The 57,671-nt window shown below is 45.2% G+C and carries 56 protein-coding genes, 7 tRNA genes and 3 pseudogenes (2 of these 66 cut by a window edge); 7 read left to right on the top strand and 59 right to left on the bottom strand.

The annotated features are described in order from the left end of the window. From DXA13_RS05995 to dsdA, 12 genes and pseudogenes are all read right to left on the bottom strand, one after another. Window positions 1-947: pseudogene (locus tag DXA13_RS05995) on the bottom strand (GspE/PulE family protein); it reaches 411 nt to the left of the window's first position. Between the two features lie 23 nt (window positions 948-970). Continuing rightward, a complete protein-coding gene (locus tag DXA13_RS22840) occupies window positions 971-1,288 on the bottom strand; it encodes a hypothetical protein (protein ID WP_347559725.1) in 318 nt (105 codons plus the stop codon). A 274-nt stretch (window positions 1,289-1,562) separates the two neighbouring features. Beyond that, window positions 1,563-1,742 (bottom strand): DUF4250 domain-containing protein, encoded by a 180-nt coding sequence (locus DXA13_RS05990; protein ID WP_118242437.1) that lies wholly within the window; start codon window positions 1,740-1,742, stop codon window positions 1,563-1,565. Continuing rightward, window positions 1,726-2,148: a hypothetical protein gene (locus tag DXA13_RS05985; RefSeq protein WP_118242435.1), complete on the bottom strand. Its 423-nt coding sequence runs from the start codon at window positions 2,146-2,148 to the stop codon at window positions 1,726-1,728. Before DXA13_RS05985 ends, DXA13_RS05990 begins: the two co-directional genes overlap by 17 nt. 216 nt (window positions 2,149-2,364) lie before the next feature. Next, window positions 2,365-3,471, bottom strand: a complete 1,107-nt coding sequence (locus tag DXA13_RS22835; RefSeq protein WP_347559724.1) for a hypothetical protein — start codon at window positions 3,469-3,471, stop codon at window positions 2,365-2,367. Continuing rightward, entirely contained in the window at window positions 3,468-4,223 is a 756-nt protein-coding gene (locus tag DXA13_RS22830) for a hypothetical protein (protein WP_347559723.1), read from the bottom strand. Before DXA13_RS22830 ends, DXA13_RS22835 begins: the two co-directional genes overlap by 4 nt. A gap of 15 nt (window positions 4,224-4,238) precedes the next feature. Continuing rightward, entirely contained in the window at window positions 4,239-6,083 is a 1,845-nt protein-coding gene (locus DXA13_RS05975) for an ABC-F family ATP-binding cassette domain-containing protein (RefSeq protein ID WP_118242433.1), read from the bottom strand. 62 nt (window positions 6,084-6,145) lie between these two features. Next, window positions 6,146-6,916, bottom strand: coding sequence for an exodeoxyribonuclease III (locus DXA13_RS05970; RefSeq protein WP_118242431.1), 771 nt, complete (start codon window positions 6,914-6,916; stop codon window positions 6,146-6,148). 119 nt (window positions 6,917-7,035) lie between these two features. Next, window positions 7,036-9,297 (bottom strand): DNA topoisomerase III, encoded by a 2,262-nt coding sequence (locus DXA13_RS05965; protein ID WP_118242429.1) that lies wholly within the window; start codon window positions 9,295-9,297, stop codon window positions 7,036-7,038. Window positions 9,298-9,454: 157 nt separating this feature from the next. Next, window positions 9,455-10,216, bottom strand: coding sequence for an SIMPL domain-containing protein (locus tag DXA13_RS05960; RefSeq protein ID WP_118242427.1), 762 nt, complete (start codon window positions 10,214-10,216; stop codon window positions 9,455-9,457). Window positions 10,217-10,344: 128 nt separating this feature from the next. Further along, window positions 10,345-11,679, bottom strand: a complete 1,335-nt coding sequence (locus tag DXA13_RS05955) for a GntP family permease (RefSeq protein WP_118242425.1) — start codon at window positions 11,677-11,679, stop codon at window positions 10,345-10,347. Between the two features lie 22 nt (window positions 11,680-11,701). Next, window positions 11,702-13,036, bottom strand: coding sequence for a D-serine ammonia-lyase (gene dsdA, locus DXA13_RS05950; RefSeq protein ID WP_118242422.1), 1,335 nt, complete (start codon window positions 13,034-13,036; stop codon window positions 11,702-11,704). 324 nt (window positions 13,037-13,360) lie between these two features. Here dsdA and DXA13_RS05945 point away from each other — a divergent pair, with 324 nt between their 5' ends. After that, window positions 13,361-13,915 (top strand): cupin domain-containing protein, encoded by a 555-nt coding sequence (locus DXA13_RS05945; RefSeq protein WP_118242420.1) that lies wholly within the window; start codon window positions 13,361-13,363, stop codon window positions 13,913-13,915. Between the two features lie 157 nt (window positions 13,916-14,072). Here the strand turns inward: DXA13_RS05945 and DXA13_RS05940 are convergent, their stop codons facing one another. From DXA13_RS05940 to DXA13_RS05870, 16 genes and pseudogenes are all read right to left on the bottom strand, one after another. After that, the gene (locus DXA13_RS05940) at window positions 14,073-14,840 is read right to left on the bottom strand and encodes a glycerophosphodiester phosphodiesterase family protein (RefSeq protein WP_118242417.1); all 768 of its coding nucleotides are present in this window, start codon (window positions 14,838-14,840) and stop codon (window positions 14,073-14,075) included. 225 nt (window positions 14,841-15,065) lie between these two features. Next, window positions 15,066-15,992 (bottom strand): sugar phosphate nucleotidyltransferase, encoded by a 927-nt coding sequence (locus tag DXA13_RS05935; protein WP_118242415.1) that lies wholly within the window; start codon window positions 15,990-15,992, stop codon window positions 15,066-15,068. Window positions 15,993-16,115: 123 nt separating this feature from the next. Continuing rightward, complete coding sequence (locus DXA13_RS22825) at window positions 16,116-16,796, bottom strand: MATE family efflux transporter (protein WP_347559722.1); 681 nt, start codon at window positions 16,794-16,796, stop codon at window positions 16,116-16,118. Next, window positions 16,787-17,515, bottom strand: coding sequence for an MATE family efflux transporter (locus DXA13_RS22820; RefSeq protein WP_347559721.1), 729 nt, complete (start codon window positions 17,513-17,515; stop codon window positions 16,787-16,789). The genes DXA13_RS22825 and DXA13_RS22820 overlap by 10 nt, the downstream gene beginning before the upstream one ends. Then, on the bottom strand, window positions 17,508-17,882 hold the full coding sequence (locus DXA13_RS05925; protein WP_243008999.1) for a MarR family winged helix-turn-helix transcriptional regulator: 375 nt from the start codon (window positions 17,880-17,882) through the stop codon (window positions 17,508-17,510). Before DXA13_RS05925 ends, DXA13_RS22820 begins: the two co-directional genes overlap by 8 nt. A gap of 306 nt (window positions 17,883-18,188) precedes the next feature. Continuing rightward, window positions 18,189-18,497: a thioredoxin gene (gene trxA, locus DXA13_RS05920; protein ID WP_118242413.1), complete on the bottom strand. Its 309-nt coding sequence runs from the start codon at window positions 18,495-18,497 to the stop codon at window positions 18,189-18,191. 93 nt (window positions 18,498-18,590) lie between these two features. Then, window positions 18,591-19,249, bottom strand: a pseudogene (locus DXA13_RS05915) (Crp/Fnr family transcriptional regulator). Window positions 19,250-19,476: 227 nt separating this feature from the next. Then, entirely contained in the window at window positions 19,477-20,157 is a 681-nt protein-coding gene (locus DXA13_RS05910; protein ID WP_118242410.1) for a V-type ATP synthase subunit D, read from the bottom strand. Window positions 20,158-20,176: 19 nt separating this feature from the next. Beyond that, window positions 20,177-21,550: a V-type ATP synthase subunit B gene (locus tag DXA13_RS05905; RefSeq protein ID WP_118242408.1), complete on the bottom strand. Its 1,374-nt coding sequence runs from the start codon at window positions 21,548-21,550 to the stop codon at window positions 20,177-20,179. Further along, a complete protein-coding gene (locus tag DXA13_RS05900) occupies window positions 21,551-23,320 on the bottom strand; it encodes a V-type ATP synthase subunit A (protein ID WP_118242406.1) in 1,770 nt (589 codons plus the stop codon). Between the two features lie 28 nt (window positions 23,321-23,348). Further along, entirely contained in the window at window positions 23,349-23,669 is a 321-nt protein-coding gene (locus tag DXA13_RS05895) for a V-type ATP synthase subunit F (protein ID WP_118242404.1), read from the bottom strand. Continuing rightward, complete coding sequence (locus DXA13_RS05890; protein WP_118242402.1) at window positions 23,662-24,636, bottom strand: V-type ATPase subunit; 975 nt, start codon at window positions 24,634-24,636, stop codon at window positions 23,662-23,664. Before DXA13_RS05890 ends, DXA13_RS05895 begins: the two co-directional genes overlap by 8 nt. Window positions 24,637-24,656: 20 nt before the next feature. Then, window positions 24,657-25,256: a V-type ATP synthase subunit E gene (locus DXA13_RS05885; RefSeq protein ID WP_243008998.1), complete on the bottom strand. Its 600-nt coding sequence runs from the start codon at window positions 25,254-25,256 to the stop codon at window positions 24,657-24,659. A 23-nt stretch (window positions 25,257-25,279) separates the two neighbouring features. After that, on the bottom strand, window positions 25,280-25,747 hold the full coding sequence (locus DXA13_RS05880) for a V-type ATP synthase subunit K (RefSeq protein WP_118242400.1): 468 nt from the start codon (window positions 25,745-25,747) through the stop codon (window positions 25,280-25,282). A gap of 4 nt (window positions 25,748-25,751) precedes the next feature. Next, the gene (locus DXA13_RS05875; RefSeq protein WP_118242398.1) at window positions 25,752-27,764 is read right to left on the bottom strand and encodes a V-type ATP synthase subunit I; all 2,013 of its coding nucleotides are present in this window, start codon (window positions 27,762-27,764) and stop codon (window positions 25,752-25,754) included. Window positions 27,765-27,878: 114 nt separating this feature from the next. After that, window positions 27,879-28,187 (bottom strand): hypothetical protein, encoded by a 309-nt coding sequence (locus DXA13_RS05870; RefSeq protein ID WP_118242396.1) that lies wholly within the window; start codon window positions 28,185-28,187, stop codon window positions 27,879-27,881. Window positions 28,188-28,615: 428 nt separating this feature from the next. On the opposite strand from DXA13_RS05870, the gene DXA13_RS05865 reads away from it, so the two are divergent. Then, the gene (locus DXA13_RS05865; protein ID WP_118242394.1) at window positions 28,616-29,068 is read left to right on the top strand and encodes a tripartite tricarboxylate transporter TctB family protein; all 453 of its coding nucleotides are present in this window, start codon (window positions 28,616-28,618) and stop codon (window positions 29,066-29,068) included. A gap of 22 nt (window positions 29,069-29,090) precedes the next feature. Beyond that, window positions 29,091-30,587: a tripartite tricarboxylate transporter permease gene (locus tag DXA13_RS05860; protein WP_118242392.1), complete on the top strand. Its 1,497-nt coding sequence runs from the start codon at window positions 29,091-29,093 to the stop codon at window positions 30,585-30,587. Between the two features lie 205 nt (window positions 30,588-30,792). Here DXA13_RS05860 and DXA13_RS05855 read toward each other — a convergent pair whose 3' ends face one another. Further along, window positions 30,793-31,239, bottom strand: a complete 447-nt coding sequence (locus tag DXA13_RS05855; RefSeq protein WP_118242390.1) for a DUF6773 family protein — start codon at window positions 31,237-31,239, stop codon at window positions 30,793-30,795. Window positions 31,240-31,259: 20 nt separating this feature from the next. Next, a complete protein-coding gene (locus tag DXA13_RS05850) occupies window positions 31,260-31,418 on the bottom strand; it encodes a helix-turn-helix transcriptional regulator (RefSeq protein ID WP_243008997.1) in 159 nt (52 codons plus the stop codon). Between the two features lie 315 nt (window positions 31,419-31,733). On the opposite strand from DXA13_RS05850, the gene DXA13_RS05845 reads away from it, so the two are divergent. Continuing rightward, window positions 31,734-32,117, top strand: coding sequence for a hypothetical protein (locus DXA13_RS05845; RefSeq protein WP_118242385.1), 384 nt, complete (start codon window positions 31,734-31,736; stop codon window positions 32,115-32,117). Between the two features lie 152 nt (window positions 32,118-32,269). On the opposite strand, the gene DXA13_RS05840 is transcribed toward DXA13_RS05845, so the two are convergent. From DXA13_RS05840 to fliB, 8 genes are all read right to left on the bottom strand, one after another. Then, window positions 32,270-34,618 (bottom strand): S8 family serine peptidase, encoded by a 2,349-nt coding sequence (locus tag DXA13_RS05840; RefSeq protein WP_118242383.1) that lies wholly within the window; start codon window positions 34,616-34,618, stop codon window positions 32,270-32,272. Next, the gene (locus DXA13_RS05835; protein ID WP_118242381.1) at window positions 34,579-34,887 is read right to left on the bottom strand and encodes a hypothetical protein; all 309 of its coding nucleotides are present in this window, start codon (window positions 34,885-34,887) and stop codon (window positions 34,579-34,581) included. Before DXA13_RS05835 ends, DXA13_RS05840 begins: the two co-directional genes overlap by 40 nt. A 131-nt stretch (window positions 34,888-35,018) precedes the next feature. After that, window positions 35,019-35,837: an SseB family protein gene (locus DXA13_RS05830; RefSeq protein ID WP_118242379.1), complete on the bottom strand. Its 819-nt coding sequence runs from the start codon at window positions 35,835-35,837 to the stop codon at window positions 35,019-35,021. Between the two features lie 288 nt (window positions 35,838-36,125). Next, window positions 36,126-36,197 (bottom strand) — tRNA-Gly (locus DXA13_RS05825). Window positions 36,198-36,240: 43 nt separating this feature from the next. After that, window positions 36,241-36,311 (bottom strand) — tRNA-Gly (locus tag DXA13_RS05820). A 45-nt stretch (window positions 36,312-36,356) separates the two neighbouring features. Then, a tRNA-Phe gene (locus tag DXA13_RS05815) sits at window positions 36,357-36,429 on the bottom strand. Between the two features lie 436 nt (window positions 36,430-36,865). Continuing rightward, entirely contained in the window at window positions 36,866-37,291 is a 426-nt protein-coding gene (locus tag DXA13_RS05810) for an acyl-CoA thioesterase (protein WP_118242377.1), read from the bottom strand. 78 nt (window positions 37,292-37,369) lie between these two features. Beyond that, a complete protein-coding gene (gene fliB / locus DXA13_RS05805; RefSeq protein ID WP_118242375.1) occupies window positions 37,370-38,536 on the bottom strand; it encodes a flagellin lysine-N-methylase in 1,167 nt (388 codons plus the stop codon). 111 nt (window positions 38,537-38,647) lie between these two features. Between fliB and DXA13_RS05800 the strand changes: the two genes are divergently transcribed. Next, a tRNA-Val gene (locus DXA13_RS05800) sits at window positions 38,648-38,721 on the top strand. A gap of 18 nt (window positions 38,722-38,739) precedes the next feature. Beyond that, window positions 38,740-38,812, top strand: a tRNA-Ala gene (locus DXA13_RS05795). A 113-nt stretch (window positions 38,813-38,925) separates the two neighbouring features. Here the strand turns inward: DXA13_RS05795 and DXA13_RS05790 are convergent. The 17 genes and pseudogenes from DXA13_RS05790 to spoVT all read right to left on the bottom strand — a co-directional run bounded on the left by DXA13_RS05790 (window position 38,926) and on the right by spoVT (window position 53,537). Beyond that, the gene (locus DXA13_RS05790; protein ID WP_118242373.1) at window positions 38,926-39,657 is read right to left on the bottom strand and encodes a hypothetical protein; all 732 of its coding nucleotides are present in this window, start codon (window positions 39,655-39,657) and stop codon (window positions 38,926-38,928) included. A gap of 200 nt (window positions 39,658-39,857) precedes the next feature. Next, window positions 39,858-39,944, bottom strand: a tRNA-Leu gene (locus DXA13_RS05785). A 5-nt stretch (window positions 39,945-39,949) separates the two neighbouring features. Beyond that, a tRNA-Tyr gene (locus DXA13_RS05780) sits at window positions 39,950-40,031 on the bottom strand. Window positions 40,032-40,219: 188 nt separating this feature from the next. Next, window positions 40,220-42,328 carry a glycoside hydrolase family 13 protein gene (locus DXA13_RS05775; protein WP_118242371.1) on the bottom strand — a complete coding sequence of 703 codons (2,109 nt, stop codon included), beginning with the start codon at window positions 42,326-42,328 and terminating at the stop codon, window positions 40,220-40,222. A 451-nt stretch (window positions 42,329-42,779) separates the two neighbouring features. After that, window positions 42,780-44,533 (bottom strand): annotated as a pseudogene (gene ftsH / locus DXA13_RS05770) (ATP-dependent zinc metalloprotease FtsH). Between the two features lie 72 nt (window positions 44,534-44,605). Then, window positions 44,606-45,130, bottom strand: a complete 525-nt coding sequence (gene hpt, locus DXA13_RS05765) for a hypoxanthine phosphoribosyltransferase (protein WP_118242369.1) — start codon at window positions 45,128-45,130, stop codon at window positions 44,606-44,608. Beyond that, window positions 45,120-46,397, bottom strand: a complete 1,278-nt coding sequence (gene tilS, locus DXA13_RS05760; protein WP_347559720.1) for a tRNA lysidine(34) synthetase TilS — start codon at window positions 46,395-46,397, stop codon at window positions 45,120-45,122. The genes hpt and tilS overlap by 11 nt, the downstream gene beginning before the upstream one ends. A gap of 266 nt (window positions 46,398-46,663) precedes the next feature. Continuing rightward, window positions 46,664-48,079, bottom strand: coding sequence for a SpoIIE family protein phosphatase (locus tag DXA13_RS05755; RefSeq protein ID WP_347559719.1), 1,416 nt, complete (start codon window positions 48,077-48,079; stop codon window positions 46,664-46,666). Between the two features lie 107 nt (window positions 48,080-48,186). After that, a complete protein-coding gene (locus tag DXA13_RS05750) occupies window positions 48,187-48,510 on the bottom strand; it encodes a septum formation initiator family protein (protein WP_118242367.1) in 324 nt (107 codons plus the stop codon). A 4-nt stretch (window positions 48,511-48,514) separates the two neighbouring features. Beyond that, on the bottom strand, window positions 48,515-48,859 hold the full coding sequence (yabQ, locus tag DXA13_RS05745) for a spore cortex biosynthesis protein YabQ (RefSeq protein ID WP_118242365.1): 345 nt from the start codon (window positions 48,857-48,859) through the stop codon (window positions 48,515-48,517). Window positions 48,860-48,897: 38 nt separating this feature from the next. Continuing rightward, window positions 48,898-49,182 (bottom strand): sporulation protein YabP, encoded by a 285-nt coding sequence (yabP, locus tag DXA13_RS05740; protein WP_118242363.1) that lies wholly within the window; start codon window positions 49,180-49,182, stop codon window positions 48,898-48,900. Window positions 49,183-49,248: 66 nt separating this feature from the next. Next, window positions 49,249-49,488, bottom strand: a complete 240-nt coding sequence (locus DXA13_RS05735) for an RNA-binding S4 domain-containing protein (RefSeq protein ID WP_118242361.1) — start codon at window positions 49,486-49,488, stop codon at window positions 49,249-49,251. Window positions 49,489-49,491: 3 nt separating this feature from the next. Then, entirely contained in the window at window positions 49,492-49,767 is a 276-nt protein-coding gene (locus tag DXA13_RS05730; RefSeq protein WP_118242359.1) for an HU family DNA-binding protein, read from the bottom strand. A gap of 101 nt (window positions 49,768-49,868) precedes the next feature. Continuing rightward, window positions 49,869-50,252 carry a MazG family protein gene (locus DXA13_RS05725; RefSeq protein WP_118242357.1) on the bottom strand — a complete coding sequence of 128 codons (384 nt, stop codon included), beginning with the start codon at window positions 50,250-50,252 and terminating at the stop codon, window positions 49,869-49,871. Window positions 50,253-50,373: 121 nt separating this feature from the next. Continuing rightward, on the bottom strand, window positions 50,374-51,798 hold the full coding sequence (gene nhaC / locus DXA13_RS05720) for a Na+/H+ antiporter NhaC (protein WP_118242355.1): 1,425 nt from the start codon (window positions 51,796-51,798) through the stop codon (window positions 50,374-50,376). Between the two features lie 74 nt (window positions 51,799-51,872). Beyond that, window positions 51,873-52,715 (bottom strand): creatininase family protein, encoded by an 843-nt coding sequence (locus tag DXA13_RS05715; RefSeq protein WP_118242353.1) that lies wholly within the window; start codon window positions 52,713-52,715, stop codon window positions 51,873-51,875. Between the two features lie 273 nt (window positions 52,716-52,988). After that, entirely contained in the window at window positions 52,989-53,537 is a 549-nt protein-coding gene (gene spoVT, locus DXA13_RS05710; protein WP_118242351.1) for a stage V sporulation protein T, read from the bottom strand. 175 nt (window positions 53,538-53,712) lie between these two features. Here spoVT and DXA13_RS05705 point away from each other — a divergent pair, with 175 nt between their 5' ends. Beyond that, window positions 53,713-54,291: a helix-turn-helix transcriptional regulator gene (locus tag DXA13_RS05705; protein ID WP_181995541.1), complete on the top strand. Its 579-nt coding sequence runs from the start codon at window positions 53,713-53,715 to the stop codon at window positions 54,289-54,291. Here the strand turns inward: DXA13_RS05705 and DXA13_RS05700 are convergent. The 4 genes in view from DXA13_RS05700 to DXA13_RS05690 are tightly spaced (at most 54 nt apart) and all read right to left on the bottom strand, a layout consistent with a single transcriptional unit that may run on beyond the window. Continuing rightward, entirely contained in the window at window positions 54,286-55,647 is a 1,362-nt protein-coding gene (locus tag DXA13_RS05700; RefSeq protein ID WP_243008996.1) for a sigma 54-interacting transcriptional regulator, read from the bottom strand. The two genes, DXA13_RS05705 and DXA13_RS05700, sit on opposite strands and share 6 nt — an antisense overlap. Next, complete coding sequence (locus DXA13_RS21565) at window positions 55,599-56,234, bottom strand: PrpR N-terminal domain-containing protein (protein ID WP_243008995.1); 636 nt, start codon at window positions 56,232-56,234, stop codon at window positions 55,599-55,601. Before DXA13_RS21565 ends, DXA13_RS05700 begins: the two co-directional genes overlap by 49 nt. Window positions 56,235-56,260: 26 nt before the next feature. Continuing rightward, window positions 56,261-57,523 carry an ROK family transcriptional regulator gene (locus DXA13_RS05695; RefSeq protein WP_118242348.1) on the bottom strand — a complete coding sequence of 421 codons (1,263 nt, stop codon included), beginning with the start codon at window positions 57,521-57,523 and terminating at the stop codon, window positions 56,261-56,263. 54 nt (window positions 57,524-57,577) lie between these two features. After that, a protein-coding gene (locus DXA13_RS05690; RefSeq protein WP_118242347.1) for an oligopeptide/dipeptide ABC transporter ATP-binding protein crosses the window boundary here: on the bottom strand, window positions 57,578-57,671 show its end. The gene runs 878 nt beyond the window's last position; the window shows 94 of its 972 coding nt (coding positions 879-972); the start codon falls outside the window, past its right edge; the stop codon is at window positions 57,578-57,580.

Genomic DNA, 57,671 nt, shown 5'->3' with positions numbered 1-57,671 from the left:
GGCAATACTTGCAGATGTACTGTTTGTATGAAGCGTACTCACTACGAGGTGGCCTGTGATGGATGCCTGCACGGCGATCTCCGCAGTCTCCGGATCACGGCTTTCACCAATCATGATAATATCGGGATCCTGACGGAGGTCGATCGAAGTGCGTTGGCGAACGTCATGTCCGCCTTTGTATTTACCTGGATCTGATTAACGCCGGTTATAATTGCCTCTACCGGATCTTCGACTGTAACAATATTGACGCTTTCATTATTCAGTTCGCTCAGCGCCGTATAAAGCGTGGTTGATTTACCGCTTCCGGTAGGCCCTGTTACCAGAATGATTCCATGAGGGCGCGCCAGCATTCTTTCAAATACCGGAAGCTCCTCTTCCCTCAGGCCCAGATCACGCTTATCACGCATAAGCCCAACCTTGTTGGTCAGTCGCATAACGATCTTTTCGCCATAAACAGTCGGAATCGCAGAAACACGAACGTCGTATTCCACATGGTCAACCATAATCGTAGTTCGGCCGTCCTGAGGCTTCCTTTTCTCTGCAATATCCATTCCGGAAATAATTTTCACCCTGGCGATCAGCGCCGTGAAAATCGTCATGTCATAGCTCATGGCCTCTACCAGGTTGCCGTCTATACGGAACCTGATTCTGATTCCGTCTTCCAACGGTTCAAAGTGGATATCGCTGGCTCTCTGGCGGACAGCCTGTTCCATAATGGAACGGACCATTTTTACAATCGGAGAATTGTCATTGGCCTCTCTGTCTCTGGCCTCCTCTTCCTCCTGGGCAGCCTCTTCCTGAACCCGCTCCCGCTTGTATTCGTCTGCAACAGCAATCACGGACTGCTTTCCAAAGTATCTGTCTATCTGAAAAGAAATCTGACTCCTCGTACTGAGTACCGGAGCGATTCTCATATTCGTCACAATCTCAAGATCATCGATAGCCATGAAATCCATCGGATCCGACATCGCTACGAGAAGCACATTGGGATTATCCGGCGAAAAGCTATGGGAATCAGATTATACTTTTTCGCCATAGCTTCATTGATCATATAAACAGCCGCTTCGTCCAGCTTCATTTTTCTCAGTTCCATATATTCCAGATGAAGCTGTTCACACAAAATATCCACGATGCTCTTTTCGGATACATATCCCAGACTTATCAATGTTTCCCCAAGCTTTGTCTTTCTGACCTTCTGTTCCCGCAAAGCCTCTTTCAGCTGTTCTTCTGTTATCAGCCCTTTTGAAACCAGCAAATCTCCCAGACGGATTCGCTGTCTCTGTATCATCGCTTACCATCTCCTTTCACATACCAATGAATAACACGACAAAGAGTTCCGCAAGCGGAACTCTTGCGCCGCCGCGCGGTTGCCCATGGCCGCAGCGCGGCTATGACATAAAAAGCAAAAAGGGAGTCACTGTATTCTATCCCAATAAAACTCCCCGCTTTCCGCTATCATATATTATTTCACAGCCTCTTTCATTCATTTTATAATTTATGCAAAAAAATGTCAATTCTTTCGCTCTTTGTTTCTGGTTTTATAGTCAATATTTCGATATTTCTTACAAAAATCGGCCCACTTTCGCGTCATATTCAAAACCGGCCTCTGACAGCCTGTCACAAATTTCCTTTTTTTCCAGCCCCATTGCCAGACAGAGTTCATCCAGGGTGCCATAGTAATCTCTCATCTGCGTGTTAATATAGCTTACCAGCATAAATGGATCCTTAGGGATATTTTTCATAATCCGTCATCTTCCCCTCTCTGATTTCAATTCTGTATCCATCCACCTGATAGACAATCGCTACCAGTCTCGTCCTCTGCCAGTTTACGGAAACTCTGACAACCTTGGCTCCCTTCGGGCAGACATCATACAGATATTCATTTAATTTATTGCGTTTATCGCTGATCGGGCAGGACAAAACATCCTGATAAAGAATTAAGGAATCAGACATGCCCTTAGATACAGAATCCTCCAGATATGTCTCCAAAGCATAGAATACGACCTTAGCCTGGTCTCCTCTCTGTCTCTCCCTGATTTTCTCCATTCTTCCTGCCAGCACACAGCAGCTGCTTCCAGCAATAACGATAACAACAGCAATCGCAGCAACTAATTCAAGCAGTGTCATTCCAGTATTGTCCGTTTTCATAACTATGCCGCCTCTGCACCAGTATCATTTACACAGGCAGCACAAAGTGTCAAACAGTCCTGACTCCGGCAGCTGCCTGCAGGCCCAAATACCCCGCAGGTCAACGGTCCCAGTAACAGCGCCGGAGGTCTGCGGGGTATCTGGCTTACGTGAGAGATTTTATCGCAGAAAGATCAATCACTCAAGGCGATACATCGGACTTATTCTTCCTGATTCTTATACGTTCTGATTCTCTGCCGGCTTGCCAACAAAAACCACTATTGTTCTGGAAGATACCATAAATTGTTTCTGGTTTTTAACTTCCGGTTCTTCCCCTTCCCTGAAAATACCATTGCAGCTGGCTTCATTCGTATTAAACGCGACATGCCACTTTCTATTTTTAGGAAGGTTCGGAAGCGCAAATTCATGCGGCTCCCAATGCATGTTGTAAGCCACAAAGAAATAATCGTCTCCCTGGCCGTCTTTCTCTGCATAATCACCGCAGTACATCACGCCCAGCTGGCGGCGGAAACTCTCGAATTCCGGTTTCCAGGCCTTAACGCCGTGAAATGATATATCTGGATAGCCGCATGCCTTATAATCCAGAACACGTGGTTCCTCATCCATATGAAAAACAGGATGCTTTTTCCGGAATGCAATAGCATATTTAACAAATTCCAAAATATCTTCATTTGTCCTGACCAAATCCCAATTCAGCCAGGATGTGTCGTTATCCTGACAGTATGCATTATTATTGCCATTCTGAGAATTGCCGAATTCGTCGCCTGCCATTAAAAGAGGCGTACCCTGGCTTAAAAATACCATCAGCAGCGCGTTGCGAATCTGCTTTTTCCGCATTTCCTGGACCTTTTTCCTTCTTGTAGGACCCTCTACGCCGCAGTTCCACGTATAATTGTAATTGCTGCCATCCTGGTTTCCTTCTCCGTTTTTTTCATTATGCTTCATTTCATAACAGACCATGTCCATTAACGTATATCCGTTTGTATTGGCAATGTAGTTAATTACCGCATAGTCCTTCGGATTTCTTTTTGTGCGGAAAACCAGATTGTTCAGCTGGTCCTCATCCCCCTTCAGAAGGCGGCGCATGTCGACCTGAAACCCGTCATTATACTCTCCAAGATGCTTTCTGTTCCCTCCCGGCACCCCATCCCACGACGTTGCAAACAGCTTTGTTCTGCTTAAAAACGGATCGGTTCCCAACAGCTTTACCGGCACCGCTCCAACCAGGTGAATTCCGTCCACGTGATATTCTCTGACCCAGTAACGAACTGCATCCAGGACGAAAACCGGGCTTTCTTTTCCTGTAAAATAAAGCTCGATCACCAGTTCCACTCCATTTTTATGAAGCGCGCGGACAAGGTCCTTGAGCTCCCGTCCTGGTTTTTTTTCCTGAGACGAACAGTATGAGCCTTTGGCGCAAAATAATAACCGTCTTCGTATCCCCAGTAATTGATTTTTCCAGTCGGTTCCTCCTTTGCATAAGGATTCCCGTCCGCATGATTCGGCATCATAACCTCTGAAAATTCCGAAGGCGGCATAAGCTCCAACGTAGTAATCCCAAGCTCCTTTAAATAAGGAATCTTTTCCTCAATTGCCCGGAACGTACCTTTCTCAGAATTTTTTAAAGCCGCACGCTTTGTAAATCCTCTCGTATGAATCCGGTAAATAACCATATCTGTATATGGAATTTCAAGAGGCTTATCGCCGTCCCATTCATATAATTCTTCCTTCAGAGGCGTCTTCATCACTTTTTTTACCTGTGAAAGGCTGCCCCACTTCTCTCTTCCCGTAAAGGATGTTCCGTAGGGATCCGGAAACAGTTTCCCGCCTGCTTCATAGCAGTATTCCACATTCGTAAAACTGTCTCCTGCAACCGTCATGCTCCATACATTTCCCATCCTCTGTTCAGCCGGAAACGGCAGCTTCTGAAAAGGTTTCTCTTTTCCCTTTTGAAACAAGAGCAGGCTGCAGCTTTCTCCCTCCGCCGCCACGCAAAAATGGAATCCGTCCTCTGTTCTGGCTGTCCCCATGGGATACCACGTATTTCTATCTTCTGCAATGCGATATGCTTCCATCTGTTCACCCCTCGTTTATTCCTGCTCTGCGATTCGTTCGGCCAGATCATTTAAGTACATCCAGCGTTCCATCTTTTCCTCCAGCAGCTCTTCCTTTTCAGCCTTCTCAGCCATCAGTTCATTCAATTTCTCGTAATTTCTGGCCTCTTTTTCAATGCGGCTTTCCAAATCTGATATCCGTTCCTCCAAAGCCGCAATGTCATCCTCTATGGAATCCCATTCTTTTTGTTCTTTAAATGAAAATTTCAGCCTTGTTTCCTTCGTTTTTCCCTTGGCACTCACACTGCTGCCGGAAACCTTTTGCTTTTCTTCTGATACACCGCTTCCATCCTGCGGTTTTCTCTCCCGTTCATCATCCCCGTTTTCCAGGCTTTTCCTCTCATAAGCCGCCTGATAATCCGTAAATCCGCCTTCATATTGAGCAACGCTGCCCTCTCCTTCGAAAGCAAAAATCCTGCGTACAACACGGTCCAGAAAATACCGGTCATGAGAAACCGTAATCACGATTCCCTGGAAGCTGTCCAGATAATCCTCCAGAATCGTCAGCGTCTGTATATCCAGGTCATTCGTAGGCTCATCCAGCAGAAGCACATTCGGGGCCTCCATCAGAATTCTCAAAAGGTAAAGCCTACGCTTTTCCCCGCCGGATAATTTTCCTACTGTCATATACTGGGCGCTGGAAGGGAACAGAAAACGTTCAAGCATCTGTGAGGCACTGACCCTTCCATCCCTAGTCTGCACATACTCCGCTGCATTTTTAATATAATCAATAACCTTCAGGCTTTCATCCATGGCCTCATTCTCCTGAGAGAAGTACCCCATTTTTACCGTCTGTCCAACCGTAATGGTTCCGGAATCCGGCTGTATCCATCCAGCTATGATTTTCATCAATGTGGATTTTCCGCTGCCGTTAGGCCCTATGATTCCAATCCTGTCATTTTTAAGGAAAATATATGTAAAGTTCCTCATCAATGTCTTGTCCCCATAGGCTTTGCATATATCTTCCAGTTCTACCGTGGTCCGCCCCAATCGGCTGGACACAGACTCTAGTTCTACGTCTTTATCAAATTCCGGTCCCTTTTGATCCCTCAGAGCTTCGTATCTCTGAATGTGGCCTTTTTGCTTCGTAGAACGGGCTCTAGCGCCTCTCTGCATCCATTCCAGTTCCACCCTGAGAATAGACTGCCGTTTTCTCTCTGAAGCCATCGCCATGTCCAATCGCTCTGATTTCAGCTTCAGGAAACCTTCGTAATTCGCCTGATAGCTGTAAAGTTTCCCCTTGTCAAGCTCTACAATACGGTCGGTAACACTGTCCAGGAAATATCGGTCATGGGTGATCATAAGAAGGGCACCTTTAAATTTTTTCAGATAATCTTCCAGCCAGTCGGCCATCTCGCTGTCCAGGTGGTTGGTAGGCTCGTCCAAAATCAGAAGGTCCGCCGCGGATAATAAAACGCTTGCCAATGCGATCCTCTTCTTCTGACCGCCGGAAAGCGTTTCCACCTTTGCCTCAAAATCTGTAATACCAAGCTTCGTAAGAAATGTTTTAGCCTGACTTTCCAAATCCCATACATGAGAATGCCCCTCATTGTCCCGGACAATACTTTGAAGGATCGTATCTCCCTCCGTAAACTGCGGATTCTGTGAAAGGAAGCGGATATCCAGATTTCTGCGGCGTACCACTTCTCCCTGATCCGGTTCTTCCAAACCTGCTACAATTTTAAGAAGCGTCGACTTTCCCGTACCGTTAATGCCGATCAGGCCGACTTTTTCTCCGTCTCCAATAGAAAAATCCGTATCGTCAAACAACAGCCGTTCTGTATATGATTTTGTCAGGTGTTCCACTGTAACTAAACTCATGATTGTACCTTCCCTGTCTTCTTTTCTTGCGAAGGCTGTACCTTCAAATCTTGCCCGGCAGATTACTGCCGGGTATTTGACTTTATTACCAGCTCAACCGGGCAGTGGTCTGATCCCATTACATCCGTATGGATCGCCGCCGATTCCAGCCTGTCCTTCAGACCCTCAGATACGCAGAAATAGTCGATGCGCCAGCCGGCATTCTTCGCCCTCGCACTGAAACGATAAGACCACCAGGAATAAATCCCCTCTGTCTCAGGGTAAAAATACCGGAACGTATCAATAAATCCTGCGTCCAGAAGAGACGTGAAGTCCTCCCTCTCTTCATCGGAAAATCCCGCATTTTTTCTGTTGGATTTCGGATTTTTCAAGTCAATCTCCTGATGAGCCACATTCAGATCTCCGCAGAAAATCACTGGTTTTTTTTCTTCCAGCTTCTTCATATAGGAAAGAAATGCCTCATTCCATGATCTCCGGTAGGGCAGCCTTGCCAGACCCTCCTGTGAATTTGGCGTATAACACGTCACCACATAGTAATCTGGAAACTCTGCTGCGATCACTCTGCCCTCATGGTCATGCTCCTCTGCTCCGATTCCATATGATACGGACAGCGGTTCTTCCTTAGTAAATATCGCCGTCCCGGAATATCCTTTTTTCTCAGCATAATTCCAGTACTGATGGTATCCTTCCAGTTCAAGATCAATCTGTCCCTCCTGAAGCTTTGTTTCCTGAACACAAAATACATCCGCGTCTGCTGCTTTAAAATATTCTAAAAATCCTTTCCCCACACAGGCCCTCAGCCCATTTACATTCCAGGAAATTAATTTTGCCATTTTTTATCTCCTTGCCATTTTTTCCTTGCAATGCCGTGATACACAGCTCTTCTCAATCGTTTCTTTAGTAATATAAACAGTATATCATTTTTTATGTTTCTTGCATAGCACAGCCATTTTTATTTCAGATTCAATTTCGACAGCGCATCGGCAAATGCGGAGTTAACCGGCTGTTCCGCTTCTTTTTTCTGCTGGTTCAAATACTTTGCCACATCACGCTTTGATACGCCGGCTCCTTCTTTTTTTCTGCGTTCCTGGAAAGCAGCAAGCTTTTCTTTATAACCGCACCTGCAAACAAATATCTGACCGTCGCCTTTTCCTCTAAGTTCCATCTTTTTATGACAGTTAGGACATCTTGCATTGGAAGTGCGGGCCAGCGTTTCTCTGTACCCGCATTCCCGATCCTGGCAAACCAGCATTTCACTGTTTTTCCCTTTCACCAGAAGCAGACGCCTGCCACACTGCGGACACTTCTTATTCGTCATATTGTCATGGCGAAACTGGCCGTCTCCTTCCTTAATTTCGTGTATCAGACCGACTGTATACGTTCGGATGTCCTTCATAAAAGCAGATCGTTTTAACGATCCTTTTGAAATATCTGAAAGTTTCATTTCCCAATCTGCTGTAAGTTCAGGCTTTCTTAAATCCTCGGGAACGAGAGTAAGAAGCTGCCTGGCCTTTGACGTAAGGAAAATGTCCTGCCCCCGTTTCTCCAGAAGAAAGCTCCCAAACAGTTTTTCTATAATATCAGCCCTCGTCGCAACGGTGCCAAGACCTCCTGTCTCACCAAGAGTTTTTGCCATTGCCTTGTCGCCGGATTCCAGGTAAGCCGCCGGGTTTTCCATAGCGGAAAGAAGCGTCGCTTCATTAAACGGAGCAGGCGGTTTCGTCTTCCCTTCTGTGACAGTAAAGGAAAGGTCCGTCACCAAATCGCCCTTTTTCAGAGGAGGAAGCTCCTGTTCCTGCAGTTTTCCCTTTCCATTATTGTCTTCCTGATCTTCTTCCTCGAAATCACCTGATCCAACGCCGTTTTCCTCTTCATAAACAGCCTTCCATCCTTTGCTTTTCGTCACTTTTCCACCGGCCAGGAATTTTTCTCCTCCAATATCCACAATCATGCGGACCTGTTCGTATTCGTAGGGTGGATAAAGCACTGCCAGAAAACGACGTACTACAAGATCGTAAATTCTCCTTTCATCAATCGTCATGTGATCCAGCTGAACGAACTGCTCCGTTGGAATAATTGCGTGATGATCCGATACTTTCCCGTCATTTACAAATGGAGCCTTTGCCGTAAACGGCTGGTTGACTACCGCGCCTGCCAGCTTCCTGTAAGGCCCTGTTCCGCAGGCCTGAAGCCTTTCTTTTATCGTAGGCACAATATCGCTGCTCAAATATCTGGAGTCGGTTCTTGGATAAGTGAGAACCTTATGATTTTCATACAGGCGCTGCATAATATTCAGTGTTTCTTTCGCAGAATACTGGTATCGCCTGTTGGCATCCCGTTGAAGTTCTGTAAGATCATACAACAGCGGAGCAGATGTCTTTTTATTCGTCCGTTTTATGTCTTCTGCAATCCCGCCTTGTCCCCTGCCTCCATATGGTTTCAGCTTCGCATTGATCTTTTCGATCCGGTCCCTGTCAAAAGAGCGGTAACTTCCCGATTTTTCATCCTGCCAGGTGAGCGTAAGAAATGCCCGTGTATTTCCTTCCCCAGTTTTCCCCGCAGCTGTTATTCCGTAATATGGTTTCGGAACAAATTCCTTAATCTGCTGCTCCCTTTTCGCAATCATGGCAAGCGTAGGCGTCTGCACGCGGCCGCAGGATAGCTGCGCATTATATTTGCAGGTAAGCGCTCTCGTAGCATTAATTCCCACCATCCAGTCCGCCTCTGCCCGGCACATAGCCGCATCGTAGAGATTTTTGTACTCCTTTCCATCCTTCAGATGGGAAAATCCTTCTTTTATGGCCTTATCGGTTACCGACGAAATCCACAGTCTCTTTATTGGTTTGCTGTTTCCTGACTTTTCAAGGATCAGCCGCGCTACCAGTTCCCCTTCTCTGCCTGCATCAGTGGCTATGATAATCTCATTTACGTCTTTTCTCTGTATCTGGCTCCTTACCGCACGGAACTGCCTTGCTGTCTGACGGATTACTTCCAGTTTAAACGGTTCCGGAAGCATAGGAAGATGCTCCATCTTCCATTCCTTATATTTACCGTCATACTCTTCAGGTGCCGCCAGCTCTACCAGATGTCCCAGTCCCCACGTTACAATATATTTTTCTCCTTCAATCACACCGTCTCCCTGCCTGCTGCAGTGAAGCACTCTGGCTATGTCACGCGCTACGGAAGGTTTTTCTGCAATTACTAATGCTTTCATATATTCCGCCTTTCTACCATGCATGTACCAACTCACACATAAGGTAGCTTCAGTATACAAAATAAGAGGCCCTCTTGCAAGAAGGCCTCTCAAACTTATTCGAACAGTATCATAGGAACGGTCGTGAATTTCCCTTTTTATCTTCCGGCCGTATATTTTATCGGTTGACTGCAAATTCCACCGTGATACGCGCCTGAACGCTGACCTCACCAGGCATGACATTGATTGCCGCCGTATCCATAGCGGCTTCTGCCTTCGCCCCGGCTCCTGCGCTCATATAGCCGGTGTATCTCGCTTCCTGGCCTCCGTCGTATTCCGTGATATTGACAATAGCTCCGATTTTGCAGTCTCCTGCTTCGGCCATCGCCTGTGCCTTTGTTGTTGCAGCAGCCACCGCCTTTTTAAGCGCTTCCTGATACGCCTCGTCATATTTGCTGGACAGATACGTTACGGAGCGGATGTTATTCACTCCTGCATCCACCGAACCGGAAATAATCTCCCCCACCTTTTCGATTGCAATATCAGAAACCGTTACTCTCGTTTCCATCTCATATCCCGTAATTGTCTGACCGGAATTCCAATCATAAATCGGATTCAGATCGTAGTTGGACGTCTGTATGGATTTTTCCTCAAATCCCATGTTTTTAAGCATTTCAATTACCCGATCCAGCTGTTTCCCATTATTTTCCTGACACGCCTTTGCATCTTCCGCCTGTGTATATACACCATAAACGATTTCCGCCATGTCAGGCGTTATCTTTACTTCTTCACTGCTGCTTACGGAAATAACCTGGTTCTCAACATTCTGTACCTGTACAACTCCGCCTGGAGTGCTCACTGCACCGCCCGTACACGCCGTAAGCACGGCGCTTCCCATCAATATCGCTGCTGCGACTGCAATATTATTCCTGTTTTTCATAAAAATTCCTCCTTTTTCATGGTTTCATTATACCGGAAAAAGGAGGAACAGTGTTTTCTTTTATCTTAACAATCAATTACCGATTTATACCTTTTTTCTTAATCCTTTCTATCATCCCGTATCTGAACTTAAAGAAGAATCGTTTTAAGGATAAACACCATAACCAGTGCGACCATGGACTGTGCAATACTTGCCAGCGGCAGTGTCTTGTATGCTGTAGATGTCTCCATCTCTGAAGTAGAGGTAACGACCCAGAAAAAATCGTCGTTTCCATGATATACCATGAAGCCGCCTGCCGCACATGCCAGCATTGCAATCACACGACCCATAGGCGTAACCATTCCCAGCACATCCAGGAGCGGCGAGATCATCGTTGCTGCAGTAACCATTGCAACTGTTGCAGATCCTACGCATGTGCGGAAAATAAATCCGATAATAAACGGCGCCAGAATACCGATTTCAAGCCCGGAAAATGCATTTGTCAGAATATCCTGGAGAGGGGAAGCTTTTAGTACGGAACCGAAAGCGCCGCCTGCACCTACGATCAGAACAATCTGACCTGCCGTTTTGAGCGCCTCACCAAACGCACCGTCAAACCCCCATACGCTGTAATCCTTTGGAAAAATCTTAAAGTATGTAATAAGAGCAATGAAAAGCCCAATCATCAGCGCCACTACCGGTTCACCAACAATATTCATAAAGCTCATAAATCCATTTTCAATACCTGTCATATCGCCGATTGTCTTGCCAAGCATTAAAACGATTGGTGTAAGAATCGGAAGAAATGCCATTAACGGAGTCGGAATATTCTGTGTTTCCGGCACATCCTGAACGTCCTTCGGAATGTAATAGTATTTTTTCCCAAGTACTTTTGCAACAAAATAGCCTGCCAGAGTTACCGGAACCGATACGATCGCGCCTATACAGATAACCATACCCAGGTCTGCATTCAGAATTCCTGCAACGGACAGAGGGCCTGGCGTTGGAGGTACAAGCATATGGGTTGCATGAAGCCCCATTGCAAGAGAGACGGCCATCGTCGTCATAGAAATTTTTGTATCACGGCTAAGGCGTTTTGCGATCGGTGCCAGAAGGACATATGCGGAATCGCAGAATACAGGGATAGAAACGAAATAGCCTGTAATAGCGAGTCCCAGAGCCGCATGCTTCTCACCCGTGATCTTAAGGATTGTTCTCGCCATCGTTTCTGCTGCGCCGCTTTTTTCAAGCAGAGCGCCGGTCACCGTACCTAAGGCAATAACGACGCCAATGCCTGCAATAGTACCGCCGATACCGCTTGTAAATGCTTCCAGCATCTTTGCCATGCCCATCCCGGACACAAGCCCGAATGTGACAGAAGCGCCGATCAGAGAGAAGAATGCGTGAACTTTCAGTTTCACCGTCAAAAATATTAATACCCCAATACCCAGAATCAGGCCTAAAATTACCTGTGTCGTATTCATATCAAATCCCCTCTTTCGTCATTTATTTCAGATATGTGTTCAAGTATTCCTTCATGCTTTCTTCCGGTACGAGGCGTCCGCCCGTAGCCCAGGCAATCTGGCAGCCATGCTGCAGAGTCCTGTCAAGGCCATGCTTCTTCACATATTCTGCCGTTTCCGGATACTTAAGGAGATTTACCGATCCTGCGAAGGCAGCACAGGAGGACGGTTCGATCTGAATATGTTCTGTGGCATCCAGCTGACGGAGGTGATCATAAAGCTTAGCATCTTCAATCGTAAAGTCACCGCTGAGAAGATTGGACATGATTCTTCCCACAAAACCTGACGGACGTCCTACCGCCAGTCCGTCTGCATGGGTAATTCCTGATATATCAAAATCCTGTACGCATACATGCTCATACAGTTTTGTTGCCATTCCAAGAAGCATACACGGCGCCTCTGTCGGCTCTACAAAGAAGCAGTGTACATGGTCTCCGTAGATTCTCTTAAGTCCGTAAGCTACGCCTCCCGGAGCACCGCCTACGCCGCAGGGAAGGTATACAATCAGAGGGTGTTCCGCATCAACTGTGATTCCCATTACATCCAGCTGTTCATTCAGCCTTTTGGCTGCAACGGCATATCCCAAAAATAGATTTACAGACTTCTCATCATCTACAAAGTAGCTCTTTGGATTCGCATCAGAAAGTTTTCTTCCTTCTTCCACTGCCTTGCTGTAATCATCCGCATACTCGACTACCTGAACGCCCTTGCTTCTTAACAAGTCTTTTTTCCACTGTTTTGCGTCCGTAGACATATGGACGATCACCTGAAATCCAACCGCCGCGCTCATAATTCCAATACTCAGTCCGAGGTTGCCCGTTGACCCCACCTGAACGGTATACTGTTTAAAGAACTCCCGGCATTCATCGCTGGCGAGCTTCGTATAGTCATCCTCTTTTTTCAGGAGCCCATGCTCGATCGCCAGGTCTTCCGTATGCTTTAATACTTCATAAATGCCGCCTCTTGCTTTAATCGATCCGGCAATTGCCAAATGGCTGTCCTGCTTCAGAAGCAGCGTACCGGGAATTTCAACGCCATATACCTTTTCCAGTTCTGTTTTCATGGACGGAATCTTTGTCAGAGGAGATTCAATCAATCCATCTCTGTCCGCCGTCTCTGGGAAACACTTTTTAATAAAAGGTGCAAATCTTAATAAGCGGTCTTCTGCATCTTTAATATCCTCATCTGATACGCTTAATGTCCCTTCCGCTTCCTTATAAGGAATATAGTCCGGATTTACCCATACTGTTTCTTTTAAATCTGCTGCAGCTTTGATCGCCGGATTCTTCTCCGTCCATTCTTTCATAACCTGATTCATTTTTTCTTTCCTTTCTTCATTCAATACAATTTAATTAAATGTTACTTAATTAGCCGCCGGCATTTTTGTGTTTTTGTACACATTATCTCACTTTATGTGCGCACTTTTATGCGTTTTTTATTTTATAGGTTTATTATAGCACATATTATTTAAGTGTCAATAAATTATATTAAATATTATTTAATTTATTTTTAAGTATTACTTAATCAAGGTTTCAGGTATCCTCTCTTTTCTTCTACATAAAAAGTTCTTTCTTTTTCTTTTTTTTAATTTATGTTATAATATCCGCAAAATGGTTATTATAATGTGAAAACAGAGGTAATTATGTCAGACTTAAATATTGGCCAAAAAACACAGCAATATCGAAAGCAAAAGAATATGAGTTTAAAAGCGCTCGCTGAACTGACGCAGCTTTCTCCATCCATGTTAAGCCAGTTGGAACGCGGGCTCGCTTCCCCATCCATCAACACACTGCGCGTGATAGCCGATGCGCTGGAGGTGCCGCTTTTCCGCTTCTTTTCAGAAGATGAGGATACGACAGAATTCATTGTACATCCCGATAGCCGCAAAACGCTGGCACTTCCATCCAGCCCGGACGTCGCCTATGAATTTCTGACTCCCGATCTGTCTGGCACCATCGAGTACTGTATTATGACGCTGGAACCGGGCGGTTTTTCTTCCTCGTGTCCCAAGAGTCATAACGGCGAAGAAGTCGGTTATATTCTGGAAGGGCCTTTAACTATCCATTTTGACAACGCAGTTCATGAACTGCATACAGGGGACAGTCTGCGCCTGCCGCCTCACACCAATCATCGTTGGGAAAACAGTGGGACTTCCGTCGCAAAGCTTTTATTTGCGGTCACTCCGCCTTCCTTCTAATCGAGACGCCATAGCAAGGCAGACCATTAGAATTCATATCATGAGAATTTTGTAAAAAAGACGTGCCTCCAATATTAGATTCCATTTCATGGCATCCGCCAGGATACTAATCTGATATTGGAGGCACGTCTGATTTTACTTCTGCATTAACCTCTTTTCAAACTGTAAAGTGTCTGTCTTCCTCGATCCTTCTCAACTCTTTTTCTGTAATATTTTCGAAAATAAGCCCATCGCTGAGAGTCATAGCCTTCACCGCCTCTTCCCTTGTCCTTATGGTCCAGGCAATCAGCCCGATTCCTTTTTTCTCCAGCCGTTCTCTCAGGTTTTCAGTAAGGTCATTCACACAATAGGCCGCAAAATCAGGTTTTGTCAGGCAGTTCATAAGCATGTTCCTCAGAATAAACCGCTTAACAGACGAATGAATTTCCGGATAGTCGCAGCAGGCCAGCTGCCCCCTTACGACCTCCGGAGCATGCCTCTTAAACCATAAAACAGAAAATGGGTTAAAAGACTCTATCACAAATTCACCTTTATAACGTTGAAGTCTTTTCCAAAGAATTCCTTCCAGTTCCCCATGGAAAAGTTCTGTCTTGATCTCCATGATAACAGGCACTCTTCCATGAATTTTTTCCAGAACTTCATCTAAAAGAGGTATTTTATATGCCGTTTCCAAAAGGTGCAGGCCGGAAAGCTCCTCAAGCGTTTTCTCCTCAATAAGGCCCCATTCTCCAGTCATACGCTTCAAATTGTAGTCGTGAAAAACAACCAGTTTCTTATCAAGGGTCATATGTATATCCAGCTCTATGGCAAGCCCGTGTCTTGCCGCCTGCTCGAACGCGCCCATGGAGTTTTCCGGAATTCCCTTTTTTATATTATGCAGTCCTCTGTGAGCTGCAATTTTATAAAGTCTGATATCGAATCTCATTTGATCTTATCCCCGCATTTTACTTTCACTCACGAAAACATCTGATATTTACTGCCGTCCTGAACACTTAATTATATTCCCGGCCATACCTGTCTATACCTTTTGCCTGCCATTGAATAACGTATCACATACGGCACTCTTCCCATGCAGCAAATAAGGCAGATCCCGGAGACTTACTTCTCCCGAGACCTGCCTTCACGATCTTATAATCCATATATATTGAATCTATCCAAACAACTTTTCCGGATAAATGCCGTTCTGAATCAAAGTGCGGATGGATGCGACAACCGCTTCCTTATCCTCTTTATAGGTAACTCCAAACCACTTATCCTGCGTTTCCAGGACAGCCACCTCGGCCCTGCCGGATTTGATCAGCCGATCGATTACTTTTGGAAGAAGATACTCTGATTTGATATCGCCTTCCTTAAGATTGGACAGAAATTCCGGGAATCCTCTTTCCAGCTCATCCAGAAATTCTACAGGAAGCCCCCACATGTTCATAGATACATGCTGGGCCGGGCTGATTGAAACAGGCTCTCCTGATTCATCATATGCTTCCAGCGTCCCGTCCGCCTTCATCTGAATATTGAAGGTTTCTGTCACATCCTTTAGAGTGCCGTCCGGATTCACCTGGCATACGCCCCTTGTGACTCCTCCGTTTTCGCTCAGCGTATTCTGCAGGATAAATCCACCCATACAGATATCGTATACATCTCCGCCGGATTTCATATCGCTTACCATATAGTCATGGATCTTCTTAAAGCCTTCTTTGCCATAGTAATCATCTGCGTTAATCACAAGAAAAGGCCCTTCGACCATTCCCTTAATGCAGAGCACCGCCTGTCCGGTTCCCCACGGCTTCGTTCTGTCCGCCGGCTTTTCAAAGCCCTTCGGAAGATCATCTGTTTCCTGAAATGCATAAGAAACATCTGCAATCCTTTCAATCCGGTTGCCGATTATCTCTTTAAAATCCTTTTCCAGATCTTTACGGATAATAAAAATAACTTTGTTGAATCCAGCTTCCAGTGCATCATGAATCGAATAATCCATGATAATCTCTCCGCTCGGCCCTACTGGCTCCAGCTGCTTGATTCCGCCTCCGAATCGGCTTCCGATTCCCGCCGCCATTATTACAAGTGTAGTCTCTTTCATAGAATACACCCTCCCTTTTGTATTTTCGCAACAATTCAGGCAGCGAAGACGGCTGTCTGAACCGTTACATATTTTCTGCTCCTATTGTACCCGAAGAGACATTTTTTATCAAGGGATTTTATGTCAGCTGTCCTGCACCGGATCAGCCTTTTCCTTCTTCACAATTCCTTTTTCTCTCCATTTTCCACTTCGGATTCTTAAGAATGAGAAAATGGAACCAACTGCCCAGCCAATTGGAATAGACCACCAAATCGCATCTTCTCCGATAAAATGAGCAAGAGCATACGCCAGTACGACACGCGAAAGCAAGTTTGACATAGAACTCATCATAAATGCGCCCATATCGCCGGCACCGCGCAGTACACCGTTGCCAACAAACAGAAATCCCATAAGAATATAGAATACTGATACGGTTTTCATATATTTCATTCCATAAGCCATTGCACTTCCCGCTTCACCCTGATTCAGAAACAATCCAAGCAGCTGATTGCCAAACAGGAAAATTGCGCCTGTAATAATCGCCGAAAATATAACAATCATAAACATAGTGGCTTTGTAGCCCTCTTTTACCCTGTCCGTCTTGCCGGCTCCGATATTCTGTGCGGTATAGCTGGACATGGCATTGGAAAAGTTCATGTTGGGAAGCATTGCAAGAGAGTCAATTTTTGTTGCAGCCGTATAACCTGCAACAAACACTTTACCATAAGAATTAACGAGCCCCTGCATCATCATCATACTGAGGGACACAATAGACTGCTGCAACATGGAAGGGACTCCAATACTGGCAATTCGTTCTACCGCCATCGAGTCAAAGTATCTAATCTGTGTTTTATGATCTTATTTTCTTCCTCATCCTTCTCCCGTTTCAGCGCCGTAAGCCTGCGTATCAATACAAAGAAGGAAAACACTGCACAAATCCCCTGTGCAATCAGTGTTGCCCATGCAACGCCTGCAACACCCATGTCGAATTTGATAACAAACAGAAGATCCAGTACGATATTGGTCAGTGCCGAAACGATTAAAAATTTCAGCGGTGTTTTACTGTCTCCCAGAGCATTATATATACCGTTGAGCGTATTATACAGAAACAGGAATACAGCCCCTCCAAAGTAGATTCTCAGGTATGTAAGGGAATCCGCCATAATATCAGGGTCCGTTCCCAAAAGCTTAAGCAGCGGCTCAGCAATCACCTCACCAATTCCCATAATTATAAGGCCAAGAACGCCAAGGGAAATCAATGATGTGGATACCGTAGTTATCATTTCATGAATTCGTCCCGCCCCAAAGAGCTGTGAAATAACAACCGTACAGCCCATGGACAATCCCGCTGCAATTGCGATCGCCAAGAAGACGACCGGGAAAGATGAACCAACAGCAGCCAGAGCATCCTCACCGACAAATTTTCCTACTACCATTGAGTCAACCATGTTGTACAGCTGTTGAAACAAGTTCCCCGCTACCATAGGCAACGCAAAGAAAAACAGCAGTTTTAAAGGCTTTCCTTCCGTAAGATTTTTAACCATTCACATTTCCTCCTCGTTTATAATTCTTAATATTATCTGCAATCCTCGTCAGATATCCCATGTAGACATCCCGTTCTTCCTGAGAAAATCCCTGATAACAGATATTTTCCCAATCTTTATAAATACCGTAAATGATATTTAGCATTTTTTCGCCTTCTTCTGTAAGTTCAACCAGCTTCTCTCTTCTCGATCTGCTGTTTACAGTGCGTGTTACCAACCCAATCTCCTCCAAATGGGCAAGCGTTCTTGCTATTCTCCCTTTATCCAGATTGATCCGTCCGCACAAATCCTCCTGTTTGGAACAGCAGTCCCTTAATAAATAGAGAATCTGCCTTCCATCGGCTGTAGACCGTACTTTTCCAGGCATTCACCAACATACTGATGTTCGCAGCGTCGAATAATCCCAATCCTGACCTCCATATCCACCTCCAGTAGACAGTTGTAGAATAAAACGGTTGCTTTGTATAACCGTTATATTCTACAACTATTTATTCACTTTTGCAATAGGAAATAATGAATCCGCATTTAAGGAATCTTCGCCTTCGGCAGACTTCTGATCAAACAGCCGTTTCTGCGAATAACAAGGTATTTCCTTGAAAGCAAAAAACACTGCAGCCAGGCTCATTCTTTCAGCCTTTCTGCAGTGCTCGGTTTTTCCGTCTTCCGACGTTTTTTATTTTAACATTTTTTCTACAAATGTCTTTGTCTGGACTCCGATGGAAGATTCAACGGGTTTCCCATCCTTGAACACCATTAATGTGGGGATTGTCATTACCTTATACCGACTTGCCAGTTCTTCCTGTTCGTCAATATTAATTTTCCCTACCTTCACGGAGGGATTTTCCTCTGCTATTTTATCAACTACCGGCATCATCATGCGGCATGGCATGCACCATTCTGCCCAGAAATCCACAAGTACAGTTCCTTTCGAGTTCAGAACCTCCGTTTCAAAGTTTTCTTTTGTTATATGCAGGATCGACATTGTTATTCTCCTTTCCAATCTGTTGTTTTCTATCAGGTGTCTTTATCATATCAGAAAAGAATATCCATTACCGTGATTTTATCACATTTCCTGCTAACGCCTGCTGGCCTCAGCCAGAATCTCAATTTTATCCATATCAGTCAGTTCCAGAACACCCCGCTCTAGCTTAACCATTCCTTCCTGATGGAAATATTTAAGCATACGGGTAACCACCTCTCTGACGCTGCCCAGATGACGGGCAATCTGTTCATGAGTAATCGACAGTTTGCAGTCTCCCTCCAGCTCGCTCTCCTCCAGCAGGAAAGCCGCCAGACGCTGTCCATTTTTTTGTTCATAACCTGATCCATCAGCCACATGACCTCAGAAAAACGGTCTGCCATGAGTTCCGATGTATAATTGGCAACTGCAGCCGATTCTTCCATCAGTTTTTTATATGTCTTTGCCGGAATATGAAGTACTTCCGTGTCTTCTTCCGCCTCTACTGCAAGATCAAACTGTATGCTTTTCATAATGCACGAAGCAGAAAAAAGGCAGATATCTCTCTCAAGAAGGCGATACAAGGTAATTTCCTTGCCTTCATCAGGTATCGTATAAACTCTAAGCCTACCTGAAAGAACGACCAAAAGGCCAATACAGTCTTCAGAGCCATTATGCACCAGCGTTCCTTTGGGAAATTTTTTCTTTTGCATGCCAAGAAAAATCTTCTGCTGTGCGGCCGTGAGTTTATCCCAAAAGGGAAAATATTCCTTCATGTTCAGCCTCCCCTCTTTTTCAATCTTATGATCTTATCTTTCACCTCAGTCAAATATGCTCTTTGCCAAAAACAAAAAGAAAAAGAAGGCATTGCCGAAAATCACAAGACATCATCCCAGCACCAGATTCTGCGGCCTAGCCGCTGCCTCGAGGCAAAATCCGGTGCGGAAACTTGTCTGATTAGACTTTTGCAATACCCTCTGCTCTTTTCCTGTCTCAAATACCGCTATGCTTCGCTCGCATAAGCTGCTGATTTTTCGCTGTAATGATGTGCCTCTTCGAGCATCATATCCTTCACCTTCATCAGGCGGATCTGCGTACTTCTTTCATTTTCATCCAGCTTCATCGTAATGTATTTGATATTCTTCTGCGTCTCCGGGATGATCACGTGTTCCAGTGCGTTTACGCGGCGCCTTGTCTTTTCAATCTCAGCAGCCATCAGCTGGCATGCTTTTTCCACTTCCGACAGCCGCAGCATATCCGGCAGAATATCCGCCAGTGATTTCACTGCCCCATCCAGGTCGCTGGAGGTAAATGCAAAGCCATAAGAATAAATATCGCTTTCATCCGCAGTCCTTGTCTTGTATTCAAAAACAGGGATATCAACGCTCATAACATTCTTTTTATCTGTCTCCAGATAAACCTCCTGTTTTGGCGCCATCAAGGCTGTATGGAGGATTTCCTCTGACATTCCTGCCTTGGCTATGACAAAATTCTTATTTGCACTGCGGATTCCGGCCTCTACCTTCTCACGAAGTCCCATATTTTCCCTTACCAGGTCCAGGAACTGACGCATCAGCTCATCACGTTTATCCTTCAGGAGCTTGTGGCCTCTAACGGCAGTCGTCAGCTTTTTCTTCAGCTTTGTAAGCTCCATTCTGGTTGGATTCACTTGTGTTGATGCCAAGGTAAATCACCTTCTTTCCTCAGTCTTTTCCATAATACAGGTCAAGGTATTTATCATCGATACGTTTCAGCTCACTCCTTGGAAGGATGGAAAGAAGCTTCCAGCCAATACGGAGCGTCTCTTCAATATCGCGGTTTGCCTCATATCCCTGGGATACATATTCTTTTTCGAATGCATCCGCAAATTTCGCATAAATAAGGTCGATATCGGAAAGAGCCGCCTCACCCAGGATAACCATGAGTTCCTTCGCCTCTTTACCACGTGCATATGCCGCGAACAGCTGGTTCAGCGTGTTGGAATGATCTGCACGTGTTTTTCCTTCACCGATACCTTTATCCTTCAGTCGTGACAGAGACGGAAGTACGTCGATTGGAGGTGTAATTCCCTTTCTGTAAAGCTCACGGCTCAGAATGATCTGGCCTTCCGTAATATAGCCTGTAAGGTCAGGAATCGGATGAGTTTTGTCATCTTCAGGCATAGTAAGGATCGGAATCATGGTAATAGAGCCTTTTTTGCCTCTCTGACGTCCCGCTCTCTCATAGAGGGAGGCCAGGTCCGTGTACATGTATCCAGGGTAACCACGGCGTCCGGGAACTTCTTTACGCGCTGCAGATACTTCACGAAGGGCATCCGCATAGTTTGTAATGTCTGTCAGAATAACAAGTACATGCATTTCCTTTTCAAAAGCCAGATACTCTGCAGCCGTAAGCGCCATTCGTGGTGTCGCAATACGCTCTACAGCAGGGTCATTTGCCAGGTTGATGAAAAGCACGGTTCTGTCGATAGCACCCGTCTCTTTAAAGCTTTCGATAAAGAAGTTGGATTCCTCAAACGTAATACCCATTGCTGCAAACACAACGGCAAAGGGTTCACTTGTTCCGCGTACCTTAGCCTGCCTCGCGATCTGCGCCGCCAGATTTGCATGAGGAAGACCGGAAGCCGAGAAAATCGGCAGCTTCTGCCCACGAACCAGAGTATTCAGACCATCAATCGCTGATACGCCGGTCTGAATAAACTCTTCCGGATAACTTCTTGCTGCCGGATTCATCGGGAGTCCATTGATATCTCTTCTTTCATCAGGAAGAATTTCCGGCCCCCCATCGATCGGACGTCCCAGACCGTCAAAAACGCGGCCCAGCATATCCTCAGAAACGCCAAGCTCCATAGTTCTGCCAAGGAAACGCACCTTGCTGTTGGAAAGGTTGATACCTGTAGAATTCTCGAACAGCTGCACCAGAGCGTCGCTTCCGTTTATCTCCAGAACTTTGCAGCGCCTCGTTTCACCGCTCGCCAGTTCGATTTCACCAAGTTCATCATATGTTACATTTTCAACTCCCCGTACCAGCATCAGAGGTCCGGCAACTTCTTGTATGGTTCTATATTCTTTCGGCATTTAGAAGTCCTCCTTCCCAAATACACCTGCGATCTCTTTCGCCAGTTCATCATTGATTGCCTGGTACTCGCTTTCGATGTTTTCATTAATCGTATACTTATAACGGCCGATTCGTTCACGGACAGCCATGTTAATAAGCTTATTAATCGGCGCCCCGTTTTCCAGAGCCTTTTTGGATTCTTTATAGAAGTCCAGAACAAGCTTCATCATCAGGAACTGCTTCCTCAGTGGAGTATAGGTATCGATTTCATGGAAAGAGTTCTGATGAAGAAAGTCCTCACGAATGGATCTGGCCGCTTCCATCTTCAGACGGTCTGTTGGAGACAATGCATCCATACCAACCATCTTAACGATTTCTTCCAGCTCTGCCTCTTCCTGCAGAAGGCTCATCATCTCCTGCCGGCATGTCATCCAGTCTTCTGATACATTTTCATTAAACCACTTGCCCATATTGTCTACATAGAGAGAATAGCTGGTCAGCCAGTTGATCGCCGGGAAATGACGCTTATATGCCAGAGCAGAATCAAGTCCCCAGAATACCTTAACGATTCGAAGCGTCGCCTGGGAAACAGGTTCAGAAATATCACCGCCAGGAGGAGAAACTGCTCCAATTGCAGACAGCGCGCCTTCACGCCCTTCTTTTCCGAGACAGATCACGTCTCCGGCACGCTCATAGAACTGTGCAAGACGGCTTCCCAGATATGCTGGGTATCCTTCCTCACCAGGCATCTCTTCCAGACGTCCCGACATCTCTCTCAGCGCCTCCGCCCATCGCGATGTGGAATCCGCCATCAGCGCTACCGAATAGCCCATATCGCGGAAATACTCTGCAATCGTAATTCCTGTATAAATGGAGGCCTCACGTGCCGCAACCGGCATATCAGAGGTATTGGCAATCAGAACCGTACGTTCCATCAGGGATTTCCCTGTTTTTGGATCCTTCAGTTCCGGGAATTCGTTCAGAACGTCCGTCATCTCGTTACCACGTTCGCCGCAGCCAATGTAGACCACAATGTCTGCCTCAGCCCATTTTGCAAGCTGGTGCTGGATTACCGTCTTACCGCTTCCGAATGGTCCGGGTACGGCAGCTACGCCGCCTCGGGCGATTGGGAAAAATGCATCGACCACTCGCTGTCCTGTTACGAGCGGAGTCTGCGGAGGAAGTTTTTTCTTATATGGACGGCCTTTACGCACCGGCCATTTCTGCATCATGGTCAGCTCTTTGTCGCCGTTTTCTGTCGTCACAACCGCAACCACTTCTTCTACGGTGAATTCTCCGCTCTTAATTTCTTTGATCTTTCCGCTTACGCCATATGGCACCATAATCCTATGCTCTACAATATCAGTTTCCATAACCGTTCCGATAAAATCGCCGGCTTCTACTTCATCACCCGGCTTCACAACAGGCGTAAACTGCCATTTCTTATCTCGTTTCAGGGACGGTACTTCAACGCCTCGTTTTAAGTTGTTGCTTCCCGTCGCCTTCATAATTTCATCCAAAGGACGCTGTATTCCGTCATAAATACTGGAAATAAGGCCCGGTCCCAGTTCAACGGAAAGCGGCACTTCCATAGATTCTACCGGTTCGCCAGGGCCAAGTCCTGATGTCTCCTCATATACCTGAACGGATGCCTCGTCCCCATGAATCTCAATTATCTCACCAATCAGACGCTGATTGCTTACACGTACCACGTCGAACATATTAGAATCGCGCATGCCCTCTGCAATAACCAGCGGTCCTGCTACTTTTTTAATCGTACCTATGCTCATTGGAAGGTTTCACCCACCTTTCTCTCTTCTAATTATTGCTGAACAGGATGTCTGAGCCGACTGCCTGTTCCACGGATTTTTTCACACCCTCAATTCCCTTGCCTGTATTCCCGGAAATTCCCGGAATCAGGATAATGGACGGCATAAGGCTGTCTTTGTAACGGGCAATCGCGTGACCGATTTTACCTGCCAGAGCTTCTGTTATATAAATTACCGCATAGCTGCCTGCCGCAAGGGATACCAGCTTTTTCTCTCCTTCTTCCGGTTCCGATACTGGAAATGTATCCAGTCCCAGCGCCGCAAAACCATAAATGCTGTCATAATCACCGAGTACTGCTATTTTATACATACATTTCCCTTATCCTTTCCCGGATCAGATCATCCGGAAGCTCATTAAGCTTACCTGTAAGAATGATTCGGACCGTTTTAATTTCATTTTCGCGAGCCAGCATATAGGCAACGAGCGGCCCTGCTGTAAATGGATTGTATTTCTGCGGTTTAATCGTCTCAATCAGCTGGTTGTCACACCACCGTTCAAAAGCCGATGGAGACTCTTTTAAGGCCTTTGCTCCTTCCGCATAAGGAGTACCTTCGAGATACTCACATATTGCATCAATGCCGGCAAGAGCTGCCATTGCAAGACGGTCTGTGGAAAGACTGTCGCAATGAGCCATTGCACGTTTCATAAATTCTAATGATTTCGCGGTTTTCTGTGAACGGACAGCAATTTTGATATCCGCCACGGCCACTGTGGATTCCGCATAATCGCGTATAATGGAATCCGAGGCACGCTTGCCTGCTCCATATACTGCTTCAAGAGCCGCCTTGTCCACAATGACATCACATAACTGTCCGTCCCTTGTATGGAGGAATGTCTCATAGGCTTCTTTTGCTGCCTCCCTCATGTTTTCAGGAAGCGCTTCCCAGTCATGTTCGGATACGATCCTCACCATCTCCGTTCCATCAATCGCACAGTCATCAAAATAAATGCTGCCGTGCTGATCCGAAGTCACGGTTTCTTTAATTGCCGCCTTCAGATTGTGAAACAGATTCGGGTAGGAAAAGACATTCAGGATCTCATCATCGCCTTTCATCAGTTCCCTGATTACCCTCCATGTCTTTTCACGCTCTTTGGAAAGCATGGCTTCTGCCTCCATCGGAGTGTCCGTATCTCCCCATCCCTTCTCGGTCAGAAACTGCAGACAGCTCTCATATGTCTTCATAGCCATCAGCTGTTCGATAGTTGTAGAAGAAAACAGAGACATCTCCATCGCACGGATTCGTGCAACCGCATAGGTATATTCCACACCAGACATGTTAAAAACCTCCTTTTCGGTCACACATTATGCGAACAGCAAACTATGAACTTTATCAGAAAGTTCATCTTTCTGGCGCTTAAAAGCGCCTTGAACGAACAGTTTTCCTCTACACCGCCATAGACGAGAATAAAGCCTCCGTCAATATCTTTTGATTCATGGGATAATGTAAGTTCTCCGCCCTTTTTCTCCGCAGCTTTTTTAATATCTGCTTCGAATCCTGAGGGCATTCTGCTTAAATCTCTCTTTGAAAAATAAATCTCACCCGACTTTGCCAGGGTAAATTTATCCAGCATCTTCTTAATCAGCTCGAAATATTCACCATCTTCCTTTTCAAGAAGAGACTGATATGCCTTCTCAAGCATCTCTGCAATCACCTGCTGCTTCGCAAGCAGAACTGCCTGACGTTTCTTAAGCTCTGCGGAAGATTGAATCCGTTCCATATATACCTGACGTTTTTCATCAAGCTTCTTACGGTTCTCTTCTTCCAGTCTTCTGCATGCTTCATTTGATTCCGCCAGAATGGCTTGCGCCTCTTTCTGTGCTTTTGCAGTGATTTCACTGGCCTCTTTACCGGCATCATCCAGGATCTGACTTACAATCTTTTCCAGTCCAGTCATCCTAAATCTCCTTGTCAATCGAATTAAAGTGCACTTACTGCCAGAATAGATACCAGAAGCGCCAGGATCGCATATGTCTCAACCATGGCCGGGAACAGCATTGCCTTACCAAACTGATCCGGTTTCTTTGCAACAATTCCTATAGCTGCTACGGAAGTTCTTCCCTGATGTCTTCCGGAAACAAGACCTACTACACCGATCGGAAGGCAGGCAGCAAGGTACAGAAGACCTGTAGCAAGGCTCATATCCATCTGAGCGCCTCCGCCTAAAAGGCCGATCTTGGAAAGTGCAATAAATCCTACCAGAAGTCCATAGATACCCTGTGTACCAGGAAGAAGCTGTAAGATCAGAACCTTGGCAAATTTGCTTGGATCTTCTGTTACTACTCCTGCTGCTGCCTGTCCTGCAACGCCTACTCCGTAAGCAGAACCCATACCTGCCAGAATTACTGCCAACGCAGCTCCTAATAATGCAAAAACAATACCGCTCATAAATTTAATCCTCCTTAATTTCTATATACTTTGTATTTTCTTTAAACGGGGTGAACATCTTTCCTCCGCCTTCATAAAACTTCCCAAAGAACTCTACGTACTGCAGACGGCATGTGTGTACGTATGCACCCAGCAGATTGATTGCCAGGTTGAATGTATGACCGCCTATAAAGACAAGAATAAATACAATTGCTCCCAGGATACCGCCTCCTGCCATACTTCCCATCTGGTTGATAACAGAAGCGATCACTCCCGTTGCCAGGCCCAAAGCCAGAAGTCTGGAATAAGATAAAACGTCTGAAAGCCATCCCGTAATGTTATAAAGGTCATACGCGCCGAGAGCTATACGGAGAGCAGGATTCTTACTGCTTCTGCCGGACATGAGAAGAATTCCCACCGCACCTGCAATTGCAAGGAATTTCGCCAGCGCATTAACCGCTGCCGGAAATACGATCTTAACCTGAGCAATCGAACTGAATAAATCAGTTGGTATAAGAATCAGGATCAAACCGGTGAGAAGCATATACCACAGCACTACATCACAGAAGAAATCCAGGTATTTCTTATCCTTAATCAGCATATATCCCTTGAGTCCGACTCCCAGGTACAGATGAATTACGCCGAACAGCATAGAATATACAAGCATTTTCATCGGATCATTCAACGGCACAAACCACAGCGCCGGTATCGAAACGTCCCGTCCGAAAAATGTCTTTGCGACAACATCCACTGCGTCCCCGAAATAACCTCCGAATAAAACTCCCCATACCAGAGTAGAGATGCCGCAGTACATAAAAAGCCTGACGGACTTTTTTAAGTTCCCGTCCATACGAGGGAATTTTTTCAGAGCCAGGAAACAGGCCAGAAAGACAATCAGTCCATAAGCTGCATCCGACAACATAAGTCCAAACAGGAAAATGTAGCATACGCTCATTATGGTCGTAGGATCCATCTCGCCTTTTGCAGGAAGGCCAAAAGAAGCCGTAACGCCTTCAGCCGAAGAAGCAAACGTACTGTTTTTCAAAAGCACAGGCGCCTCTTCGTCTTCATCTATCTCTTCCTTTTCAAATACAAGATCAAAACGGCCTGTGAGCTTTGCTTCCAACTTCTCCACGGCTTCCAGAGGAACATAGCCTGTTACGAAAAAGGTTTTCTCCGATTGTAAAAGGCCTCCCAGCACGTCATATTTCTGTGCCCTGATCCGGAAATAATCAGATACCATTCTGAGGTTCTCACGGCTTTTCTCATAAGCTTTCAACCTGTTTTCCGTAGTATCGATCTCCTCTTTCAGCTTATCAGCCTGCATGCTCAGATCCTGTTTCAAAGCGGAAGGAACCTTGTCCACCGCCTGTGCAGGCTTTGCAAATCCTGAAGCGCGCAGCGCATCCTCTACCCTGGAGGCGTCTTCTTTCAGGCAAACTGCCGCGATACATGTCTGGTCTTTATCAGAACCGACAACATGTATGTCCAGCGCCTCAACGTCGGGTATCCGTTCTGCTGCAGCCTGATAGATCTCCTCCAATGTCACCGCTCCGGTCATAGTGCCAATAAGAACCGCACACTTTTTCGTACTCGGGCATCGGATCGGCACATCCAGATTCATCCACGGGGCAAGGGTTTCAATCTGACTTTCCAATTTTACAATCCCAGCTTTATCCTCTGCGATCTTCTTATGGAAAGCTACAATCTGCCTTGCATCTTCCATTACTGAAGAATTTCCTTCCCGAATCGCTTCAAATGCTGCCGCATCTGTCAGTTTTTTTCCTTCCAGACCGGACAGCAAGGACTTCTTCTCCGGAACATAGCTCTGCAGTATCTCCAGCGCCTGGTCGGCCATCGCCGCATTTTTCTCAAATAACTGCCTGGAAGTCATGGTATCCATCTTTTGCAGACCCCCATCTTCCACGTCCGGCTGGGCAATTTCCATCACGCCGGAAGCCTGCAGAAGTTCCAGAATCGCTTTCCTGTTTTTCTTCAGGCCGCAGATACTGATTTTCTGCATCGGTAATACTGCCATGCACACATCCCTCCTATCTTTTTATATTTTTTGTCTGATCCGTTCAGTCTATCTCTCTAATATTGAATCATCTAATAATAGAAACGAATCGCTTCCACCATTAATGTGCTCATATTAAATGAGCTCAGAGATTATCATCTCAACTGCAGAATCCGACTTCTTTAATGCTTCCTCTCTTAAGACAGCGATTTCCTGTTCCGCCTCTTTCAAGGATTCCGTAAGATACTTTTCTCCTTCTGCTTCCAGGTCCCGGTCCGTCTGTGCTGCCTTCTCCCTGGCTTCGCTGAGCATCTTATCTTTTTTTGCTTCTGCCTCTTTCTTGGTTTCATCAATCAGAGACCTTCCCTTTTCAGAAGCCTCTTTAAGCAGTTGATCAGCCTTCTGTTCTGCCTCTTTTACAGCCTGAATCGTCTCTTGAACCATCCCATCACCACCTTACTTATATTTTGGCATATACATTCGTATTATACCCATTTTTTTTTCGTTTGTCCACATGGTTGACCACCTTTTCTGGATATTTTTAACAATTTTCCAATCCTTTATTTCGACATATTACACAAATACGTCAAATTCATTCCGTTTCAAATTAACATTTTTGTAACGGCAGGTTTTTCCTGATTTTCTTACGTTTTTCCTCCCTTTTTCGCGAAACATTCGTTTCATTTGAAACTCTATGAATCTTTTTGAAACGTAAAAACGGCGTTAAAATTCACTTTTGGCCGAAATTATTGGACATTTTTACTATAGACAAATTATTTCGATTATTGATATTTTCCAAAATTAGTTCTGATCTGTTTTTGGCACAGTCTTTGCAATAATAGTTGGCATAACATGAAAGAGAGGTATGACGTATGAAAAACATCCAAACCAAATTTGCAATCCCCGTCGCTACGGCTCTCGTCGGCGTCGTGTTCCTAATCCTCGGTGTCTCACAGCTGGGATTCTGGGACCCCACAAACGGACCGGGACCGGGATTTTTCCCATCCCTAGTATCTGTTGTTATTATTCTTTCAAGTATTCTGGCCTTCATACAGACTTTGAAAGATGATTCTGAAACTGCTCCATATAAGAAAGAAGAACTCCTCGTTATCGCTGCCGGAGCCGGAATTATTGCCGGAAGCTTTATTATAGGACTGATTCCCAGCTGTTTTGCATTTGTCATCATCTGGTTGAAAGTCTTTGAAAAGGCAACCTGGAAAGCCACGCTGATCGTCCTGGCCATCGCCGCATTCATTTCTGTAGGCGTCTTTGATTACTGGCTGGGAATCGGATTCCCTATGGGCATATTTGAAAATTTCTTATAAATATAACAGGAGGTATTAAAACATGAATACATTTGAACTATTAATGCAGGGCTTTCAAACGGCCCTTACATTCCAAAATATAGGGGCCGCCGCGATGGGCGCTCTGCTCGGCCTTATCGTAGGAGCAATGCCTGGTATCGGATCGTTGGCAGGCGTCGCGCTTCTCCTTCCCCTGACTTATAAATTCAATCCGACAACGGCCATCATCATGCTTGGCGCTTTGTATTATTCTAATATGTACGGCGGAAGCTTCAGTGCCATCCTTCTCGGTATCCCAGGCGACTCCCCGGCAGTGTGTACCACTCTGGACGGTTTCCCTATGGCAAAGCAGAAAAAACGGCCCGGCCAGGCGCTCTTTACCGCCGATATGGCCTCATTCATCGGTGGAACGATTGGTATTATCATATTAACTTTTACAGGCCCTGCCCTGGCAAACCTGGGCTTAAAATTCGGCCCATCCGAAATGACTGCGGTACTTTTAATCGCAATGACATCCATCAGCTGGCTGGTAGGCGAAAATCCGACACGAGGCGTTGTCATCACCATGTTGGGCATTCTTTTGGCAAGTATGGGCATGGATACACTTTCCGGCCTTCCAAGATATGACTTCGGTAACATGTATCTTCTGGGCGGTATTCCGTTTACTCCTTATATCATCGGTTCTGTCGGCTTTTCCCAGGTGATCAAGCTTGTTAATGAAAGAAATTCTTCTAACCAGGCAGTTTCCGCCAAGCTTACAATCCGCGGCAGCCTTCTGACCCTTCACGACTTTAAGCGCCTTCTGCCTCCTGCTTTAAGATCGGGCTTTATGGGAACTTTTGTCGGCGTTCTTCCAGGAGCCGGAGCTACAACAGGTTCGTTTATGGGCTATGCAATGCAGAAAAAGTTCAAGAGCGAAGAACCGCTGGGTACAGGCGCAATTGAAGGTATTGCAGCTGCCGAAGCCGCAAATAATGCCGCTGCTGCAGGCGCTTTTGCACCGCTGCTTGCTCTTGGCATACCAGGTTCCGGTACAGGCGCCGTCCTCTTAGGCGGCCTTATGATGTGGGGATTGAATCCAGGCCCGCTTTTATTTACAAAATCACCTGATTTTGCGTGGGGTCTGATCGCTTCCCTGTTCCTCTCCAATATTTTGACATTAATCGTTGCTTTAGGAGTTATTCCATTCCTGATTAAGATATTATCCGTTCCGGTTAAATACATGATTCCGATTATTACCGTTGTCTGCGTTGTCGGTTCATTCAGTACGAGCAGTTCTATTTACGGCGTTATCATCATGTTCCTTTCCGGACTTGTAGGTTACATACTCGATAAAGGCGGTTATCCGACGGCTCCAATGCTTTTGTCCTTCGTACTCGCACCGCTTCTCGAGACAAATGTAAGAAAATCATTTATTATTTCCAATGGAAGCATCGATATTTTCTTCACACGGCCAATTACCTGTGTCCTGATGCTCGTTTTGATCGCTGTTGTTGCCACCCCAATTATCCGCACCGTTCTGAAAAAAGGCAAAAAGTAAGACGCTGCAGGATACCATTACGAAATACCAAGTCCTGTTCCTTTAGGCAGGCAGGGAAAAAGGCCGCCTTCGCTGCAATCGGAGACGGCCTTTTCTATATTTTATCTTCGCATTTTATCGTATCATTTTATCACTGCGATTTAGCACATTTTCATACATTTACACATTTGTTACCGGCGTTCCCGTCTCTATGGACCCGCCGCCGTTATTTCGAATCCGGATCGTCATACTCTTTTTCCATTCTGTCCTTTCTTCGTCCCTCTGCTCTCTGCGTCACAATAAAAACCACCACAAACAGCGTAATATATACAGCAATAAAAGTCAGCCACTTATTCAGATCGGCCTGGCCGCCTCTCAGCGCCATCCCCGCTATCGAGACGCTGATAACAGCCGCGCATACTATAAAAATGGTCATAGCCGTTTTTTTCGCCGTCATCTTTTCTGCCGCAAAACTAACTTCCCGGGCTCTGGCCCGAATCTGCATGTAAATAGGAGAACCGATCATAATAATATACTCCAGTATACAATCTTCCAGCCCTTTATGAAAAAGTAAAAATTTTACCAGATAGGATATCACGGAAGCAACGATCATCAGCCGCGCCATCTCACTATATATGATATTCATCTCCTGTTTCAGTCTTTCATCCTTCATACCTGTACCTCCTATACGGTTTATTCTTCCCAAAACAATTCGTCCAGCGTCTTATGAAGAGCTCTGCATATCGCGATACAGAGATTCAAAGTCGGATTATACTTGCCGGCTTCTATCATTCCAATCGTCTGCCTCGTCACTCCAACAAGTTCTGCCAGCTGCTCCTGCGACAAATCCATCGAGGCCCGGCCGCCTTGAGCTTTAGATTCTTCAGTTCCTCCACCTCTTTTCAACGGCATGATGACTGCCGTTTACATTTTAGTTTCATTACCTTTCATTCACTATCTATATGACATATTATAATATATTATTTACAAAATGTCAAATATATATTGCATTTCTGATATATCCATCGTATTAGGAGGTAAATAACAGCCCAAGAGTCCCGTTTGTACTGCAAATGTCCCGTTTTTCTTTGCTTTTCGTAGGAAATATAGTTATAATAGCATTACAGGTTTCTATGAAATAAGCGTGTCTGAGAGGAGATTTCAATTATGCCCAATATGTTCGGAATCACTATAAAATCAAAAGAAGAAAGAGAGCGGGAATATCAGGAATACGTCAGAAAAATTTTCCCCTTTGGTGACAGCCAGAAAGAGGCCGTACAGACTCTTTTAAAGGAGATCATTCCTGAAGAAAACGCCACAGATCTTCTCATGTACTACATACAGCTGAAGGAAAAGATTGCCGATCACCCTTCCATGACCCTTTATGAGGCCGATTCCAGCCTTCCCAAACGCGCCATACGGCCCCGCACCGTCCATGGACAGCCCCGCATTTTCGCCCTAATGGAAGCGGACCAAAAAATCGACGAGTCCCTGACATACCCCACCGCACAGGAGCTGATCGCCAGAGCTTCATTTTTCTCCGGCCGGTAATTTTATGCAAGTTGAATTTGAACGTGAAATGAGGATGCCATAAAGGCAAAACCAGAAACACCGCCAATACCAGCTCCAAAGCGACAGCCAAGTCGCTCCATCTGGTATTGGCGGTATTTTTCTTTTCTTTTTATCCGATCGAAAACGATTGATCATCCGATCTTCTGCAGCTCACTGCCGTCTTTTCTTATTCTGTATAAAATCTCCGGCTGTTCATCCCCATTTATCGGCCCCTTAAAATAAACCCACTCTCCAACTACGCTGATCGACCACCCCGCTTTAGGAACTGCTTCTCTGTCATTAGAAAATGTATAAAGAGGCACTGCTTTCTTTGTCCCATCCAGATCCATTTTATATAATCCATAATCATGATAACGCACCGGATAATAGGCATCGTCGCATTCCGCTCCTCCACAATAGTAAATCGTACCTTCGTCGATTACAGAAGGAGTCATGTACGCTTCTTCCAACAATATACTGTCAATGTTCCATTCATTACCGATATCATCCAATTCTACACATGACAAAAGGGAGGTAATTTCGCCGCTTCCCGTCTCATCGCTCATATATAACATTTTATTATCAAATATAAAATTGCCCGCTAACATGTCACTGCTTCTTCGGACTTCTTCATTTCCATTAATACCGACTGTATAATAGCTTGGATCAAGGCCTGATCCCAGACTATAATAACTGGCGGCAACAAATGACTGAAGTTTCTCTCCGTCTAAATTGTAGACGCTATGCATCGCATCAAAGCCTTCAGCAAACCCCCATCTGTATACTTCCTGGCAGTATATTTTTTTATTATAGATAGCGAAAGAGCTGATCTCCCCAATGTTGGGAATTAACTCTATTTTATTATTTCCATCTAAATTCATTCGGTAAAGAGAAGTATTCTTTTGAATCGTATGTATATAATCTGCAGACCCATACTGAGGCTGTGTCACATTCGTAACATTATCATTTCCGGCGATATAATATATATTTTTTAAATCCGTTATCACATCCCCCAAATATGATTCTTCTGCCAGTATTTCTTTTTTAAGAGAATTCAAGGAAATACGAATTAAACGACAGGTATTTTCTCCCCGCTCCACGCCATATAGATAACCTCGCATAACATTCAAACGTTCCAACGGCCCCAGGTAGATTCTTTCGGTCTTTCCACTTTTGGTTTCCATATGCCATACTGCCGAATTTTGAGTAAAATAAATGTCCTTATGATCTCCCGCTATGAATCCCCTGTTATTTAAATTCCCTTGGGAATTCCCATGGTAGTTCAGGGCTCTCTCTACAGACAGCCTGGCATTTACCATATGATACTTTTTCTGATTTCCCTCTGCTTCAACAGATGAAGAATTACCATCCACCAGCTTATTATAACTATTGCAGACAATATCCCTCACCTCAGCTCCCGTCAGCCCCGGATTAACCGACCAGACAAGAGCAGCAACGCCGCTAACTACCGGAGCAGCAGCAGACGTACCATCAAAATATCCGTAATTTTCCTGACTCCGTTCTATTTTTGTCGTCCCTATGGTCGTATAAATATCCCTTCCCGGGGCTACGATGTCGACTTGATCTCCCCAACAGGATTGCCATTTAGCCTTTTCCGTACGCACCTCACACAAACGATATCCTTCATCAATCTGCTCCGCAGCGCCCACGACAATTATCCTGTCCAAAATATCCTGTTTAGAAAATTCACCTACAGAATCTATACAATTCTCGTCATTCACAGAACAGAAGTCCATCGTGTAAAAGGCATCTCTCCCTTTATTTCCGGCGCTTTGTACAATAATGAAGTCATGGTAATAGTCCAACAGCTTACCTAGCGACAGTGAAAATAGTCTGGCTCGTTCATCGCATATATTCTTACCTATTTCTTCACCAGTGTAACCTAGCGACAGATTAAGTATTTTTGAATCTGAATTCGCAACAATATTCCATAAGACCGATATCCTATCAGACGATTTTTCAAATTTTATTTTTTCTCCCCCATTGTCCGGCATTTTAACGACGTAGGCAAAGCTATAACAATACAGATCGGCATTTTCAGCAACTCCTCTGATCTGAATACCGTTTGAACGTTTTGCGCCAATGACTCCCGCTACAGAAGTTCCATGATTTAATTCCCCTGTTGAACTGTCCGCTTTTTTCCCTTCATTGTTATTTTCTTCATTTAAAACAGTCAGGTCTAGATTTGGATGTTCATCGTCAAAAAATCCATCTATAATTCCTACATCTATTTCACTAAAATATTCTTCATATTCCCAGGCAGACTCTAATTCAATCGCCTCTCTCCACCAGCTGTTACGTTCAATTTCATCATTTATCACTCCTTTTTCTACAGAATAACCGCCAGGGCTGCTCCCTGACATTTCGTTTACCATATCGTATGAGACAAACATCACTTCATCGTGCTCCATTAATTGACGCGAAGTTTTTTTAAGCGTCTCTAAATCGGATTCCTCAATCTCAATCTGATAATAGTCCATTGAGGGATAAAACCAACGATCTTTCCGCCTACGGAATGAATAATATCCTTTTTGTCGCTATCCTCTATCCCCGGCTCAAAATAGACAAGAAGAACATTGTCTACATATCGAATCCCGGTATCTGCATCAACCTTTATATACTCTTCTTCAAGAGTATATGTGGTATTTTTGAATTCATCTGTTTTCACCTCTCTGTTACAGGCGCTTAATAATGCTGAAATTAAAATAACGCATCCTGATAATCCTCCACATTTAAAATGCCAATTCATATACCGGCCTCCAACCATTCGATTCTTTAACAAACGTTTTTTGTTTCATAGGACGTTTTTTCTTAATAAAATAAAAAATTCGCACATGAATTTACCTGCTGTCATCCATGTGCGAAGTCTAAATTAATTATTTATTTTTCCTCTGTTTTATTCTCAGCTTTTCCTACATTATATTCCTTTGAAACCTTCTGTATCTGTTCTCTCGAAAGAACAAGGTTAAAACCGGCGGGATTCACCACATAACCCTTAGCCTCTTTCGCCAGCATCCGCTCCAAATCCGCAAAGTAAAGATTTGATACTCTGTAATTCTGGGCATTTGCACCTGCATATTTACGGAACTCCGCAAAATCAGAACAAATTGGCTGATACAAATCTCCCTCTTTCGTCTTCATGAAAGGAATGCGCAGGTTTGCCGTGCCGTCCTCCCCTTTCTCCGAGTCCTCAAGAGCCAGAATAAAACGAGATTTTATAAGATTTACAACCATTTCTTCTTCCAGTTCTCTCAGCCTAGCCACATCATGTTCTCCCGGCCTGCGAAGTTCCTGGACAAAATAGAGCACCGTCAATGTAAGCGTAGGATTCAGCACCGGAATTTTCTCCTTGCTGAGTTTTTCCATATCCGGCTTCGGAACCAGCTGATCTACTTCCAGCCTTGTCACCCCTGTCTCGTCGTTGAAAACGACAGCATTGGCAGCCAGCGCATACAGGCTTGTCAGGAATCCCTTCATCTGCTCCTTTGGTATCTTAAAGGGCTGAACCGGAATCTTCTGCTCCTCCTTTTCCTTTGCAAAACTGCGTACCCCCTCTTCCGTGGCGAATACATAGACCTGATCATCTAAAGTCTCCTGATCACACTCCACGAAGGGCATCCTTGTCAGCGGCGAAAACGCTGTATAGAAGCCATCCATCTTCTGAATCTTTTTTATTATAAACGTATTATCAACAGCCATTTTTTAAAATTCCTTTCCCGATCTCTTATCTTTCATTGTCCCTCATCAAATCCCTGTAGTCGATGCAAAATATGCCAAACGGATTTTGTGTCAAATCTATGAACTATTATATCACATATCTTTTAAAAAGTCTTCTTACTTTAAAAAAACAACATAAGATTTACGTGGAAAGATCTTCCTGAACTGCCTGTAAAACCTTACAATAACGGCGAAGACCATGGATGCCCGAAGCGATTACACAAAAGGCTGAAATCCCTTGTAAGTCAAGGAAATTTCAGCCTATGAAAGAGCGCGAGACGGGATTCGAACCCGCGGCCCCCACCTTGGCAAGGTGGTGCTCCACCCCTGAGCCACTCGCGCATAAAATCAAACATATTTAATTGTCAGGTGAATATTTCACCAAAGCGGGTGATGGGAATCGAACCCACGTATCCAGCTTGGAAGGCTGGTGTTCTACCATTGAACTACACCCGCAGATATTATTACTTTAGAAAATCAACGCAATTTGCTGATTTACAGTGCCCAAAGCCGGAATCGAACCAGCGACACGAGGATTTTCAGTCCTCTGCTCTACCAACTGAGCTATCTGGGCAAATGCTTTTAGACATTTTGCAAAGGACATCGCCTTGCGGCAGCTCCTCAATCGACTGCTGTCTTCCGCAACAACATGGACAATTTTACAGGAAAACTTTAAAATTGTCAAGGACCTTTTCTCAATTTTTTTATATTTTTATTTCGCTCAATCCCACGCTTCATTAAAGCAGACAAAAATCGGCCTGACCTGACGTTCCAGCCGCCGCAACCAGTTCCGCACTTATCCTGTAGATCACTATTATTTGTTACAAACGAAAACACCGCCTGCTTTATAAGATATGAAAGTCGTGTAAAAAGAAGCAGGTACGGCTCCGAACCAGATTTCATTTAACAGTTTGACCGCTGCCTTTAAATGAAATCCGGCATCGGAGCTCATATAATACCACGTACGGTATACTTCATCCTCAACACAGCCGATATCTACTTATAAAATTTTATTCTTCTGCCTCACTGCACCTGCGGAACAGATCATCTACGAGAAAATACTTTTTCTTAAGAGAGACAGGCTTGCCGTCTTTCGTAAGGAAACAGTGGCGCGTCTGCCCTACACAGCGCAGTTCCCCCGTCTCCTTGTCCATAACCGTATATTCGATTGTCATACGGATACCATTATATTCGCGTACTATTGGAAGTACCTGAACCGTTTCACCAAAATGCGTCATGGATTTATATTCACACTGAACAGACAATACGGGAATGATAATTCCCTGAGCTTCCATCGTGTCGTATCCCATGCCCATCTGATCCATCATATCTGTCCTGGCCTCTTCAAACCATCGGATATAATTGCTGTGATGAATGATCCCCATTTGATCTGTCTCATAATACTGAGTCTTATGTTCATAAGGTTTAAATGCCATACGTTTGCCATCCTTTCTTACATAATGATGAAATGGATGTCTACAGACATCCACACACTCTAGTATAACATATTTTTTTTATAACGGCGCAATTATTTTAAAAAATGCGTCGCGAAAACTTTCATCGGTCCAGAATGCCTCTTCCAGGCGTTCCATATTTTCAGTGCTGTATTCCACCTCCCTCGAATAATCTTTTACCACCCGAATCTGCTCTTTCAGCGAAAACTCTCCTGTTTCCATCCATGTATAAATTCCTGTTATCCATATGACAAGACAACTGACGGCAGCCATCCCGGCTTTTGAAATAACATCCCTGTCGTAATACGATTTCAAAAAATAGCGATAAATAAAATACACGGCCAAATGTTCATATTCATACAGAAAGTCTTCGTAATATTTTCTGAAACTGAATTCCTGATCCAGCAGGGCCGGAAGCCTGTTCTCCAGGTCTCTCAGTCTTTTCGTCCAATTTTCATCAATGGCCTCCATCCCCTCATAAAACTTCAGCAATGTCCGGATCCCTCGCACTCTCTGCTCCTTTTGGTTCCCTTTTCCTTCCTGAAACGGCAGATCACTTTTTCCGAACCAGCTTCTCCTGTGCTCTGTATTTCGAAATGAGGCGGAAACCATTCTAATCATTTTCTCTGTTTTTTCTCCAGAATCGTTTTCATCCAGAATTACCTGAAGCTCTGTTGCCAAAGACAAGACGATTTCAAAACGTTCCCACAGGTTTCTGCTTCTGTCCTGAAGAATCCAGAATACGTTTTCTCTCGCCTCGTACAAAGCCTCCAGCAATTCCGGTTCATCCAGAAGCTCTTCATCCCCCTCTTCTTCTGATTCCTCTGTTTCTTCAAAGGCAAGAGGCGTCCTGTTCTGGAGCATCAGCCTGGCTGCTTCTTCACAGCACAGTCCCAGTCCAGCCTCTTTCAAATACCCGAACCATTCATAATAACGCGGATGTTCCCTGCATATCTCGCAGATGCTGTCATTTCCCATGGTCACGATGATATCGCAGAGATTTTCTTTATTCAGAAAGGGGCATCGTTCGTTTTTCAGAATAAAATGCGGCTCATCATCCGACGATATTGAATTGTGAAGTCGTCTGCCGAACATTCCCTCCGCCTTTCTATAACGCTCCATAGTCTCCATGTCAATATCAATTTCCCATCCAATACAGCAGTTATCGCTGCAGTCTGATCCAGTACAGCAAAAATCCTTAAAATAATCAGGCCGTCTTACTTTCATTTTCTTTTCCTCTCTTGTGGTTCATAACCATTCTTCTCATTTAAAGAAAGTCTGAATTTTTTTATTAATATCTATTTATTTTTTCTGCAATGGTGATATAATTAAAAATACGGAAGCATAGCTCAGCTGGGATGAGCGTTCGCCTCACACGCGAAAGGTCACGGGTTCGAGCCCCGTTGCTTCCATTAGTTCCATATGGATATGGGGCATTAGCGCAGTTGGGAGCGCGCAACATTCGCATTGTTGAGGTCGTGGGTTCGAATCCCATATGCTCCACTGGAAAGACATGAAAAACCGCTGCATACAGCTGAATAACAGCTTTTGCAGCGGTTTTTTATATATTCCTCACATCATCCATCTATGTCTTCAACGTCCCGCAATCCACAATCTTATTTTGCAAAACGAAGATTTTCCAAGATTACGTATGCAGAATCTCCCTGATCTGATGTCACACGCGCAGCCAGCTTAATCCTGGCATGGCCGACTATATCCACGTCAAATGCTTCCCCCTCTGTCTGGGGCGTCACCGTAGTGCTGTAAAGCAGCTTATTTGACTTCGCGTCATAGATATCCAGAACCACCTCCTGAGCAATTTCTCCAACGCTGCCTTTTGCCAGGGCGACCTTATCTGCTCTCAGGCGGGTATAACCGTTATTGTCGTACATGCAGTAGCAGCTTCCCCTGTCTTCCCTGCAGTTAATAGCAAACGGCTTCGTATATGTATTTCCCGCGGCATCCGTAATTGTATCCGGAAGATATACAAAATAAGCTACGCTGGCAGGTTCCAGAGAGGCTAAAGCTACGCTCTGATCCTGCACGCTTGTGCTGTCCTTTGTCTGAACTACGCCTTCCTGTATCCATTTTCCGCTTTCATTGACCTGTTTGCCGTCCGGAGTTGTAACTCCCGAAAGCATATAACCTTCTTTATCGAAATAATAACATTCTGCCGTTCCGTCTCCGTCCCCATCAATCCACTTCCAGCACTCTGCCGGATATGTACCGTCCCCGTTATCATACCACCATCCGGATCCATTCTGCTGCCATTCTCCTGCAAATGCAGGAATGGTCATTGCCAGTGTCATGCAACCGGCGGCCGCAAGTATCATTAATTTCTTTTTCATTAAAACCTCCGCCTTTCTCTGCCTCCCCGTCTCGTAATGAGGCTTTTATAGTAACTATCTTAACGCCTTCCCCTTTATAAGGCAAGTTTTTTTTCCTTCCAGATCATTCCAGATCGCCTTATGGTGCGTTTTGATTTTAAGACGGACTTTCCCCAAAAACAAAAAGACCGCAAACAGTTTGTCTGTTTACGGTTGTTAAATGCCGGCGACCGGAATCGAACCGGTACGGGAGGATAAGTCCCGCAGGATTTTAAGTCCTGTGCGTCTGCCAGTTCCGCCACGCCGGCATAAATGGATGGAGGTGGATTCGAACCACCGAAAGCGTCGCTAACAGATTTACAGTCTGCCCCCTTTGGCCACTCGGGAACCCATCCATATATGATAAGCATGAGTTAGTTTATCATAGCAAACGCAAAAAATCAAGCACTTTTCCTCAATTTTTTAGCAACAATTCAGCCCTCCTGAAATGAAAGAAGCTGAGACCAGCTGGAATCCTTGATTCTGTTCTGGTCTCAGCTTCTTTCCGGTAAAGCAGAATTCCGCGGTCATTTCCGGCCCGGTCTTACTGCCCTTCTTCCTTCTCAAGCTGCTCTTCCTGTACAATTCTGTCTGTCTTCAGATTACAGCAGTACAATACCGCGCTGTATCCACTCATACTGATCTCAAAAAATCCGTTTTTAATGTGTCTTTCCAAATGCCCTACATTATAGCCATACGGATATGAACAGACCCGCCTGGTTATAAAATGCTTATCAGTTATGCCCAGCTGCCAGACTGGTATTCTGATATCCTGGTCATCCTTCGCATTATTAATTATGATCACACAGCGTTCATCCCCATACATTCTGCCATAGGCAATCAAATTCTTGCCCGCCAGCAGTGGCTTGACAGATCCTTTTCTCAAGGCGCTGTTCCTCTTGTGTATCCCTATCAGATAGGTGTGGTAATCCACAAGCTCCGGATCTTCTTCACCCCACGGATACGTACGCCTGTTATCCGGATCGGTCCATCCGCACATTCCGGCTTCATCCCCATAATAGATCGTGGGAGCGCCCGGCCAGGTCATCTGGATCAGAACGGCTTCTCTGAAAACAGCAGGATTAATTCCCTCTGCTGCTGCCTCAGGACCGGCCGTAGCAATGCGGCCCACCTTTCGGTTCGTCCTTGTCAAAAAGCGGGAGTGGTCATGATTTGACAGTTCGTTCATAGCTGTCTGCAGGGACGGCGTCTGCATTCGGCTCATATTATATGCCATGGAGCTGAAGAAATTTTCTCCGTTTCCATCCAGATATTCATTGTATTCGTCGCTGTGTTTTTCCATACCGGTGAGAAACCACGATATCGGTTCCATAAATGCATCGTAATTCATCACCGTATCCCACTGGTCTCCCTGGAGCCAGCTGGCCGGATCGCCGTAATGTTCCGCCAGTATGATTGCTTCCGGATTCGCTTCTTTTACAACTTTTCTGAAATCACGCCAGAACCTGTGGTTGAACTCACTGCTATGACCCAAGTCAGCCGCTACATCCAGTCTCCAGCCATCCACATTATATGGAGGAGAAACCCATTTTCTTGCAATGTTCATTACGTATTCGTATAGCTTGGGCGATTCCTCGTAATTCAGTTTGGGCAGAGTGTCATGACCCCACCAGCCGTCATAATTTTTGTTATATGGCCATTCATCACTGAAAAACTTAAAGAACGTATGGTATGGGCTGTCCTTGTCCGTATAAGCTCCCGGCTCATAAATACCTGATTTTTCATAAATCCGTTCCCGGTCCAGCCATTTGTTAAACGACCCGCAATGATTAAACACACCATCAATAATTACCCGCATGCCGCGTAAATGAATTTCCTGTACCAGACGGGCAAAAAATGCGTTGCTCGCCTCCAGATTTCTCCTATTGGTCGTACGCAGGATATATCTGCTGGCCTTGGTATTATCCTTTTCTCCATCATTCAGCCTGCTGCCTCCGTCATTTACGATGACGCCAATATGGGGATCAATATAATCATAATCCTGACAGTCATATTTATGGTTTGACGGCGATACAAAAAGCGGATTAAAATAAATAACTTCTACTCCCAGCGTCTGAAGATAGTCCAGTTTGTCCCATACCCCCTGGAGATCTCCACCGTAGAATCTGGCAACATCCATGTCCTGCGGATACTCTTTCCAGTCAGAAACTCTGGTTACCGGATTGCCAATATAGATATATTCATTTGTGTCCACGTCGTTAAAGTGGTCCCCACGGCAAAATCTATCTACGTAGATCTGATATATTACAGCTCCTTTTGCCCATTCCGGCGTATGGAACCCTGGTGTAATGCGAAAGTCATAACAGTTCTGTATATCTGTTGTAATGCCCAGGCGGTTGTAATAACAGACTTCCTTTTCTCTTACCACCTGAAAGAAATAATTAACCGGCTCGTCCCCGATGAGAATCGCAAGCTCATAATAATCAAACAGCTCATCTGATTCGGCCTTCTTCATTTCGCTCTTTTTCGCATCTATACCTTCAATATAAAAGACCCCATCTGCATTATTTTTTGCCGTTCTGAACCGGATGATCACAGTATCTCCCGGATCCGGCTCAGCCGGTATTCTGTAATCATCTGTCTCATCTGTAAACAATGCATCCCTAATTAATTCTGGAGCCAAATAATCCATGCTTTATTTTCCTTTTCATCGATAATTTTCCGATCATACTACTTTTATTCTATACGATTAAACAAAAATATACAACATAAAAACAAAAAACTTGCCCCTTCCTCCCAGCCTGTACGGACATCCTGGGCTTTCAAATCCCTCTGATATTTACTGCTTCTCCTGCAACTCTTGCCTGTTCATTCCCGGTTTATACACCCTCAAAAGCTTTTCCAAAAAGAAAAGTAAAAGAGCCGGCGGGGTAGCCGGCTCTTTTAGGAGAAGGTATTTCGTTTCTTATGGGGTGTAGCAAAAACTATATAATGTATTGGGGGGGGGTTTACGTTAATTATAGTATCACATGTACAAAAATAAGTGTGCACAAACTTCATGTGATTTTAAATTATTTTTTATGCAAATATCCCTCGCTCTTTCTTATGTCCTTCCAAACCCCTATAAAAAATAAATAAAACCTTTACATTTCCTTCGAAAACAGGCCCTCAAATTCCTCCTGTCCTATCTTTTCCTTCTCAATCAAAAGGCTGCAGCAGGCATGAAGGACATCTTCATGCTCCTGTATAATTTTCCTGGCCTTATCGTAACACTCATCGATAATCCGTTTCACTTCGCTGTCGATTTCACTGGCCACACGCTCTCCGTAACTCTTTGTATGAGCCAGGTCACGGCCGATAAATACCTCATCGTCATCACTGCCGTAATTGATCATACCGATCTTTTCCGACATTCCATACTGTGTCACCATAGCCCTTGCAGTAGCTGTGGCCTGTTTGATATCCTGAGAAGCGCCTGTCGTCACATCGCCGAAAATCATTTCCTCTGCAATTCTTCCGCCCAATGCTACCATGATATTCTGCAGCATCTTATTTTTGGAATTGAATATTTCATCCTTTTCCGGAAGCGGCATGGTGTAACCGGCTGCTCCCATTCCAGTTGGAATGATGGAAATGGTATGAACCGGCCCTACATCCGGAAGGACATGGAATAAAATCGCATGGCCGGCCTCATGATAAGCTGTAATCTTCTTTTCCTTTTCGGAAATCACCTTACTTCTCTTTTCAGCGCCTATCCCTACCTTAACGAACGCACGGTCTATATCTTCCTGCTTAATAAATTTCCTTCCTGTCTTTGCAGCCAGAATTGCGGCCTCATTCATCAGATTTTCCAGATCCGCACCGGTAAATCCGGAGGTCGTCTGTGCCACACGCTTCAGATTTACATCCTCCGCAAGCGGCTTTTCTCCTGAATGAACGGCCAGGATTTCTTCTCTGCCCTTTACATCCGGACGGCCGACGGCAACCTTTCTGTCAAACCTTCCCGGACGAAGAATTGCCGGGTCCAGAATATCCACTCTATTTGTAGCCGCCATAACGATAATTCCTTCGTTGACTCCAAAGCCATCCATCTCTACCAGAAGCTGATTCAGCGTCTGCTCTCTCTCGTCGTGGCCTCCGCCCATGCCGGTTCCTCTGCGGCGGGCTACGGCATCGATCTCATCAATAAATACAATACATGGCGCATTCTTCTTCGCATCCTCAAAAAGGTCACGGACACGGGAAGCGCCGACTCCGACGAACATCTCAACAAAATCAGAACCGGATATGCTGAAGAATGGAACTCCCGCCTCTCCTGCCACTGCTTTCGCTAAAAGAGTCTTTCCTGTACCAGGAGGGCCTACAAGAATCAGTCCCTTCGGGATTCTCGCCCCTACGCTCGTATATTTCTGGGGGTTTTTAAGGAAATCCACGATCTCCTCTAATTCTTCTTTTTCCTCCTGAGGCCCGCTACTTTGCTGAAATTCACGCTACTTTCACGAGTCATGCGGGCCCGGCTCTTGCCAAAATTCATCATTTTTGCATTTGTACCGCCGCCCCCGGCTCTCATGTTCATAAACACAAAAATTCCGACAAATACGATTCCGGTAAGGACTACAGGAAGAATAACCGTCATCATATAACTTTCCTGTGGAACATTTTCCATCGTATAATCGATATCTTGTGTCTTCAGCATTTCTTCTATTTCACGGACATCAGAAACGTATGCGGAATACTCATCCTTTTGTCCTTTCATGCTCAGCACCACTTCTCCCGTGGGCGTCTCTCTGTTCGGTCTGATCGTAACGCTAACAACGTTTCCGCTGTCCAGCTTCTCCACGAGTTCCTTGCTGCTCATTCTCTCCACGAACATCTTGCTCGGCAGAACAATCGCCATGAAAAGCAGGAGCATCATAATCGTGATGAACCCAAAACCTCTAAATGATTGCTGTCTCAACTGGCTGCCTCCTTACTGCTCAATTACTCCGATATACGGCAAATTTCTGTAATGCTGGTCATAATCCAGCCCGTAACCTACTACAAACTCATCTGGAATCGTAAAACAGGTATACTTCACCTGTACCTGTTTTTTTACTCGCCTCTCCGGCTTGTCAAGCAGCGTACACAGATCAATGCTGGCTGGGTGTCTCTGCTTCAGTACCTCAATCAAATATGACAGAGTTCTTCCTGAATCGATGATATCTTCAACGATAATAACATTCTTGCCTTCCAGCGGCTCATCCAGATCCTTGATAATTTTTACAACTCCGCTGGACTCAGTTCCGCTTCCATAGCTGGATACAGACATGAAATCAAGGGATACGGGCCGCGTAATACGCTTTGCCAGCTCACATGTAAAAAACACGCCGCCTTTTAATACGCAGATCAGATGTACATTCTTTCCCTCATAATCCCTGTCGATCTCCGCTGCAACCTCGCTGATTCTTCTATTCACTTCTTCCTCATGCAACAATACGCGAATCTTATCTGCCATCTTTTTTTCCTCCGTTAAACTGAACCTGTAATATGGTTTTTGTATCTTCTGTTATTTTATAATATTCACTGATCCGATATCCGACAATCCAGACAACATGATTTCCATCTGCCAGAACCGGTATCTTCCCTCTGATATCCTGCGGAACCTTTTCATCAATCATAAATGCTTTTACACGTTTCCTTCCGCCGCCGGACAACGTAATATAGTCCCCCGGCTCCCGGAATCTAAGGCACAATGCATTCTTCATTTTATCATAATCAAACCATTTCGTATACTGGTTTTTCGGAATTTCCATGCCTTTTTCATAAGAAAATATCTCATATCGGACATTTTCTGCCCAGTCTTCCTTTTGGCAGCAGCTGTCCCGTTTTTCATCCTGTTTTCTTCCGATCCAGAGCTTTCCGTATTCTCTCCATCCCTGCATTTTACCAGGCAGGTCTGTCCTTTTTCCCGTCTGTCCGCGAATCAGCTGATCGACAGCTTCCACATGAAGCAACGTGAAATCCTTTACAGATCCTCCCTGGAGGCGGATCATATGGCGAATCAGATAGTATCGGATAATCTCCTCCTGTTTTTCAGCATCAGAAACAGGAAAGGCACACCCTTTCCGGTCATGTACCTCCCCACATTGTTTCCAGAGTTCCTCAGCCGTTTTCTCCAGAAAATCATCTGCCATGGAAATCAGTTTTCCTGCCTGGAGGATATGCGTATCGGCCTCTTTATTGATTTCGGCTCTGACAAGCGGCAAAATCTGATTGCGTATTTTATTCCTTGTATAATCATTGTCGGAATTGGTGGAATCTTCACACCATCCAATTCCCATATCCGTAAGAAATTCTTCGATCTCATCACGTCCTACCTCGATCAGAGGCCGTATAATGCCATCTCTGACGGGAGCAATCCCCCTCAGGCCCTTCAGCCCGCTTCCCCGGAACAGATTGTGCAGAATCGTCTCCGCACTGTCTCCTCTGTGATGTGCCACCGCAACTGCTGCCGGCCGGCCCGTTTCTGCCTCGGCTGCCTTTTTCAGCTCATCCAGCGCTCCGTACCTCAGTATTCTGCCCGCTTCTTCTAAAGAGCACCCATGTTCTGCAGCGAATCCACGCACGTCCTCACGGCGGATTGTCGCCGGTATATCCCATTCTGCACAGATGTCTCTCACAAAGTCCGCATCCCTGTCCGCTTCTTTGCCCCGTAGTCCATGGTGGAGGTGAAAGGCCTCTATGGTTATATTCAATCTGCCGAAAAATGTTTTAGCACCCATAGAAGGCAGACAGAATCCGCCCCGCCTGATACAGCAGCTATCACATGCATGCCGGGTTCTGTCATACTGTTTCTATTCATTGTATTAAGGGCTTTCTGATAAATGTCCATTTTTTATCTCCTGTACAGCCATAACCGTTCACTTTCACATGATGTAAGTGTCAAAAAGTCGACACCATTGATACCGGATTGTTCCGCACTATGTGCTCGCGCGCCCCTGGTATTATTACATATAACTATACAGGTATTCTCACTCTGTTTCAATTATTATTTTCTCTTCCATATCCTTGCTGCAAGAACTGTCATATCGTCGCGGGGGAATTCTGAAAATGAGCATGCAAAACGCAGAATATCTTCTGCCATTTCCTGAGGCTGCATGTCTCCCTGCCCGGCCAGATAATCTCTCATAACCTCTTCCTTGTCATCTCCCGGAAGTATATCCAGAACGCCATCGCTGACCATAATTACCCAATTTTCCTCCCAAAGCTTTCTGGAAATCAAAATCGGTTCTACATCGTTCAGTATCCCCATCGGTACTTCTCCCGTTTCCAGGAGTTCGACGCCGTCCTCTCCAATTACGAGTGTAGCCGCCGCCCCAAGCTTCATCATTTCCAGAACCCCCGTATGAAGGTCGATACACGCCAGATCGATGGTAGCCGGATGCTGCTCAGCACCGCTCAGGAGAAGGACCGTATTGACCATTTTAAGGGCCGCTCTGGCTGAAAAGCCAGTTTCCATCAGCTGACTCACCAGATCCACGACACGTTCACTCTCCTCAGAAGCCGTCTGCCCGCTCCCCATTCCGTCCGAAAGACTGATTATCACCTGTCCCGGCACATTTCCTGTAAAAGAATAGCTGTCTCCCGACACAATTTCGCCCGCTCTGGCTGCCGTAGCGGCGCCGTATGCCATGCGGTAGCTGCCCTCTTCCAGAAAGTGGAACGTAAAAAACTGCCTTGTTATAATACTTTTGCTGTCTTTGGCCGCAGTCCAGCAGCCGCCTCCCAGCACGCTGCCGACAAGGTCTGCCGCATCTCTTACCGTCATGCATTTTCCATTACCGCTTTTTATTGTTACAAACAGCTCTCTCTGGCCGTTCTCATATGCCAGAACCAACATCCCGGAAATCACCATATGCTGGGCTTTAAACGCCCGCTTCAGACCACTGTCATATTCTGACGTGACATCCTGCGCCTCTTCCATCTGATGAGAAAATTCCTCCAGGATCACTGCCAGCTCACGAAACTGCATAATCAGGGCGTCCCGGCTTTCCAAAAAGCGGTTCTTCCACGCCAGATTCATGGTAGATCTGCCAAGACTTTTGTTCAGCTCCTTTAAGTATTCCCCTTTTATCCTGCACATATCCTGAAATGCCTGAGGCATGTCCTCCTCATCCACGCGTTTCTTCTGCTCAAATGACCGCAGCAGATAGTACAGAAAATAACTGTCCTTTTGAATGCTGTCCGCATAAACACCGCATTTCTGACAGTCTCCGCACACCATCACGGCTGCCGTATTCACTGCCGTCAGCCCGTCCTCCTTTGTCAGCATCCGCTCTTTCCCGTTTTCCTCTTCACAGGACTTTGCCAGTTCCCCCAATGAAAGCGCCATATCGTTCAGCCTTTTTGCCGTATATATATTCACATCCGCCATATCGCGATGCCCCGCCTTACGTCTCAGCACAAAAAATCCCTCCTAACCTGCATAATTTTCATTATATACAGGCGGGAGGGAAATATTTGTCAAATCCAATAGTCGATTTAAAAAAATATTACGACAAGATTATCCACTTACTGCGGATTCGATGGTTTCAGGAGAATTTCATCTTCTTTCACCATACCCAGCTTCTCTTTCGCTACCTTTTCTATATACTGCTTAGTCTGCACATAGTCGCTTCTCCACTTCAGCTCTGCAGACCGCTCTTTTTCTTTAGCCAGCTGAGCCTGAAGAGTTTCATACCGCAGCTCGTATTCCTGTGCCTTGCTTTTCATAGTTGAGCTGCGTATATTCACAACGACAGCAAGGCTGCCAACTACCAGAGTAATTCCGATAATTGCCATCCTGTTTCCCCACTTATCTCTTCTCTTTCTTCTGGACCTTACTCTATCCCTCATATGCTCACCGGCTTTTTTTACTAGTAACTTTTATTTTAAAATAATTTTTGACTTTTTTCAAGCCTTTCATCAAAAGTCTGCTGAATAATCTGTCATATAGCAGCATACCGATAAATACACCTGCCACTGCATAGGCTCTGAGCTTCCCGTCGTTCTGCCTGTAGAGCAGGCCAAATGTCATACTTCCCGCATAAAACCAGTATATCATATCCTCTATACCGATCGCCAGGCCGCTGTGGCGAATAAAAATCCTGAGGATACGCAGGACATCATAACTGGCCATCAAAAAGGCGCCGAGAAAGAAACTCATATATAACAGCCTGATTTCATATAAAATGCTCCTGCTCAACCGATTCCCCGCCCTCCACTGTCATCCTTTTCTTTCTGCTATTTAAACAGCCTGGAGAACAGAGAGTCTCCTGATTTCCGATAGGCTTCATTGGAAGAATATGTAAGGCTGTCAATCGTTCCATCCACATCTACCTCCCCTTTTTCCAGGGTAAGCCTGCTGACATGAAGGTTCTTTCCCTTCATGGTAAGAAGTCCCATATCTGTGTCAAGAATCACCTGATTTTCATCAAAGGACACCACATCCCGCAGTCCTGTTATACCGCAGGAAGACCTGTTTGTCATCGCCAGCTTGTGCGGACGGGTTGTCAGCTTTTCTTCCATAACAAAAAAACCTCCTCATACATTTACTGTTTTATAAATGTATGCAGAGGTTTTTTATTTTATGACTTATAAATATCTATACAAATCTTTCGCCTCGTCCTTTTTTACAGTTTCCTGTACATCCAGCACTTCCACCTTAACCGACTTTGTGCCAAACTGGATTTCGATTATATCACCATTTTTCACATCATAGGACGCCTTGGCGCTTTTATCATTTACGAGAACCCTGCCTGCATCACATGCATCGTTGGCAACTGTCCTTCGTTTTATCAAACGGGATACTTTTAAAAACTTATCCAATCTCATGGATTACTGATTCACCATATCCTTTAATGCCTTACCAACTTTGAACTTTGGTGTCTTGGAAGCCGGAATCTTCATAGGCTCGCCAGTCTTAGGATTTCTTCCTTCTCTCTCTTCTCTTGCAGTAACTTCAAAAGTGCCGAAGCCAACTAACTGGATCTTCTCACCTTTCACTAATTCTTCTGCTACTACATCTGTGAAAGCCTTTACTGCCTTCTCAGCATCTTTCTTGGAAAGTTCTGCCTTCTCAGCTACTGCTGCGATTAATTCTGTCTTATTCATTATTATTTTCCTCCTAGAACATACCGGAAAGCCTTATATCAGAGGCCTCCAACACTATTATTTCTATACTCTATCATTTATATCCGTTTCTCCACTGTTTGTCAAGGTTTTTTGCCTTTTTCACGCTTTTTCAGCTCTTTCCACAAAGCGTTGCATTCGTCTGCTGAATTAACCTTAACGTTTCCGAACACATGGGGATGGCGATAGATCATTTTTCTGCATAACCCGTCAATAACATCCTCAATGGTAAATATTTCCTCCTCTTTTCCGATCTGGCTGTGTATCATAATCTGAAACAGCACATCACCCAGTTCCTCACAGAGATTTTCCATATCGCCGTTGTCAATCGCCTGGATCACTTCCTGGCATTCATTCTCCAGATATGTCTTCAGGCTTTCATGGGTCTGCTCCCGATCCCACGGGCATCCTTTTTCTTCATCTCTCAGCTTTGCCACAACGTCAATCAAATCCTCGAACGTATACATATCGCTTATTTCCTTTCTTCGTCAATGTCATCATCCTGGCTTTCAGTATAATGCCCGCTGCGGCTTCTTTGCAAGTCCGATATAAACTTTCCGGTCGCGATCCAGTCATCTTCTGCAGAGCTTATTCTGCTTCCCGATATGTCCGTTTGCTCGCAATCTCTCCGGTCTTCCAGAAGAACTTGCCTGTAAATCCATAAATGATAGCCAGGATCGGACAAATCCAGCAGAACGTTGCAAACGGCAGGTACGTGAGTGTAGGCACTCCGAGGGTGCCGGCCATATATACGCCGCAGAGACTCCATGGAATCAGAGGCGATACGATAGTTCCGCTGTCTTCCAGAGTACGGGAAAGCGTCTGGGGAAGAAGATCTCTTTTTCTAAATTCAGAAACATACATACGGCCGCCTACAACAATGGCAAGGGTCTGGCTTGCCGTAGCAGCCAGCAACACGGTACAGGAGAGCACTACTACCGTAACGAGGCCTCCCAGGCTCTTTGTAAAGAATTTCAGTTTCTCGAGGAACGCCCCAAGAAGTCCAGATTTTTCCATAATAGCTCCGTACAACATACCCAGCATACCGAGAGAAGCTGTCCAAAGCATACTCTGAAGTCCACCTCTGGAAAGCAGGACATCGATATCGTGTATGCCTGTTTCTGACTTAAATCCTGTATCCATGATCGTTGCGATTTCTGTCAGGGAATTCCCCTGAAAAATCATTGCCATCGCAGCAGCTACCGCACTGGAGACCAGAAGGGTAGGAATAGCCGGTTTTTTCATAACCGCCATGGCAATTACGATAACAGGAGGAAGAAGCACCAGCGGATTCAGATTGAATGTGGCCTTCAGCGTCTCCATGGTAGTAACAATCGCTTCACTGTCAACGTTCTGACCCGTATACTTTAATCCCAATATGCCGTAGAAAATCAGGGTAATGATGAAAGCAGGTCCTGATGTATACACCATGGAGCGGATGTGATCGAAAATATCCGCTTCTGCAACAGCCGGGGCCAGATTCGTCGTATCAGACATCGGTGACATTTTATCTCCAAAATAGGCGCCTGATATAATTGCGCCTGCCGTCATCGCCGGATTGATTCCCAGGCCTCCTCCTACTGCGATCAGGGCAATTCCTACCGTTCCTGCCGTAGACCAGGAGCTTCCTGTAGATATGGACGTAATTGCGCTTACAACGCATGTTGCTACAAGGAAAACAGCCGGGTTGATCAGCTTCAGCCCCCAGTAAATAATCATGGGAACTGTTCCGCTGGCGATCCAGGAACCAATCAGAATACCGATAATCATCATTGTAAGTGTCGGCGCAATACAGATTTTTCCTCCATACTCAATATAGCTGAAGATATCTTCCCATTTCTTTCCATTGAGTGAGGCCACGCCCAGCGTAACGGCCATCGAAGCCAGCAGATTGATATGTACCGGTATGTTCAGCCATGCTACGGAGAGCACCATAGATACCAGCAGAAACATAATACAGAACAGCGCCCATCCAAACGGCATCTTTTGGTTTTGATTCATTTCGTCGTTCATTTATTTTATCCCTTTCCTATTCCTTCTTTTGTTCGTGCAACAGTACAGGCAGCGTCCGAACCGTTGCCTGATCTTTACAGATTCCTGCTCTTGTCGTTGAAATCATTGAAAAGGTATTTTTCTGCAATCTGCGCAATCCATTTTGCATATGCGTCGTAACAGAGAATTCCTTCTTCTGCATTGGCGTCCGCCGGATCTCCGATATATCCCGGGCTGTTGTCCGTTTTTACAGGAGCATAAACGCCGACTGCGCCGCCGTAATAGTGAAGTCCTGAGAATTTGACCTGTTTCGGGTCCTCGTCTGCGTAATATGGTTTGACACCTTCCACATGCACGAGGCCCGGTACTGCTGCCATGACACATGCCGTCTCATCTTCCCCGCCGTGTCCCTGGTGCTCTGCATTATTCAGAACTGTCGGCCAGAAATCATTCATCGGAGGTACCCAGTCAGTTACTACGCTCATGATTCCATACTGGTCGGCCAGGTCCTTTGCCGCTACGTGAAGGGCTCCGTTATTCTCTGAATGGTTAAGGCACAGCACAAATTTCTTAAAACCGCTTTCGTGAAGGCTGAGGATCAGATCCTTTGCCATTGAAATAAATGTGGCCTGAGACAGATAGCAGTTTCCAAATACAGAGTCTCTTTCAAATTTATTCGTCTGAACGCCAAAAGGCACTGCCAGTCCCGGTACCGATTTAATGCCCAGTTCTGCCAGTGCTTCATGCACCTTTCTGATTAAAACATTTGCCTGAAAATAATCCGCTCCCATCGGCAGATGAACGCTGTGGTTTTCTACTGCACCGAATGACAGGATAACGGTATCTGTTTCCTTCATTGCTTCCTTCAATTCCTCCGCCGTCATCTCCATAATTGATTTCGGCCCCTTTACCTCATAAAGTGTCTTCCAATCCTTCATACTGATTCCCCTTTGCTGTTATTGTATATTTTTTCATATTTTTTCTTTATACTGTATAAACATACACCATTATCACGACTTTTTCAACCACATTTCCCAATTTTATGTATATTTGTTACCTTTTTAAAGCATTAATGCAATAAAGCCGTCCTATTGGGCCCTTCTGTGCATGTAAATCAAATAAGACGGACCCGCTGCATTTTCAAAATACCGCTGAAATCCGTCTTGTTCTTTCTATATTATTTATAATTACATATATTTTTATGGGCTTTCTTAGCCTTCCATCTGGCGTCCAAGGAATCCGGCTGCCGTCGTAACCAGCTTTACTTCCGGATCTCCGAATTTTGTTCTCGGCTCACGGCTCAGCAGAATAACAGAACCAATCGCATCACCTTCACATATAATCGGCGCAATGACCTGTGCTGTGATTCCTTCCGGTTCCTCCGGAGTAATCTGTACATATGTCTTTTCATCGCCAGAAGCTGTAAGCACCGTTCTTTCGGAAATGAGCTGTTCCAGCTGACGGCTAATATTTTTCTGAAGCATTTCTTTCTTGGAACCGCCTGCTACTGCAATCACCTGGTCTCTGTCCGTAATACATACCATTTTTCCCGTTGACTGAGCCATTGCCTCGGCATACTGGGCAGCAAATGCCGTCAGCTCAATCATGGGGGAATATTTTTTCAGGATGATTTCTCCTTCTCTGTCCGTAAAAATCTCCAGCGGCGTACCTTCTCTCAGCCTGAGCGTCCTACGGATTTCTTTTGGAATAACCACCCTTCCCAAATCGTCTATTCTTCTTACAATACCTGTAGCTTTCATAAAAAAATTCCTCCATTTTACATTCTGTCATTTATCTTTCTCGCTGCTTGTAAATGTAGTATTTGTAAAATGGAGGAAAATATACGTTTCCTTTAAAATGCATTATGAGGTCTTTTATTTCATAATTAAAATGTGGTATACTCCCTATAAGAATCATTTTCAGGAGGTGGCAATCTTGAATTTTTTCAAAAATATTTTTTCTCTGTTAAAACATCATCCTGAGTCAACCGGGATGCCAAAAGCTCAGACAGCGGTTGATCCTTCCGTTTCTCCTGCCGCGGAAGAGGCTTCCGCCACGCCCAATACTTCTGAAATCCATACGGACTCTACGGACACTGTTTTATCAGAATCATGCGCCGACGAATCAGAGTCACCGGCACCGCGGGAGGATTTGTCTGATCCCCCTTTATTTGAGTCCGGAACAATCCATCCGGCCGCTGTCCAAATTGCGGCCTGCATCGAAAGCGAATTTGCCAATCCCGCTCTGTCTGTCCGTGGATTTGCAGAAGCGCTGCAGATGAATCCTACATATCTCTGCAGAATCTTCCGCGCTTCTTATAATATGTCGGTCAGTGAATATATTAACCGTACCCGCGTACATCACTCTCTTGAATATCTGGAAAATACCGATATGCCGATTGAAGACATTGCCCGGGAAGTCGGATTCGAAAACACAAAATATTTTTTTGTGCTTTTTAAAAATTATATCGGCCAGACGCCGCGCCAGTACAGAACCGGCAGTCGTATATTATAACTGGTATTTTTTTCTTTTTCTCCATAAAGTCGTCCTGTCCATCCCCAGAAGGTCCGCTGCCTTTTTTTGATTTCCCTCGCACTTTTTCAGCGCCTCTTCGATCCTCTCCCGTTCTGTAGCTGCAGACAGGTCTCTCGTTTTATCCTCAGCTTCCATCCGGCCCCGTCTCTTTTCCTGGGAGTCTGAAGACTGTCTACAACGTCTTTCCTCTCTGCCCGTGTTTTCCACGTCATCCGGATATAACAGCTTCATCATCTCGTCCTGTCCGACTGTCTGCTCTCCGTAAAGCACCCGGACTCTTTCCGCTATATTCTCCAACTCCCTGATATTTCCGCTGAATTCATGACGCTCCAGCGCGTCAAAGGCGCCGTCTGTAATTCTGGTCTGCGCTTCTCCAAGAAGGTGGCAGAACAGAAGGCGGATATCCCCCTTACGTTCTCTAAGCGGAGGCAGATAAAGCCGCAGAACATCCAGGCGATACATCAGATCCTTACGAAACGTTCCCTCTTCTGCCATTCGGCTGATACTTCTGTTGGTAGCTGCAATAATTCTTACATTCACGGTTACGATCTTATTATCCCCAATTCTCCGGACTTCCCGCTCCTGCAGCGCCCTCAAGAGTTTTGTCTGGGTCGACATGGAAACCTCCCCGATCTCGTCAAGAAACAAGGTGCCTCCATGAGCCTGTTCAAACAGTCCCATCTTGCCGCCTTTGCTCGTTCCAGTAAATGCGCCTTCCACGTAGCCAAACAGTTCGCTCTCCAGAAGGTTTTCCGGAAGAGCCGCACAGTTAATAGCTACAAACGGCCCGTCTTTCCTGGGACTGGCATTATGAATACTCTGTGCAAACAGTTCTTTTCCCGTACCGGTTTCTCCTACAATCATAATATTTGACTCCGAAACTGCATATTTCTTTGCTGTTTCGATTGCCCGTTCCATGATTGCGCTCTCATAGAGAATTCCGTCAAAGCTATATTTTGCCCGCAGTCCCGTACTGCTCAGCTTGCGCCGGATCGTCCCCTCCAGCTCCTGAATCCTTGTTATATCTGAAAAATTGATGATTGCCCCCGATACCTTTTTTCCCACTATAACAGGTACAAGATCGACGGACACCGTTGTTTTTGTCCCCGGAAGAGTATAGATTCTGCCTGTCTGTTCTCCGCCTCCTGCCAATACTTCCTCCAACTCATGTTTTAAAAAAGGAAACACTGTTCCTGCCCGGACTGCCTCCTCTGTTTTTCTTTTCTCCAATTTCCCGCTCATTTCTACGGCAGCTCTGTTCTGAACCTGCAGGATTCCCTCATGATCTACATAAAATATTCCTTCTTTGGATGAATTGATGATGGTCCTGTACATCTGGCTGCTAATCGTTCCTGTCTGATTTTCACAACAGTCCGTACCGCCTCATTTACAGCCTGCAGGATTGTATCCTCCCCCGTTTTAACCAGAACGGAGGGGATTCCCTGTTTCTTCGCGCTGATCGTAGCGGAATATCCTCCCACCAGCACGTCACAGTTTCTGATCTTTTTCTCTTTCATCATTTCGTTCAGTTCCAGATAATCGGAAGGAGAATAGATTTCAGCTTTCATTCCGAACATTCTGCAGATATCCTTGGCCTCATACAGTTTTCCAAAAAATCCGCAGATAACTATTTTTTTCGGATGATATTTTTCCTGGCATTCATCCAATGCACGCACAATATCATATCCGGACACAGGCATATCGATCGTAGGTACCGAAGGGTAACTCTCCTCCATCTTCTTTGCCGTATATCCCCTGGCGATCATGGCATCGTACTCATCGGCTGGAACAGACGGAATTTCTTCAACAGTCCATACTCTGATATCCGCTTCCACCTTTTCCTTTCCTGAATAATTTCTCAGGACATAGTCAACCTTTTCTTTTAATTCGGGATAAGGCACTAAAAACAGCAGTCGAATCATTATTTTTTCCTCCCGTATGTATCCAATTACATGGTCTTTTTTCGTGTACAGCCAGCTTCGCTGTCCGGCGTCTGTGTGTGCATCAGCATATTCATACTATTGAGCAGATGATCGATCGCCACGACTGCTGCACCATATAGTATCTGATTAACTGAAAAATCTGTATAGTCAATCACAATATTTTCGTAAAGAACGTCTAAAATCCTTTCCCTGACTGTCCTTCTAATTTCTTCGAGAAGCAAATCTCCGCCTTTTGACATGGCATCGCTGATTATTATTACATCCGGATCATAAATATTAATAACTGCGGCAATCCCGCAGCCCATATAAAATCCTGCACGCTTCACCATATCCAGACAGAACTTGTCTCCGTCTTCCGCTCCCTTAAAAATGTCCAGATAAGTAATATTACTCTTCTGATTCAGAATACTTTCTTTATGTTCCGGAAGTTTATGCATCGCATATTTTACAAATGAGAGGGCGGAACAGTAAAGTTCCATGCATCCCCTGTTCCCACAGTCGCATTTTTCCCCGTTTACATCCAATGATATATGTCCGATCTCCCCTGCAATCCCTCTGCTTCCAACAAAAAGCTGTCCATCCGCAACAATTCCTGCCCCAATTCCTTCTCCAGCAAGAAAATTCACAAGTACTCCCTGGTTCCTTCTGTATTTACCATAGCGCCATTCTGCCAGCGCCCCTGCATTTGCTCCGTGCTCAATAAGTACGGGCACCGGAAATTCTTCTAAAAACTCCTCATTCAGATTCAGCCTGTCCCAGCCCGGAAACTGTGTCATTAAAGCAATTGTGCCTGAGTGTTTTAAAAACGGGCCCGGTACTGCAATGCCTATCGCGTGTACCTTATCCCCCTCCTGATTCAGATACTTCCAAATTGTTTTCTTAATCTTTGCAAGCGCTTTGTGAGGATCATTTTCTTCCTCTGTCCCAAATCTGCTCTCATATAGCTTCAGCATCGTCCCCTTTAAGTCAAAGAGGCCAACCGAGTAAGAAACATGTCCCAGCTTCACAGCAATCACTTCGATTTTCTCTGCCGCCAATTCGATTCCGATCGACCTGCGCCCTCTCTTTCCTTCCACAATGCCCACTTCTCTCACAACGCCTGCCTGTATCATTTCAGTAATAATATTGGTAATTGTCGCCTGCTTCAGTCCCGTCTCTTCTGCGATTCTGGCTCTCGTACACACATCGTTCCTTGCAAGGATCTGCAGCACAAGCGATCGATTCGCCTGAAGTAAGTAATCTGAGTTTCTTCCCTTTTTTTTATCCATGTTCACTCCCCGCTGCCAAAATTAATTAATACCCTTATATTACCATCTTTCCATCTAACCGTAAAGGCGACATGCAGTAAAATGACCAGGAGCAGCTTCCATAAAAGCCGGGTCTGCCTGGCTGCATTCTGAAACTGCATGAGGACAC

This window comes from Clostridium sp. AM58-1XD (assembly GCF_003464085.1).
GTDB lineage: Bacteria > Bacillota > Clostridia > Lachnospirales > Lachnospiraceae > Lachnoclostridium_A.
This window is presented reverse-complemented; position numbering and strand designations above follow the sequence as displayed.

Bases quoted from the DNA above. Each gene is read 5' to 3' on its own strand.
- DXA13_RS22840 (WP_347559725.1), bottom strand. From the start codon at position 1,288: ATGATACAGAGACAGCGAATCCGTCTGGGAGATTTGCTGGTTTCAAAA.
- DXA13_RS05990 (WP_118242437.1), bottom strand. From the start codon at position 1,742: ATGAAAAATATCCCTAAGGATCCATTTATGCTGGTAAGCTATATTAAC.
- DXA13_RS05985 (WP_118242435.1), bottom strand. From the start codon at position 2,148: ATGAAAACGGACAATACTGGAATGACACTGCTTGAATTAGTTGCTGCG.
- DXA13_RS22830 (WP_347559723.1), bottom strand. From the start codon at position 4,223: ATGGAAGCATATCGCATTGCAGAAGATAGAAATACGTGGTATCCCATG.
- DXA13_RS05975 (WP_118242433.1), bottom strand. From the start codon at position 6,083: ATGAGTTTAGTTACAGTGGAACACCTGACAAAATCATATACAGAACGG.
- DXA13_RS05970 (WP_118242431.1), bottom strand. From the start codon at position 6,916: ATGGCAAAATTAATTTCCTGGAATGTAAATGGGCTGAGGGCCTGTGTG.
- DXA13_RS05965 (WP_118242429.1), bottom strand. From the start codon at position 9,297: ATGAAAGCATTAGTAATTGCAGAAAAACCTTCCGTAGCGCGTGACATA.
- DXA13_RS05960 (WP_118242427.1), bottom strand. From the start codon at position 10,216: ATGAAAAACAGGAATAATATTGCAGTCGCAGCAGCGATATTGATGGGA.
- DXA13_RS05955 (WP_118242425.1), bottom strand. From the start codon at position 11,679: ATGAATACGACACAGGTAATTTTAGGCCTGATTCTGGGTATTGGGGTA.
- dsdA (WP_118242422.1), bottom strand. From the start codon at position 13,036: ATGAATCAGGTTATGAAAGAATGGACGGAGAAGAATCCGGCGATCAAA.
- DXA13_RS05945 (WP_118242420.1), top strand. From the start codon at position 13,361: ATGTCAGACTTAAATATTGGCCAAAAAACACAGCAATATCGAAAGCAA.
- DXA13_RS05940 (WP_118242417.1), bottom strand. From the start codon at position 14,840: ATGAGATTCGATATCAGACTTTATAAAATTGCAGCTCACAGAGGACTG.
- DXA13_RS05935 (WP_118242415.1), bottom strand. From the start codon at position 15,992: ATGAAAGAGACTACACTTGTAATAATGGCGGCGGGAATCGGAAGCCGA.
- DXA13_RS22825 (WP_347559722.1), bottom strand. From the start codon at position 16,796: ATGGCGGTAGAACGAATTGCCAGTATTGGAGTCCCTTCCATGTTGCAG.
- DXA13_RS22820 (WP_347559721.1), bottom strand. From the start codon at position 17,515: ATGGTTAAAAATCTTACGGAAGGAAAGCCTTTAAAACTGCTGTTTTTC.
- DXA13_RS05925 (WP_243008999.1), bottom strand. From the start codon at position 17,882: ATGCCTGGAAAAGTACGGTCTACAGCCGATGGAAGGCAGATTCTCTAT.
- trxA (WP_118242413.1), bottom strand. From the start codon at position 18,497: ATGTCGATCCTGCATATAACAAAAGAAAACTTTGAAACGGAGGTTCTG.
- DXA13_RS05905 (WP_118242408.1), bottom strand. From the start codon at position 21,550: ATGCCGAAAGAATATAGAACCATACAAGAAGTTGCCGGACCTCTGATG.
- DXA13_RS05900 (WP_118242406.1), bottom strand. From the start codon at position 23,320: ATGAGCATAGGTACGATTAAAAAAGTAGCAGGACCGCTGGTTATTGCA.
- DXA13_RS05895 (WP_118242404.1), bottom strand. From the start codon at position 23,669: ATGTATAAAATAGCAGTACTCGGTGATTATGACAGCATTTATGGTTTT.
- DXA13_RS05890 (WP_118242402.1), bottom strand. From the start codon at position 24,636: ATGTCTGGTGTGGAATATACCTATGCGGTTGCACGAATCCGTGCGATG.
- DXA13_RS05885 (WP_243008998.1), bottom strand. From the start codon at position 25,256: ATGACTGGACTGGAAAAGATTGTAAGTCAGATCCTGGATGATGCCGGT.
- DXA13_RS05880 (WP_118242400.1), bottom strand. From the start codon at position 25,747: ATGAGCGGTATTGTTTTTGCATTATTAGGAGCTGCGTTGGCAGTAATT.
- DXA13_RS05875 (WP_118242398.1), bottom strand. From the start codon at position 27,764: ATGGCAGTATTACCGATGCAGAAAATCAGTATCTGCGGCCTGAAGAAA.
- DXA13_RS05870 (WP_118242396.1), bottom strand. From the start codon at position 28,187: ATGGTTCAAGAGACGATTCAGGCTGTAAAAGAGGCAGAACAGAAGGCT.
- DXA13_RS05865 (WP_118242394.1), top strand. From the start codon at position 28,616: ATGAAAAACATCCAAACCAAATTTGCAATCCCCGTCGCTACGGCTCTC.
- DXA13_RS05860 (WP_118242392.1), top strand. From the start codon at position 29,091: ATGAATACATTTGAACTATTAATGCAGGGCTTTCAAACGGCCCTTACA.
- DXA13_RS05855 (WP_118242390.1), bottom strand. From the start codon at position 31,239: ATGAAGGATGAAAGACTGAAACAGGAGATGAATATCATATATAGTGAG.
- DXA13_RS05850 (WP_243008997.1), bottom strand. From the start codon at position 31,418: ATGGATTTGTCGCAGGAGCAGCTGGCAGAACTTGTTGGAGTGACGAGG.
- DXA13_RS05845 (WP_118242385.1), top strand. From the start codon at position 31,734: ATGCCCAATATGTTCGGAATCACTATAAAATCAAAAGAAGAAAGAGAG.
- DXA13_RS05840 (WP_118242383.1), bottom strand. From the start codon at position 34,618: ATGGACTATTATCAGATTGAGATTGAGGAATCCGATTTAGAGACGCTT.
- DXA13_RS05835 (WP_118242381.1), bottom strand. From the start codon at position 34,887: ATGAATTGGCATTTTAAATGTGGAGGATTATCAGGATGCGTTATTTTA.
- DXA13_RS05830 (WP_118242379.1), bottom strand. From the start codon at position 35,837: ATGGCTGTTGATAATACGTTTATAATAAAAAAGATTCAGAAGATGGAT.
- DXA13_RS05810 (WP_118242377.1), bottom strand. From the start codon at position 37,291: ATGGCATTTAAACCTTATGAACATAAGACTCAGTATTATGAGACAGAT.
- fliB (WP_118242375.1), bottom strand. From the start codon at position 38,536: ATGAAAGTAAGACGGCCTGATTATTTTAAGGATTTTTGCTGTACTGGA.
- DXA13_RS05790 (WP_118242373.1), bottom strand. From the start codon at position 39,657: ATGAAAAAGAAATTAATGATACTTGCGGCCGCCGGTTGCATGACACTG.
- DXA13_RS05775 (WP_118242371.1), bottom strand. From the start codon at position 42,328: ATGGATTATTTGGCTCCAGAATTAATTAGGGATGCATTGTTTACAGAT.
- hpt (WP_118242369.1), bottom strand. From the start codon at position 45,130: ATGGCAGATAAGATTCGCGTATTGTTGCATGAGGAAGAAGTGAATAGA.
- tilS (WP_347559720.1), bottom strand. From the start codon at position 46,397: ATGGGTGCTAAAACATTTTTCGGCAGATTGAATATAACCATAGAGGCC.
- DXA13_RS05750 (WP_118242367.1), bottom strand. From the start codon at position 48,510: ATGAGGGATAGAGTAAGGTCCAGAAGAAAGAGAAGAGATAAGTGGGGA.
- yabP (WP_118242363.1), bottom strand. From the start codon at position 49,182: ATGGAAGAAAAGCTGACAACCCGTCCGCACAAGCTGGCGATGACAAAC.
- DXA13_RS05735 (WP_118242361.1), bottom strand. From the start codon at position 49,488: ATGAGATTGGATAAGTTTTTAAAAGTATCCCGTTTGATAAAACGAAGG.
- DXA13_RS05730 (WP_118242359.1), bottom strand. From the start codon at position 49,767: ATGAATAAGACAGAATTAATCGCAGCAGTAGCTGAGAAGGCAGAACTT.
- DXA13_RS05725 (WP_118242357.1), bottom strand. From the start codon at position 50,252: ATGTATACGTTCGAGGATTTGATTGACGTTGTGGCAAAGCTGAGAGAT.
- nhaC (WP_118242355.1), bottom strand. From the start codon at position 51,798: ATGAACGACGAAATGAATCAAAACCAAAAGATGCCGTTTGGATGGGCG.
- DXA13_RS05715 (WP_118242353.1), bottom strand. From the start codon at position 52,715: ATGAAGGATTGGAAGACACTTTATGAGGTAAAGGGGCCGAAATCAATT.
- spoVT (WP_118242351.1), bottom strand. From the start codon at position 53,537: ATGAAAGCTACAGGTATTGTAAGAAGAATAGACGATTTGGGAAGGGTG.
- DXA13_RS05700 (WP_243008996.1), bottom strand. From the start codon at position 55,647: ATGTACAGGACCATCATCAATTCATCCAAAGAAGGAATATTTTATGTA.
- DXA13_RS21565 (WP_243008995.1), bottom strand. From the start codon at position 56,234: ATGATTCGACTGCTGTTTTTAGTGCCTTATCCCGAATTAAAAGAAAAG.
- DXA13_RS05695 (WP_118242348.1), bottom strand. From the start codon at position 57,523: ATGGATAAAAAAAAGGGAAGAAACTCAGATTACTTACTTCAGGCGAAT.